The organism is Hafnia paralvei ATCC 29927 (genome assembly GCF_001655005.1).
Classification (GTDB): domain Bacteria; phylum Pseudomonadota; class Gammaproteobacteria; order Enterobacterales; family Enterobacteriaceae; genus Hafnia; species Hafnia paralvei.
The window spans coordinates 288,358-333,589 of the sequence record NZ_LXET01000046.1 but is presented as its reverse complement, the minus strand read 5'-3'; the positions used below and the strand labels follow the sequence as shown (position 1 = coordinate 333,589).

48 protein-coding genes and 1 other RNA gene (1 of these 49 cut by a window edge) are annotated in these 45,232 nt (G+C 47.5%); 29 read left to right on the top strand and 20 right to left on the bottom strand.

The features are described 5' to 3' along the window. Positions 1–110: 110 nt before the first annotated feature. Positions 111–935 carry a DUF932 domain-containing protein gene (locus M988_RS15190; RefSeq protein WP_064574828.1) on the bottom strand — a complete coding sequence of 275 codons (825 nt, stop codon included), beginning with the start codon at positions 933–935 and terminating at the stop codon, positions 111–113. A gap of 93 nt (positions 936–1,028) precedes the next feature. After that, positions 1,029–1,892 (bottom strand): GTPase family protein, encoded by an 864-nt coding sequence (locus tag M988_RS15185; protein ID WP_064574824.1) that lies wholly within the window; start codon positions 1,890–1,892, stop codon positions 1,029–1,031. A 383-nt stretch (positions 1,893–2,275) separates the two neighbouring features. On the opposite strand from M988_RS15185, the gene M988_RS15180 reads away from it, so the two are divergent. The 3 genes from M988_RS15180 to M988_RS15170 all read left to right on the top strand — a co-directional run bounded on the left by M988_RS15180 (position 2,276) and on the right by M988_RS15170 (position 8,649). Then, positions 2,276–5,917: a hypothetical protein gene (locus tag M988_RS15180; RefSeq protein WP_064574822.1), complete on the top strand. Its 3,642-nt coding sequence runs from the start codon at positions 2,276–2,278 to the stop codon at positions 5,915–5,917. 265 nt (positions 5,918–6,182) lie between these two features. Further along, a complete protein-coding gene (locus M988_RS15175) occupies positions 6,183–6,374 on the top strand; it encodes a hypothetical protein (protein WP_064574820.1) in 192 nt (63 codons plus the stop codon). Next, the gene (locus tag M988_RS15170; RefSeq protein WP_064574818.1) at positions 6,364–8,649 is read left to right on the top strand and encodes an nSTAND3 domain-containing NTPase; all 2,286 of its coding nucleotides are present in this window, start codon (positions 6,364–6,366) and stop codon (positions 8,647–8,649) included. Before M988_RS15175 ends, M988_RS15170 begins: the two co-directional genes overlap by 11 nt. A 765-nt stretch (positions 8,650–9,414) precedes the next feature. Here the strand turns inward: M988_RS15170 and M988_RS22885 are convergent. The 7 genes from M988_RS22885 to M988_RS22465 form a co-directional block, all read right to left on the bottom strand. Then, positions 9,415–9,573, bottom strand: a complete 159-nt coding sequence (locus M988_RS22885; protein WP_156518184.1) for a hypothetical protein — start codon at positions 9,571–9,573, stop codon at positions 9,415–9,417. A gap of 22 nt (positions 9,574–9,595) precedes the next feature. Beyond that, entirely contained in the window at positions 9,596–10,183 is a 588-nt protein-coding gene (locus M988_RS23155; protein WP_064574816.1) for a DUF6338 family protein, read from the bottom strand. Positions 10,184–10,392: 209 nt separating this feature from the next. Then, positions 10,393–12,990, bottom strand: coding sequence for an AAA family ATPase (locus tag M988_RS15160; protein WP_064574814.1), 2,598 nt, complete (start codon positions 12,988–12,990; stop codon positions 10,393–10,395). Between the two features lie 152 nt (positions 12,991–13,142). Further along, entirely contained in the window at positions 13,143–16,973 is a 3,831-nt protein-coding gene (dsr1, locus tag M988_RS15155; protein ID WP_064574812.1) for an anti-phage defense-associated sirtuin Dsr1, read from the bottom strand. 318 nt (positions 16,974–17,291) lie between these two features. Then, positions 17,292–17,984, bottom strand: coding sequence for an inovirus Gp2 family protein (locus tag M988_RS15150; protein WP_064574810.1), 693 nt, complete (start codon positions 17,982–17,984; stop codon positions 17,292–17,294). Positions 17,985–18,242: 258 nt separating this feature from the next. Beyond that, positions 18,243–19,757, bottom strand: a complete 1,515-nt coding sequence (locus M988_RS15145; RefSeq protein WP_064574808.1) for a YfjI family protein — start codon at positions 19,755–19,757, stop codon at positions 18,243–18,245. Between the two features lie 26 nt (positions 19,758–19,783). Continuing rightward, on the bottom strand, positions 19,784–19,996 hold the full coding sequence (locus tag M988_RS22465; RefSeq protein WP_013365117.1) for an AlpA family transcriptional regulator: 213 nt from the start codon (positions 19,994–19,996) through the stop codon (positions 19,784–19,786). 125 nt (positions 19,997–20,121) lie between these two features. Between M988_RS22465 and M988_RS15140 the strand changes: the two genes are divergently transcribed. Next, on the top strand, positions 20,122–21,003 hold the full coding sequence (locus M988_RS15140) for a hypothetical protein (RefSeq protein ID WP_064574807.1): 882 nt from the start codon (positions 20,122–20,124) through the stop codon (positions 21,001–21,003). A 63-nt stretch (positions 21,004–21,066) separates the two neighbouring features. Here the strand turns inward: M988_RS15140 and M988_RS15135 are convergent, their stop codons facing one another. The 3 genes from M988_RS15135 to smpB form a co-directional block, all read right to left on the bottom strand. After that, positions 21,067–22,308 (bottom strand): integrase, encoded by a 1,242-nt coding sequence (locus M988_RS15135; protein WP_064574805.1) that lies wholly within the window; start codon positions 22,306–22,308, stop codon positions 21,067–21,069. A 204-nt stretch (positions 22,309–22,512) separates the two neighbouring features. Continuing rightward, positions 22,513–22,876, bottom strand: a transfer-messenger RNA (tmRNA) gene (gene ssrA / locus M988_RS15130). A gap of 49 nt (positions 22,877–22,925) precedes the next feature. Then, the gene (gene smpB, locus M988_RS15125; RefSeq protein WP_035503279.1) at positions 22,926–23,408 is read right to left on the bottom strand and encodes an SsrA-binding protein SmpB; all 483 of its coding nucleotides are present in this window, start codon (positions 23,406–23,408) and stop codon (positions 22,926–22,928) included. Positions 23,409–23,565: 157 nt separating this feature from the next. Between smpB and M988_RS15120 the strand changes: the two genes are divergently transcribed. Further along, complete coding sequence (locus M988_RS15120) at positions 23,566–24,000, top strand: type II toxin-antitoxin system RatA family toxin (protein WP_004847214.1); 435 nt, start codon at positions 23,566–23,568, stop codon at positions 23,998–24,000. Continuing rightward, a complete protein-coding gene (locus M988_RS15115; RefSeq protein ID WP_064574804.1) occupies positions 23,993–24,277 on the top strand; it encodes an RnfH family protein in 285 nt (94 codons plus the stop codon). Before M988_RS15120 ends, M988_RS15115 begins: the two co-directional genes overlap by 8 nt. 76 nt (positions 24,278–24,353) lie before the next feature. Here the strand turns inward: M988_RS15115 and bamE are convergent, their stop codons facing one another. The 3 genes from bamE to M988_RS15100 form a co-directional block, all read right to left on the bottom strand. Next, on the bottom strand, positions 24,354–24,704 hold the full coding sequence (bamE, locus tag M988_RS15110) for an outer membrane protein assembly factor BamE (protein ID WP_020303893.1): 351 nt from the start codon (positions 24,702–24,704) through the stop codon (positions 24,354–24,356). Positions 24,705–24,927: 223 nt separating this feature from the next. After that, positions 24,928–25,902, bottom strand: a complete 975-nt coding sequence (locus tag M988_RS15105; protein ID WP_064574802.1) for a phage integrase — start codon at positions 25,900–25,902, stop codon at positions 24,928–24,930. Positions 25,903–25,965: 63 nt separating this feature from the next. After that, a complete protein-coding gene (locus M988_RS15100; protein WP_064574844.1) occupies positions 25,966–26,259 on the bottom strand; it encodes a helix-turn-helix domain-containing protein in 294 nt (97 codons plus the stop codon). Between the two features lie 94 nt (positions 26,260–26,353). Here M988_RS15100 and M988_RS15095 point away from each other — a divergent pair, with 94 nt between their 5' ends. After that, positions 26,354–26,701, top strand: a complete 348-nt coding sequence (locus M988_RS15095; RefSeq protein ID WP_064574800.1) for a hypothetical protein — start codon at positions 26,354–26,356, stop codon at positions 26,699–26,701. A 61-nt stretch (positions 26,702–26,762) separates the two neighbouring features. Continuing rightward, positions 26,763–27,395 carry a GPO family capsid scaffolding protein gene (locus tag M988_RS15090; protein WP_064574798.1) on the top strand — a complete coding sequence of 211 codons (633 nt, stop codon included), beginning with the start codon at positions 26,763–26,765 and terminating at the stop codon, positions 27,393–27,395. 18 nt (positions 27,396–27,413) lie between these two features. Here the strand turns inward: M988_RS15090 and M988_RS15085 are convergent, their stop codons facing one another. Together M988_RS15085 and M988_RS22880 are read right to left on the bottom strand one after the other, a co-directional pair. Then, on the bottom strand, positions 27,414–27,896 hold the full coding sequence (locus M988_RS15085; RefSeq protein WP_064574796.1) for a hypothetical protein: 483 nt from the start codon (positions 27,894–27,896) through the stop codon (positions 27,414–27,416). 3 nt (positions 27,897–27,899) lie between these two features. Next, positions 27,900–28,055, bottom strand: a complete 156-nt coding sequence (locus M988_RS22880) for a hypothetical protein (protein WP_156518183.1) — start codon at positions 28,053–28,055, stop codon at positions 27,900–27,902. Between the two features lie 144 nt (positions 28,056–28,199). Between M988_RS22880 and M988_RS22980 the strand changes: the two genes are divergently transcribed. From M988_RS22980 to M988_RS15055, 7 genes are all read left to right on the top strand, one after another. Further along, on the top strand, positions 28,200–28,421 hold the full coding sequence (locus tag M988_RS22980) for a phage filamentation protein Fil family protein (RefSeq protein WP_074388455.1): 222 nt from the start codon (positions 28,200–28,202) through the stop codon (positions 28,419–28,421). Between the two features lie 99 nt (positions 28,422–28,520). Further along, entirely contained in the window at positions 28,521–28,724 is a 204-nt protein-coding gene (locus M988_RS15080) for a hypothetical protein (RefSeq protein WP_064574794.1), read from the top strand. An 11-nt stretch (positions 28,725–28,735) separates the two neighbouring features. Next, positions 28,736–29,317 carry a 3'-5' exonuclease gene (locus M988_RS15075; RefSeq protein ID WP_064574792.1) on the top strand — a complete coding sequence of 194 codons (582 nt, stop codon included), beginning with the start codon at positions 28,736–28,738 and terminating at the stop codon, positions 29,315–29,317. After that, the gene (locus tag M988_RS15070; RefSeq protein ID WP_064574790.1) at positions 29,314–29,532 is read left to right on the top strand and encodes a ParE family toxin-like protein; all 219 of its coding nucleotides are present in this window, start codon (positions 29,314–29,316) and stop codon (positions 29,530–29,532) included. The genes M988_RS15075 and M988_RS15070 overlap by 4 nt, the downstream gene beginning before the upstream one ends. Further along, a complete protein-coding gene (locus tag M988_RS15065) occupies positions 29,529–30,422 on the top strand; it encodes a DNA adenine methylase (protein WP_064574788.1) in 894 nt (297 codons plus the stop codon). The genes M988_RS15070 and M988_RS15065 overlap by 4 nt, the downstream gene beginning before the upstream one ends. A gap of 67 nt (positions 30,423–30,489) precedes the next feature. Continuing rightward, positions 30,490–32,994, top strand: a complete 2,505-nt coding sequence (locus M988_RS15060; RefSeq protein ID WP_064574786.1) for a replication endonuclease — start codon at positions 30,490–30,492, stop codon at positions 32,992–32,994. A 99-nt stretch (positions 32,995–33,093) separates the two neighbouring features. Further along, on the top strand, positions 33,094–33,768 hold the full coding sequence (locus tag M988_RS15055; protein WP_064574784.1) for a DNA adenine methylase: 675 nt from the start codon (positions 33,094–33,096) through the stop codon (positions 33,766–33,768). Positions 33,769–33,832: 64 nt separating this feature from the next. On the opposite strand, the gene M988_RS15050 is transcribed toward M988_RS15055, so the two are convergent. From M988_RS15050 to M988_RS15040, 3 genes are read right to left on the bottom strand one after another with little or no spacing between them, the layout of a single operon-like run. Next, positions 33,833–34,099 (bottom strand): Ogr/Delta-like zinc finger protein, encoded by a 267-nt coding sequence (locus M988_RS15050; RefSeq protein WP_082919466.1) that lies wholly within the window; start codon positions 34,097–34,099, stop codon positions 33,833–33,835. A gap of 56 nt (positions 34,100–34,155) precedes the next feature. Further along, positions 34,156–35,199 (bottom strand): phage portal protein, encoded by a 1,044-nt coding sequence (locus M988_RS15045; protein ID WP_064574781.1) that lies wholly within the window; start codon positions 35,197–35,199, stop codon positions 34,156–34,158. Further along, positions 35,196–37,004, bottom strand: a complete 1,809-nt coding sequence (locus tag M988_RS15040) for a terminase large subunit domain-containing protein (RefSeq protein WP_064574780.1) — start codon at positions 37,002–37,004, stop codon at positions 35,196–35,198. The genes M988_RS15045 and M988_RS15040 overlap by 4 nt, the downstream gene beginning before the upstream one ends. 158 nt (positions 37,005–37,162) lie before the next feature. Between M988_RS15040 and M988_RS15035 the strand changes: the two genes are divergently transcribed. From M988_RS15035 to M988_RS14975, 14 genes are all read left to right on the top strand, one after another. Beyond that, the gene (locus M988_RS15035; RefSeq protein WP_064574778.1) at positions 37,163–38,233 is read left to right on the top strand and encodes a GPO family capsid scaffolding protein; all 1,071 of its coding nucleotides are present in this window, start codon (positions 37,163–37,165) and stop codon (positions 38,231–38,233) included. Positions 38,234–38,261: 28 nt separating this feature from the next. Beyond that, positions 38,262–39,293, top strand: a complete 1,032-nt coding sequence (locus tag M988_RS15030; protein ID WP_064574776.1) for a phage major capsid protein, P2 family — start codon at positions 38,262–38,264, stop codon at positions 39,291–39,293. A 2-nt stretch (positions 39,294–39,295) separates the two neighbouring features. After that, a complete protein-coding gene (gpM, locus tag M988_RS15025; protein WP_064574769.1) occupies positions 39,296–40,000 on the top strand; it encodes a phage terminase small subunit in 705 nt (234 codons plus the stop codon). Positions 40,001–40,110: 110 nt separating this feature from the next. Beyond that, positions 40,111–40,584 carry a head completion/stabilization protein gene (locus tag M988_RS15020; protein ID WP_064574768.1) on the top strand — a complete coding sequence of 158 codons (474 nt, stop codon included), beginning with the start codon at positions 40,111–40,113 and terminating at the stop codon, positions 40,582–40,584. Continuing rightward, a complete protein-coding gene (locus tag M988_RS15015) occupies positions 40,581–41,057 on the top strand; it encodes a phage tail protein (RefSeq protein ID WP_064574766.1) in 477 nt (158 codons plus the stop codon). The genes M988_RS15020 and M988_RS15015 overlap by 4 nt, the downstream gene beginning before the upstream one ends. Further along, positions 41,051–41,749 carry a hypothetical protein gene (locus tag M988_RS15010; RefSeq protein WP_064574764.1) on the top strand — a complete coding sequence of 233 codons (699 nt, stop codon included), beginning with the start codon at positions 41,051–41,053 and terminating at the stop codon, positions 41,747–41,749. The genes M988_RS15015 and M988_RS15010 overlap by 7 nt, the downstream gene beginning before the upstream one ends. 2 nt (positions 41,750–41,751) lie before the next feature. After that, positions 41,752–42,894 carry a DUF2586 domain-containing protein gene (locus M988_RS15005; protein WP_064574762.1) on the top strand — a complete coding sequence of 381 codons (1,143 nt, stop codon included), beginning with the start codon at positions 41,752–41,754 and terminating at the stop codon, positions 42,892–42,894. Between the two features lie 2 nt (positions 42,895–42,896). After that, the gene (locus M988_RS15000) at positions 42,897–43,358 is read left to right on the top strand and encodes a phage protein (protein WP_064574760.1); all 462 of its coding nucleotides are present in this window, start codon (positions 42,897–42,899) and stop codon (positions 43,356–43,358) included. Between the two features lie 4 nt (positions 43,359–43,362). Further along, positions 43,363–43,665: a phage holin family protein gene (locus M988_RS14995; protein ID WP_064574757.1), complete on the top strand. Its 303-nt coding sequence runs from the start codon at positions 43,363–43,365 to the stop codon at positions 43,663–43,665. Next, positions 43,662–44,003: a M15 family metallopeptidase gene (locus M988_RS14990; RefSeq protein ID WP_064574754.1), complete on the top strand. Its 342-nt coding sequence runs from the start codon at positions 43,662–43,664 to the stop codon at positions 44,001–44,003. The genes M988_RS14995 and M988_RS14990 overlap by 4 nt, the downstream gene beginning before the upstream one ends. Further along, positions 44,003–44,386, top strand: coding sequence for a hypothetical protein (locus M988_RS14985; protein WP_064574752.1), 384 nt, complete (start codon positions 44,003–44,005; stop codon positions 44,384–44,386). Before M988_RS14990 ends, M988_RS14985 begins: the two co-directional genes overlap by 1 nt. A 113-nt stretch (positions 44,387–44,499) precedes the next feature. Then, positions 44,500–44,775, top strand: a complete 276-nt coding sequence (locus M988_RS14980) for a putative phage tail assembly chaperone (RefSeq protein WP_064574750.1) — start codon at positions 44,500–44,502, stop codon at positions 44,773–44,775. A 32-nt stretch (positions 44,776–44,807) separates the two neighbouring features. Continuing rightward, positions 44,808–44,963: a DUF6890 family protein gene (locus tag M988_RS23375; protein WP_428838871.1), complete on the top strand. Its 156-nt coding sequence runs from the start codon at positions 44,808–44,810 to the stop codon at positions 44,961–44,963. Position 44,964: 1 nt separating this feature from the next. Then, on the top strand, positions 44,965–45,232 hold the beginning of the coding sequence (locus tag M988_RS14975) for a phage tail tape measure protein (RefSeq protein ID WP_064574748.1). It continues 1,814 nt past the right edge of the window; the window shows 268 of its 2,082 coding nt (coding positions 1–268); it begins with the start codon at positions 44,965–44,967; its stop codon lies beyond the right edge, outside the window.

Sequence of the window (45,232 nt, the reverse complement as noted above, 5' to 3'; positions counted from 1 at the left end):
TCCGGAAGCAGGCCCGACGCGGCACACCGTGAAGTGCGGTGAAAAAACGCTCAATGCAATGGAGGCAAAACGGACAGGGAGTGTCCTTTTCTAACATGCTGATAACAAGCTCAGGACTGAAACCCACCCAGCATCGCTTCAGCCATCACCCAGAGAGCCCGGTTGAGCTTCACATCTCCGTCGATACCACGCACGGCGCGGGTATGCGTTCGCCCGCCTTTTGCACTCCGACCACTGAGCCCGCCCTTAATCAGGTTTTCCTGAATACGCTGGTATGTGGTCCACAGATCATTGCTCTCATCCTGCCAGCGGCGTGGGGAGAGTATCTGAGGTGCTGTCACCGGCTGGTGGTCCTCACCGAAACGGTACGTCAGTGCAGCCTGTGCCAGAGCCTGTTGTGCAGGTGGCGGCAGTATCAGCGACTGCATGGCATCCCGCTTCTCTTCCACACGGTCAAAAATACCCAGCACTTCATACGCCCCCTCAATCACCTGACTCACGACATCTCCTTTGTGCGGTACCCGCACCTCGCCAAACGACTCACCGCAGACAAGCCCGTTCTGGCATACCGCACGGAATAGTCCCGGTAGCATCTGATACGAACTGGAGCCATCGTGAGAATTGAGCAGAATAATTTCCGGCACCTGCTTACCGGTAATCTGCCCCTCCCGACGCAGGCGCAGCATATGCTTCGTATGTTCACGACGACCCGGATCACGCACGCGGGTCTGACAGGCAAAGAACGGCTGAAAGCCCTCCCGCTGCAGACTGTCCAGCAGAGAGATGGTGGGTATATATGTGTATCGTTTACTGCGGGATTCGTGTTTGTCCTCGCTGAAAACGCTGGGCACCACAAGAAACAGTTCTTCGCGGGTTAATGGACGGTCACGACGGATAAGATTTACTGCGCCAAAGCGCGAAGCCAGACGGGTCATTAACAGACTCCTCATGATGGAAAATAAATACAAAAAGCCCCGCCGCAAGGTCGCGGCAGGGCTCAGGAAACTACGGGTTAGAAGGGTTAATTTTCAGAAGAAGAAATTCCAGACTGCACGGGCGACTGATATTACGATGTCGCGTACAGATTGGATAACTGTCCGAACCGGGGCCGGTATCAGGGGCATGGAGCTTACTGTGTCCAGTACCGAGCCGACCGTTTCACCAAAATCGTCACGTGCTTTTTTATTAACGGCATCGGTACGAAGCAGCGCACTGAGCTGAGATACCACCGGACTGCTGGCCTCGCGTGGCAGACAACGAATCATGCGTTCAGCCGTCATCCTAAGCCCCCATTGCAAACGAACCGATACCGCACAGACCGGATTTACCGGCTGAAAGAGTTCATGCAACTGGCAGATTTTACGGCTGATGTTTTGTTTCTGTTCCGTGGACAACTTATCACCGCCGCTGATTGGCTCGACCTTGTCGGACTGGCTGATAACAAACAGCACCTTGTGCCGGTATGCTTCACCAATCACCTGCCGGTAATAAAGCTCATCCACTGCCAGCGCCCGATCATCGGCCTTAATGAGCCATAACACCAGATCGAGCCGGGGGAGTTGTTCGCGGTAAAGTGCGGCGTACTCTGTATCCCGGCGCTCAGACTCCCCTACGCCGGGTAAATCCACCAGTGTCATAAAGCGCTTTCCCACCTGCAGGCGAAAGCGTAAGGGGTCACGTGTGCAGGCAGTCACATCGCTGACGGGTGAAATCTCACCGGAAAACAGGGCATTACATAAGCTGCTCTTGCCCGAACCAGTTTTACCCATGATGCCAATCACCGGCTCATAGTGAGTAAGCTGGTTTATCTGCTGCAGAATGCGCTCAGACATCCATTGTGGAAGGCCCGATAAAGAGTTCTGCAGAGGCTGCAGACCTTCAGAATTATTCATCACTATTCCTCTGAAAAATAAAGCTAAACGAGAGAGCAAAATGGTTCTCTCGTTAAGGTGTGTATTCAGTGAAATGATATATATGTAAAAATTTTTAAAAGATTGGTGTCTTCTTTGAACAAAGCAGCGGCAGAGACATGTTAATAATCTCTACAGAGAAGTATGGTCTTCGGACATGGGGCCATTCTAAAGGACCAACGCCACAGTAAAGTGCTTTGGTTCTAAGCCGTTATAATTTTTAGTGTAGAAAGTTAATCTAAGGGCTTTAGATCCTTATTCTAATTGCCTTTCTAATGTTGAATTGATTGTGTTCAAAGTGAGTTGACTGCATTCGAGTAACTTGTTGCATGAGAATATGAGCCTGGTTTTCAAGGAAAAATATTGTGGAAGGATTTGAAGAAGTACTCCCGATGAATGGTATGTTTACGCCGTTAGCTGTACGCCAGGAGCTTAAGCAGATGTTCATGCGCTGGCTGCCCAGCCCCTGCTACTCCCGCGCGGTTCCTAGGCCGGGAGAAAAAATGAATGGGGTGGAGTTGCTCAGCCTGTGCGAACATTTTCGTCTTGAGTATCCCGGCGAAGCGAAAAACTTGGCAAAAAGCTGGGATGAATCGGAAGAACGGAAGGCTGATAGCGGTCCGGTTTTCGACGAACTCGTCAGTCAGGGTTGGGTTTTCTTTGATGGTGGTCGCTGGATCATGCAGGGAGCCCCAATGGGAACGCTTTCTCTCATCAGCTACCCAAGTCCGAGTACAAAAATTTTTCTTGAGAATCTCAGCAAGCCCCGGCTTATTGCAAAAACTGAGAATCAGCCTGTGGAGGTTCTTGCGCTCGCAGAAAAAATTCATGCTGAGTTTTGTCTCGAACAGCATATTCCGGTTGAAAGCCCTGAATGGTTTCTTGGCCGGTTATGGGAACGGCTTTGCCCTACCGGCGCTGTTCAACCAGAAAATGTAATGGCTTTACTGCCGGAATCTGTGTCGGAAGAAATCAGGGGCGATACATTATCATCATTAAAAGAGACTAATGACGACGCTGTGGACTTCGCTTTCCTCGAGTGGACTGCATGGTGTCATGCCATTGAAGGTTATGGGACGTGGGACAGCCAGTGGTCACCCTCACAGCAGCGCTTTTGTCATGAAGCGGCGCACCGTGCTTTGTCTCGTCAGACGCTGTGGGGCAAGTGGGAATGTGATCTTGCTCGTTATGTAGACGTACTGCAAAAGACGTATGTGATCCCAGCAGAAAAGTTGCGCTTCGCAGGCCGAGTGCCACAGATGCCACCCATTACCAGTGTGGCGAGGGCTGACTGGCTTGCAAGTCGTGAAGGTGAGTCCGTAATGATGGAGCGACTCATGGCGCAACGGCACGGTCCCACTACGGTCAACTTCGCGTTTAGTCTTTTGTGTTCTGAACTTGAAAAGACCGATATCGGGACTGACATCCTGGCTGCAGCTGAAGCAATTCTGTCTTTCGCGGTGAATCATCCAATGGCGATGTTGCAACTCCATTTCCGTGTCAATGCCGATCCCGGGCTGCTGGTGGATATGCTTTTATACCCACCTACGGCCTGCCTGGCTGCCAGATGGACTGTCGAGTGGCAGTCAAGGACGGGCAGCAACAATGTACTTAACAGAGGACGTGAAGCTCAGACCAAAACGTTTGCGGTGCAGGATTCTCTGTCAGTCATTGCTTATCATTTAAATGCGAATTCGATAAGCCTTGAGGAGTGCGCGTCATTGATTACCTGGTGTTATACCGGTAATACGGGTATGGGGCGGGTAATTGCTGATCCCAGACGGCACGTCGGTCGTCTGCTTCTGGGGATATTTTCCAGACATGATGAACACGTTCAGTCTGAGTTATTACGCTACTTGGCGGATCAGGTCGCCTATGAGGATAATATACCTCGGGCGTGTTTTTCCGGTGTACTTGATGGGATGAATAGTCTTCCACTAGCCACTGAGGATGCAATGGCACCTGTTATTGCACTCTACTCAGAGTTTGCACGCAAGCAGCATCTGGACTGGACAGATGCTACAGAGTTATCGGCAGATATGGCCGGGCATCTTGTTGCGTCTGCGTGTGCACAAGCTGAGTCTTATCGTAATGCATTTCTGATTCCATTTGATGCTATGGCACTCATTCTTGCTGCTCCAAGCGATGAGGCACTTTCGGTCCGCGCCTCTGTTGCCCGAACCATGAGGACCCACGTGCGTCTGCTCGCACGTGCCGTATCGGGATGGCCTTACGAAAAGATACCTTCGGTCCTCAGCGACGTTCTCAAAACACTGATTTCTCGCGGTGTTATCGAGCATGATCAAAAAGGGAGAATCGGTGCCCTGACGGACAGATATAGCCCCACAACCTATCTGGGTCGGGAAACTGGATCCCCAGCGCAGGATCTTGCCTCTGCGTGGCGTAAACTAGACAAAAACAGTCAGGATGAGTTATTGCAGGCATTCGCGCTATCCGACGATCCCGTTCTTCTCGCCGAGCTATGTCAGTTCCTGCCCGCAACTGCAAGGCTGGGTATTAGAGCAAGATTACAGCAACTCAAGCCAGATGAAGCATCTGTGTTCTGGTCGTGGCCCGAGCTACACCACCGTATAGAAACCTTGGTGATTGCCGGAGAATATCAGCTCGCCCGGGAACATCTGGAGGATGTTAGGGAGAACTTAAGCAGCGCGCCACAACAGTACTGGCTTGCCCTCTTTGCTTTGGAATTACAACTTTTTTTGAAAGAGGAGAAATGGGATGCGCTGGATAGTGCTACAGTTCCCACGACGCTTGATCCGGCGACAACGCGGCAAGCCAATGATCAACTGGACTTTTACAAAGCTACGTCCCAGCTTTTTCGGCCTGGTGGCGATCTTGTTAGCTCCCGGGCTGAGTTGCAGCGACTTTCCTCAAAACCAGGGGCAAGCACAACATACAGGGATAACTATTTTGCTGTGGCTATTCAACAGATTATTGGACCCACTCTTCATTCGCTGAGCGGGGCGGATAAGGTAGCCGGAGAGCGCCTGCTTGGAGAAATTAACAGCGTTATTACTTCAAATAAAGAGCTTGCAAGTAATACATTGCTTGCTAATCGTGCACATCTCTTATTCGCCTTACAAAGACCGGCGGCGGCCCTGGAAAGCGTAGTTAAACGTCGCAGTGAAGTGCGAAGCTCCGAGTTAGAAATGGTTGTCGTACTTGCAAAATACGAGATGGGGTATCAGGAGGAGGCGATAGCAATTCTTGATTCAGCCATTAAAGAATTTGAAAACGACAGACGTCTTGTTGTTCTTAAGGAGGACCTACAAGCAGGTAACATTGCTTCCAGGGGCGCTTCTGCATCGGTTGCTGTTGACTCTGTTTCATCCATCCGTGCCGCACTACAGCAGCTTGCTCAGCTCCCTATGTCCTTGGTCGGAGACATTCTTGGCCCACCAGGGATGGGTTTCCGTGGGTATCTTATACGAGAAGTATCCAGAGCGGTTGCTTCACTTCAGCGTATGGCAGGAATGCTGCGCGATAGGAAAAATCCAGCGGATGAAGCAAGGATTGAAAATGATCTTAATAGTGCAGTACGCGAGATTTTGAGCGCATCTCTCGCATTAGCTAAGTGGGATGTTGCTGACCAATCTCTCGGTGGAACAACGGTAAACGGAACCCCCGGCGAAAGAGATGCAGTCATCCGTGTGTCTGGGCAGGAAATATCTGTCTATGAGGCGCTCGTTTGTAAAGGGCTAGATCGGACAAACATCAAAAGCCATTTTGACAAGCTGTTGGCATACGGGACTTGCGACATCTATTTCCACGTTATTTACTCGTACGCAAAGGATGTAAAACCCCTCCTTGAATATGTCAGGAGCATGCTCCAGCATGATATTTTACCAACGCTCTCATACCGTAGTTGCGAGGAATTGACTCCCCCTGATTTTGAGACAAGTGGATATTTAGCGACCTACAGCATCGACCACCGGGAGGTTGCTGTAGTATTCCTGATTGCTGACCTTAAAATCCGTACCGTCTGATGAGTGAGGAAGCACCTTTAATGGTACATGCTTAAGTAAGGTTGGGCGGTTTTCGTACAAAGCTGCCTGCTATTTCATCCCGCTGTTTACATAGCTAATTTTCCGTTACTGGATGACACAAAGCTAGTAAATGCAAGGCAGTATCAGGACGAAAAATTATCGCATAAAGCTGGAATATTTATGCTCGTCCCGTGCAAGACTCTATTATTAACATCATGGAAGAAGGCCTGAAGCTCTTCAACCTGTGCAAGGAGGTTTATAACCGATGGAAAAAACAGAGCTCATAGACCCCTTATTGGGGTCTGGTACTGCCGACATTAGTTCAAGACTTGCATTGCCAATGTTGTTTTTTTGGCAATCGAAAGAATGGCCGTCAGCATTTCATCAGGAGAGTGTATTTTTATCAGTGCTAGCAGATACACCAATATTGCAAACGGTGTCACCGTATGAGTTTTAACTTCAGAAATCTCTCATCGGCGGACTTTGAAGATCTCGTTCTTGACCTCATCGGAAAAGAAGAGGGGTTTCGCTTCGAGGCATTCTGCGCGGGACCTGATGGTGGCGTTGACGGTCGGCATTCGCATACCAGCGGGAACGTTATCCTACAGGCAAAGCATTATGAAGGTTCGCAGGTCAGTAAACTGATCGCCACCATGAGGCATGAGCGTAAATCGATCAATATGCTGGCTCCCACACGCTATATTCTAGCGACCTCTTGTAAGCTTACTCCGGCCAGCAAGGGCAAGCTCGCCCCGATTATCGGTCCGAGCCTGAAGTCCGAGGCGGACATTTTGGGTCCAGAGGACATCAACGGTCTTCTCCGTAAGTACCCAGAGATTCTCAAATCACACATTAAATTGTGGCTCTCGGGCGCGGGAGTTTTGGAGCGGATCATACGCGCGGCAGCCCATACTTTTGCGGCATTCACACAGGAAGAGATCGAAAAGAAAGTCCGAGTTTTCGCATCAAACCCCAGCTTCGGCGAGTCATTCGTAACGCTAGAGAAGTACGGGCTTCTTATCATCTCTGGGCCACCTGGCGTAGGTAAAACGACACTGGCCGAAATGCTTTGTTACACCTACCTGAACGAGCAATGGGAGCTAGTCCCCATCCGCAGTCTGGAGGACGGCTTTGCTGCCATTAGCGATAATAAAAAGCAGGTCTTTCTCTTCGATGACTTCTTGGGAAAGGTCGCCCTTGACAGGCTAGCTTTGGCGCATAAGGATTCTGATTTGATGCGGTTCATGAATCGAGTGCGCCGCTCGCCGAATGCTCGTTTTATCCTGACAACAAGGGGTTACATATTTGAGGAAGCCCGGAGAGTCTCCGAATATCTTAGCGATCAGCGTCTCGATGTGACGAAGTACGTACTCGATGTTGGCATCTATACCCGACGGATCAAAGCGCGGATCCTCTATAATCATCTGCTAGTGTCAAAGACACCGCTATTGCACATCCAGGCACTTTTGGATAGCAATACGCTCGCAGAAATTGTTGATCATAAGAACTATAATCCACGCATCATCGAGGCCATGACCGATACACTACACATCAATAATATCGAAATAGCCAACTATCCCACAGCCTTTATCGAGGCCTTGAATAATCCTAGCCAAATTTGGGACACGGCCTTCCGTACGCATATTGATCATCGGTGTAGGCATCTCTTGATAGCAATGTTTTTCCTCACCGAATACGGAGTTTCTCTCGCCACTCTTCGTTCATCTTTCGATACTCTGCATACAGCGTTATGCAAGGCATACGGTCTGGCTCACGGGCCAAAGGATTTCGAAGAAACCCTTCACATTCTGGAAGGTAGCTTCGTTAAAATTGTCAATATTAGCGGTCCATTAGTCTCTTTTATCAATCCTTCGCTCAAAGACTACCTCTCAATCTACCTTCGAGACGCGGAGCTCCTTATTCTCCTTGTTTCCACGGCAGCCTCAATTGATTGGCTGTTAAACCTGTGGAACTTTGTACATCAGTTCGAGCTCAGTGAGGCCGCTCAAACTAAGATAGCCATAGCCTGCGTTGGCATGCTGGAGATGATCGAAACGCGTCCGCACTGGCGTCCGAAAGCTGGTGATTTTCGCTCACTCGAATACAACGACGCAGCAAACTCCAAGAGGCTCCAAATGCTAATGGATTTTTGGCAGCTCACGAACGAACGACGGTTTGCCGACAGCATTATAGCGATTGCTCGCAATCCACAGCAGGGCTTCAGTGCATGGTCGGATGGAGAGACACTGATCAAATTCTTTTCCCGACGAGGTGGAAAGGGCTATCGGCGTCAGTTTATTTACGAAGCTGAATTATTAGAGCTCCTCGAAAAGGGACTCACAGATGCAATACACTGGAGTTCAAGTGATATTCTCTCCACGCTTGTTGATGCGGTGGATGCGGTTAATGGGCTGCCCGCCAGCATTACTCGAGCATTGCAGATGGCTGTGCTCGAAGAGTTCGAGGAGAATACCAGCCGCATTTGCGAGGATGATAGCGAGTCTTCTCTGTCGGATCGGATCGATGCCCTGAAAAAGTTCGCTCCGCGTTTCGGTGTTTCGGATGCTGTGTTGAATAGTGCGATCTCAGCTATCGAGGAGCGCATATGCGAAATTGAAGACCAGAGCAATCGCGCCTCTTCTCCGAGCTTTCTGTCATCGAATAAGTATGAACAGGAGACTTTTAATGACCTTGCTCTTCGAGACCTTTTCACAACTCTTCTTGATCGCTAGGTTAACTTAGCATATCAGGCTCGTTGCCCTTTTTTCAGAATACGAGCCTTATCTCGGTATGATGCTCTTCCTACTAACGATGACACCATTAAAAGTCACAACATCAATATATTAAAGTCGGGACAGTTTACTCTGAGTAACGCTGGGAGGGGCAAGTCTGCGATTTGTAGAATCGCTTAAATGAAGGGCCACCAGACAATGCTGAAAATATAACGAAGTTGTTTGGACAGAGGCTTTATTTTTCGATGACCACGTTGGCGTGATTTGTATTCTATTTATTAAAATACATGAATGCTTGCAATATCTGCTGTAGGGAAGCCTGGGCGGGATTTTTGCTTTCAGTGATTCTGATTTTAATCAAGGGATTTTCGTAAAAAAACGAAAAGAGAGTTATGAAAAAAGACTTAATGAATTAAATGGATTAAAAAAATTATGATAAATTAACTGTCGAGCTAAATACTAATGCGCAGAATGCTTCACTAATAATACAGAGGCAGGTCGCAGAAGATAAATTATAAGCTCTGATGTCCGAGTTTTCTTCGATGGGTATCAGTTTGAATCAGGATCCTGAATGTAAAGATAAAGAAAGTAAGAAATAATATAACATAGCAAAAGCAAAGCTTAGTGAGGCAAGAAGTTTTGTTCTTATGAATGAACTGTATGATGATTATCAGGAATTTTTCAATGCTAATTCATCTATGATAATATCGAATTGTGGCTAGAAAATAGAAAAAGCCCCCTCTAAATTCGGAGGCATTAGGTAATTTAAGGTTTCTTTGGGGGAGGATTTTCAGTCGTGTCTGATGATGGCGGCTGATACCCCCCATTAACATTCCTTTCATCATCGTTGTCACGGCGTTGCGGCTGATAACCATAGTTGCGGTCATCATTTCTTTCTCTATTATCTTTAAATTTTTCAGTCATTATTTTAATCTCCTTCTAGATATTACATCTTAAAAAACTCTAGTGTTTTAATTTCACTTGAGAGGATAATTATCCCTAGCGTGTCATTTCTGGGTCTTTCAAACCCACCATCGCTATTTAGCACCCAATGCTCACTTAGATATATTTGTTCGGGTTCAGGGCAACTTGAAGCAAATGCATTGTTTTTATAAGCTCCAGCAACTTGAGAGCCATCTTTCATCGTGACTATGACCCAGCAAGATTGCTTTAAACTGAAAAAATAATCCCAGGGACGCCCAGTGGGGTGAGGTAGTTTATCTGAAATGAATCTACATTTTCTTAATTTATTTAGCGCGATGGGGTTTATTATAGGAAAAATAATGAGCAATAAGAAAAGATAAATGTAAAAAAATAGGCTGCTTAACGATAAGGTTTCGGTAGTGATCATGTAATACAGCGGAATGCCCCACGCTGCATAATTTATACAGCTATAAGCGACTGCATCAATAACTAATTTTGAGGATTCTCTCTTTATCGATGGTTGTAAAATTTCGTATATCTTCAGGCTAATAAAACCTGGGATAACAAATAATATAAAAATCATTAACTTACTGTAATCTAACAATTCCATATTCTTACCTGATATTTTTAATCCATGAAGATATTACCACAAATATCTTTTCAAGCATTTCAGTTCATTACAAAGTTCAGTATGGGCCAGGAATGTCTACCGGGGCACCCAAGAAGCCAGTTTTAGGTACAAAACTGGCAGTGGCAGCGTTATCCAGTCGCTAAGAGCGAGAAGTGCACCTTCATCGGGAACCGCTAGCTAGTTTCATCTTAACCAATTCGAGCTTTAAACTCATTCATCCAAGCAATGAGCGTCAACACATCTCTTTCGAACTCATCAAGCTCAACCGGAACTAACGGCAATTCATCTGCTTGCGAGTGCTCGTAAACAGAATACTTAGTCATCAGCATGTCAATAAGGTCACAGTCTTCTGCTATTACCTTGGCAATACCCCTCAGTTTACCTTTAGTCATAACGTCACGTCTGAAACGAACGACTACGTCATTCAAAAGGACGAATTCTACTGTTCGTTCCAGGATTATCCGAAAATCACTACAGGCACTCTTCATTGTAAGGTCATAAGCATCGGCATCAGCCGCAGCTTGATATTTTTTGAGTTTCGGAATGACTTGATCCCTGACCGCATTAAGGGCCTTGTCAGGCTTGGCATCTCGTAAACTATGTTGCGCTATGATCCCTGAAATTTTATCCAAACGTCTAAGTGACTGCACTGTGTGGATTATTTTCTCATTATCTGGATTCTCACTATGCTTCTTGATCACAGCCTCAATGATAGAAACCAATGATAGTCGGTGAGTGAAGATTATGACTTGTCGGGTTTTCGCCAATTCGACAAGTCTGGCAACAACACGCTCTTCAAAGTCCTGATCTAAAGATGAAATCGGGTCATCAAAGATGAAAGGTGCCAATTGGTTCGAACCGGTAGTATCAGCCAAGAATGCTGCTAATGCGACTATGCGGGCTTCGCCTTCACTGAGTATGACATCAGGAGTGAAGCCAGCCCTAGCGCCGACAAGGGTGAGTCCAAACGTTATTACTCCTTTTCCTTGAGATTTGCTCTGTGGTACAACTGGCAAACGCCGCCCTCCAAGAGCCTCTAACTCCGCTACAAAACGCGTCTGATATCCAGCATCAAGCTCGGTTCTCCCAAGTTCGGTGCGCTTAGTCGTCAACGAATTGCTAGCTGTCAGCCTCGTAGCTTTATCCAGCAAATCCACTGTAACTAAGCGCTCACGCTCAGCAAGAATTGCCGCCTTGTTTTGAAATAACCACTGGAGTGCCTTGAGTTGCTTAACTCGCTTCTCTAATTGCTGACGCTGCCCATCTTGTTGTAACTGTGTCAGGCTAATCTTCTCAGCAATTAAGTCAGCAGCACGTTTTTCTATCGCCTGATCGATAAGCGCCCAATCGAATGTTGAGATAGTGCCTACGGCATCGCACACCACAAACTGTAAGTGTCTTGCCATTAACGATTCATAAGACGCACGGGCGAAGTTTTCATCAAACTTCAAATAAAGCAGTCGCGCAATCCAATCCTCTATTGCAGGCATCTGGACTACATTCGCAATCAGTGCCGCACTAATGGCTTCTGCATTTTTTGCCGTGGTTTCAAGACCAGCCGTAATGAAAGCCTCGAAACTTTTGAGTCGAGCCGAGCCTTCCTCCGTAAGTTCCTGCTGGCAGAGCACACAATGCGCCACCCCAGTAGTAACGGGAAAATCGCGGCCATGGTAAGCATGAGCAATAGAATAGTTTCGCGCTTGATCCCACATTTGTTTCCAAGCAGTTTCACCAACGCCTTGTAGAGGAGCTGTTGCGAACACCTGTTGCGCGACTATATTGGCCGCCTTTCTCGCTGCAACAGCCAATTCTTTTGCTTTAAACAACTCCTCTGCTTTTCTGTCAGTAAGGCTCTCCTTCAACAGATTCATGGCTTGATTAATGCTTTCTAATGCAATAGTTTCCTTACCAATTACAACCAAGCGACCCTTGATGTCTTTCTCTGCTAATAAAGCTTCGCCTTTGATACGCTCATCTTCGAAATCATTTCCATATTGGCAAAATGCCTCAATTTTCTCAGCGCTAACTGAGGCTTTAAGAGAGCAGAACCAAGTATTTTCGGCAGTTTCCGCAAGGTCACTTGGGAAAACTGGAAGAGCACTGATGAGATTTTCCTTCTCCCGACCTAATTGTTCAGAAACCATTCCTGAGATCTGAATGAGCAAAGAGATGAAACGCATGCTACTCGGTTCGTAACTTGATTCTTTTCGGCCCATATATTGAGTCGCTGTCTTCGAATCAAATATTTGGACATACTTGAGCATAGCATGAGCCTCAGCCCCATCCTGCCAATTGATTTCTACGGATTTACCATCAACAGTGATTCGACATTGAGCGCTGCATTTATGTTCTTCGTTACTGAATACATTCGGGCGGATTTCATCCTTTGAACGTGATCCGCAGAGTTGTTTAAGTAGGCGAGAAAAACTACTTTTTCCTGAACCATTCTGCCCATAGATTACAGCTAAACTGCCAGCCCCAAATGGTAAGGATGCCCCTGGTTTGATGGCATTGACACCAAAGACTTGGCTTACCTCTTCAACTCGTACAACTCGCTGTACCAATCCAGCTGAGAATGCGCCAGGTACTACCTTCATGAACCCTGGGTCATTCTGTTTGGCGGCTTCCAGTTTGCAGAGTCGAACCAGCTCAGCGAGTTCAACCTCACTCGGCAAACGTTTATTGTCGATGAGCTGTTTGGCAGCTGTCTGAAGCCAACTGTTACGTTCATTCAACCACTTTTCAAAATCATTGGCCCCGATTAATTCATGTGCTAGTTCAGACATCCTTGCTTCCCTTACTCTTTAACGTACAAATCGAAAAGAAAGTAATGTTATCTTTTTTTGTCGTTCTGGAATGAGTGGTCTGTCAAATGCCACCGCATTAGGTACAGTCTGCATAGAACTTTTCCGATTTCAAAGTGTTGCCTTCACCAGTACTAAGCGCTGCGCTTTCTTAAGTTATTTATTAGCTGCTGATATTTTACGTCGTGTGCAAGCTGTGGCGAGGTTTGCACAATCTCATCTAAGCATTGGCCTAACTCCTCTGGCATCCACTTTTCATCAGTGATTATGATACTTAAAAGCAGCAATGCCTCCGCAGGGTATTGATTGCACAAACCTGACTCGTGCAATTTGTGTACGACATAGTGCGGATGTTCAATGGGTTTCAACCAGTCCAGAACTTGTGTCAACGCTGCCGGGAATTCACCCCGAGCAGCAATAGCTAAACGGGTCAATGATTCGGAGATTAGTGGAGTAGCCAGGTCGCGAGATTTAGGCCAGATCTTTAGCCAGAATGGCTGCACACGATTCCGCCAGAAGTCTTCGCATTGTTCAGCAGCACCTTCAAGCTCCTGAGATAGTGCTAGTGCAGACTCTTCCAAGCCTTCTGGTGGAAGTACTCCAATCGCATTTCTAAACTCTTCTACTGTATAACCCTCTGTCGGGTCCAATGCTGCATAGGTGAGGAAAGCTGCAAATTGCTGTCTGTGTTCACCAAGGTTTATGTAGTTGTTTGCACTATCCAGGAACTGTGACTTAAAAGCAGTCATCAGCGGCGGATAAATACGCGGGGACCATAGAAATCCTTCCCATACGGCTTTTGCTTCTACCGGATTGCTCCAGTCAAACAATGGTAAAAGATGCTTTTCGGTCCAAGAGCGATCTACACGGAAAAAAGCAATCAACCGTGAGCCAAGCAGTACGCGGCCATGGCGGAATCGTTCAACCTCTTCATCACACAAAGAGGTGAATATAGGCTTGAGGTGAGGAGGAAGCATATCATTATCGTTAGGGTTTAGTTCGAACCACTGGTTGATCAATACTTGAGTGACATGTCCAATGGGGTGGTTAATCGCAGTGCCAACGACATCATAAGTTTCGACGCCATTATGGATGATTTGGGCACCTGTACCTACTTCGATTGGGAGTGCCAGAACTCGATGGCAAAGTTTCAGCAGCATGTTCTCATTACTATTGACCGACTTTGATACTGCTTCCATCCACCAAGTTAAGCTTTGTGCAATCTCATGAAGCAGGTTATCAGGCATAGTTATCACCAACCGCGAGGCATATCGCCAAGAGCGCAATACAGCCTCTTCTTCGGCCCAAGTCTGCAAAGCCTCACGCCATCGGTCCGCTGGCCAAACGTTATTTTGTGCCAGATCGCACAATGCGTACAAACTATGAAAGAAGCGTGTGCGGCAAACTTCACGCCAGGTATCTTCGTAATAAGATTGTCTTTCTGGCGTTGGCTTTGTTAGCCATTGCACTAGGTCTTGTCGCCTACGAGGAGCAATATCCACCTCTCGACTGTCCTCATAATCCGGGTCACCAGTACCACTCATCCAGTGTGAGAATTCGTCACGCTCGTTAGCTGCCAATTGCCATTGTGGGTGTATATTGGATATTTCTACTAATCGCGTAGCAGCAGATTCTCCAAGAATTAGACCTGATGACTTTAGTTTAGCCAGATGTAGCCACACAGACCGAGCCACCAGACCTTGCCACCGATCTTCCTCAAGTTCATCACGGTACATTTCGCGCGGTGGCCCTGCCAAAATCGCTTCTTCAAGGCGTTCTTGTGCCGACCCGGTCAAATGATGTCCCTGCAAAACGAGTAGCCTGAATACCTCCCGTCCTGTATCTATAGACCAAAGCCACCATGCTTCATCGACCAATAGCCAATCAACCCATTCCTTAGGCGGAATGGCACTATCCTGGCTGGCGGCAAAAAAGGCTAGCCGTTTGAAAGTAGGATAAGGCAGAGCGAACCAGTTCTGCGCTATTCGTATCGCACGGAGACTATCATTCTCGTGAATAGCCAGCCATGCATCACGAAGCAACTCGATCAAAATTATCCAGTCACGGAACCCGCGGTTCTGCCAATGTGGTGTGATTGATGGAAGATCCCAGTGTGATCGGTCACTCTGATCATTATCCTCACCAAGTACATACAATAGATCCAACGTATCACGTAATAGCTGCTGTAAATCTTCTTGCAGTAACGGCAGGAAAGGTTTGAAACCCTCGCCGACCAAGTCTTTTAATGCTGAACGCACGTGATCAGCTGACAATGCAAGTTCCCAGTCCACCAATTGTTTAATACGCGTTGGTTCGTCTGTATTGTTCGTATCTTCGGTCCAGTGAAAGGGTTTCTTCAATATCACCTTGGGGGCGAGCAATACCCTAAACTCCAAGCGCAATAAGGTTGTCAAACCTTCCCGCTTAAGGCGGCCCTTCCAACGATAGAGATCATGAGAAGGCCATGGTGATTTCACCCGACCACTTAGCATTAGGTGCCACAAGATGCGCATAAGGGGACCTGGAATCGCTTTAGGCGCATGCGAGCGTATTTCATTCAATTCAGAAATTTTACCTTCAGACTCCAATGAAGCTAAGCGATCCAGTTCATGAGTAATTATCCATGACCAACTGTCGTGTGGTTGTCCACCGCGTTCCGCAATCCAGATGATTAGTCTAGGGTCATCCAGATGGCGCACGAGCCAGCGGGCCAATTGGAGCATAACATCATCCCATTCGCTGTTCGTAGCGCCACCAGAGGCAATTAGCATCTGTGGAGCACGGTGATAGGGCGCGGGTCGTCGAATTAAGCTGAAGCGTAACTTAGTGTCCACTTCATCTTTGGGCTGTACGCCAAAACGCGTTAAATCTCCATGCCCAAATTGATCTTGCGCAAAAGCATTTAATAACCAGTCCAGAGCAGGAACAGGATTGAATCCGGCGAACAGTTTCGCCGGTAAACCTGATTTATCCGATAAAGCCCAGAGCATCCGCCCGACGAAATTGTCTTGTTGCGTGCTTTCATGTGGTAGAGCCCGGGCGTGTTTCACGACGATAGCTTCTTTGCCCTGCACTCCGTCGCGGTATGTGTCTGACCAGGCAATAAGGGTCTGGTGCAAAGCTGAATGGTCATAGCTACCAGCAGGTACACTGTAAAGAATGGGGGTGACTCCCTTGGCTTCCCATTCTATAGTCTTTTGGTGCTCTTGCCCTGGCTCACAATCGCCCAGAGCCCAAGCCAGTGGTGATACTTCTCCCTGCATTCGGTCGGCTGCTAGTGCATCCATCATGTAACGTAGAACAGGATCGTTAATACTGTAGCCCACGAAGCAAACTACGTAGTTACGGAATAGTTCGCTAACGAAACGGGCAGCCCAACGCTCTGTTAGGTAAGCCAATCCGAAATCACCGCTGGTGATTACTAGACGATTCAGGGCGGTTTCATCCATTTTTTCGGGTAGCAGGCCGTGCAAAAAGACGAGCCCGTTCCATCGGCTATTCTTAGGAATAGGCAACATTGGCGCCGAGTACGATTGGAAAGTTTGATTTGTTCGTTTGCCTGCAACGTGAAAAATGCGGTCGAAGTTAGTTGTAACCAACCGCAGTGAGCCTTGGCGATCGCGGGCCAATCGTAATAATGCTGCCTGTGTATCGGTGGCCCCCTTACGACGTAGCTTTGGTTTCAGCGCCTCAGTAAGTGCACGGCGAACGGCTAAGCGCTGCCCTGGTAGGCGGCGTTCAAGAAGGTCCAGAGTAGCGTCGTATTGTCCGCGCTTGAAGACATCTTGCTCACTGGCTGAAGGTTCAGTCCCATTCAGCCGATAAATTTGCTCCACCAATCCCTTGAACCCGGGTAGACATGCGGGATAAGAAATACCTGCACCGCAAAAAAACACCACTCGCCCCTCCTCATGCGCCTCTAGGAGTGACTCGGGGATGTCGGGGCCGTTAGCTATAAATTGCATTCCTTTTATTCCCTTTATAATTTTCTTTGGCATTTTAGCCAATGCGGACTCTAGGGGGACTTGATGCTCGTTAGGAACTTAACGGTCACGCATCAATCTGAACGTCGGTGTAGAACCTGATTCACTGATAGCCCAGTTGGAGGTTTGAAGCTGTACTAGGAAGAGCGAATTTCATAGAACAGGTCCGCTGGTTCATCGTTAGTGCCCTGCTACAACCTGCTACATGTAGCAGGTTGTAGCAGGGGTTCGATGTGCGATTCAAAGATTCCTTAAAGGAGTCTGCCTACAATGTGACCTTGATCGGATTGTGTCTTACACTCAACGTGTTATCAGGCAAAGGCATTGGCTTGTGCCAAAGTTACGGTTGCTGCTGTGGGTATCCTTGGTTCTGGTTTTCGCCAGATACGCCAGTCGAATCAGGAAATCCCAGTAGACTGGGGTACGATCCAGTGCATCAAGTCTGCTAAATCTGTAAACAGCATTAGGTGGGAATTCAGCTAATGTTGCGTACTCTTCGTGAGCAAGCCCTATAGCACTGCACCAAGCTTTCTGTATTCGGGTTGCCATATTTTTAGCATTGAGTTCTTGGTAATTGCCCAGGTACCCATACACATCTGCATTAAACAACAACATCAGGTGGTAATGGGGATGCTCGCTTGTATCACGTTCCCTACACCACCCATAAGATGGCAACGTCGGATTACCTAGTCTCCTGGACCGGTTATGATCTGCCCGTAGCTGGCTTTTCAGTGACTCGAAGAAGCGAGTGATTGCCTGCGTATCATCGCGCTGGAAGCATATTGGTAGATCAGGCTCTCCCGGTACATGAGACAGAGCGAACCTCGTGTCAGTACGAATAGCCAGTATCCGGTTATGCTGCTCCAGCGTGTCGTAGACCATTTCAAGCAGTGAATTGAGAATATTGAGGTCAATGGGTGAACTATACTTTCTGGAGGCTATTTCTACCAAGTCATCAATTTCATCGTTGGTAAGCGAATATTGTGATTCCATAATAATCCTTCATTCTGTAAATATTAATCATCAGATGGGTAGCTCTCACACTACCCATCTGATGTTGGATATAATCCCCGTAGGGGTTGTCACTCTTGATGATTGTTTGTGCAGGAGTAGACCTTTGATAAAGGTATATTACATATACCGATTAAAACTCATGAGCTGTCCTCCTCAATAATTTAAGCTGAATCCTTAGTGTTACTCGGCTTAAGAACAAAATAAATATTAATCAGGAAGAGCCTGCTTACTCTGAAGTTATTCAGGTAAACGTAGTTTACTCATCGCAACTGTTCCTGAATCTAACAACGGGATATTAGTCTTTTCAGCTAGTTCACTAGGTTCCATTTTGGAACCAATAAATTTGACATAATTAACCCCACCTCGTTCAAATAGTTGTACTATTCCTTCAGATTCAAGTTTTTCTAAAGCAGAATTCAGACTTTCTGAACGCCTGACTGAATATGGACCTTTTTTAATGATATCATTCCTCTTGAAATCGTAAGAACCATTACTAACAAGATGCTCCTCCATGAACCATACCAATTTTTCTGCAGTTGTAGGTTTTCGGGTAGTATCGACCTTAGTGATAAGGTGATTAATAATCCATTGTGTTATTTTAGTAGCTGACATTAACGTTTCCTTGGTAATTATTGGTGAGTCGGGTGTAATAAACATTTGCATTACTGCTGCGATTCTCGTAGCTTGTTCCATAATTCTTGAGGCGAAATCATCATAGTGATGCAACTCCTCTCCTTTTTGCATTAGTTCCCTGATTCGTTTACTTTGTGTATCCCATGACGCTTTCGCCTCTTCAGATAAAGTAATACAGATACGTTCTTCATTTTTTTCTCTACGCTCTATCCCGTCTTGCAAATGCTTAACGAGAATAGAGAAAAAACCATCAAGTCCTGGTTCATCAGACCATGAACACGCATCAGGGATGTTGCATAGTTCAGGAAGTTGCTCCAGATCAATCAATAATAAACGCGCTAAGAATCCTGATTTTCTTAATTTTTTCCCCTGCTTACTTATAAAGTCGTTAAACAATTCAGGCTGTAACAACAGCAATACGGTCAGCCGGACATCATCAATATCGTAGCTGTCACGAGATGCTCTGCTGTCAGAGATTCTCCCTTCTCCCCAAAGAGAGTTAAAAACTGATATATTGCGAAAAAGATTGCTGTCAATCACTCCACCGGCTTCATCAGAGCCGAGCATCAATGATGGAGAACCCAGCGCTAATGCCTTTCTAAGCCCCTCACTTGTCGAATCATTTTTAGTAAGATACTTTCTTTCTGGGACAGATGGTTTTCTTCTTTGGCACTCCTCCAACGCCTCAAGTGCCTCAGTTACATCAACCTTCTGACGAACAGCTTTGCCAAATTGTTTTTTAAGCTCTTTTAGCTCGGTTTCCCAGGATACTAGTTTAAGCTTATGAATTTTCTCTTTTAACAGAAAATCATTTCGCAGCTCTTTTTCCAGTTGATAAATTTCCCCCATCAACAGCCTGAATACCGTTGATTTCCTGCTACCTGAGCGTGCCAATAGCATCAGATAAAGTGATGTAAAGGTTCTCCCATTTTTAAGCTGAATATCAAATTTGTCCTGGCAGGCAAGTGCCATTACCCCAAGTAACACTATTAAAATAAGTTCAGCGGCGGCTCCTGTTTTATAATGTATGTAGCTTATTAACCGTTGTGCAAAAGTGGGAAGCGTCTGGAACTTTAGTCCAAGTTCTTTATTTTGCGTTGATCTGTTTTTTTTAGACATACATCCTATCTAACTCCTCTTTATAATTAATTAATAAGACTACGATGTAACAACCATTCATCAATTTCTGATTCAAGCCATCCAACTGATTGTGTTCCAAGCTTTCTTTTCTTCGGAAAAGTTGGATCATATCGTGGCGACCTCGGGTTCAACCAGTCATAAATTGTGGCTCGCGAGATACCTGTTTTATGGATAACAGCAGGTAAGCGGAGTATCCTGACTGCTGATGAAGTGTTCATACTAGTTTGCCTCTTGTTAGCTCAGTTTGGTTCCAGCAAAGAATAGCTGCAAGGATTCTTCGAAAAAATACGGCTAGCAAAGGTTTATTTTTAACAGGTTTAACTTGTTGATATTGTGGGGATAAATGTTTTCTATTAAAATTTTTAGTGAAGAAATTAGTCGAAAACGCAGTGCTCTCTCCAGTGAGATGAAAAACTGTGAATGGAGAAAGTACGCCCAATTTCTGGATGAAAAACATACAGGCATGCAGGCTGAGTTGACTATGATGAAAGAGCGGGTCTGGAACTCCAAGAAGTTTGGTCCCGGAATATTATTGTATTCATCATCTTATTTGAAGGAGCATAGCTACAGTGACTCTCATAAGGACTTTCCATCAAATGAGAAAAGCATCGAGTTAGCTAAGCTTATTGAATGTTATTGGAGTACATTGGAGGCTGAACTTCTGAGAGATAATGTTGCTGTCATTATTCCTGAATATATCTCTATGGATGAGCTTTTCAAATTTCATCTTAGGTATGCACAGAAGTGCTATAAATGGGGTGAATTAGTTATATCAGACAATGAGGATGTTGCATTTGAAGCATTTAAAAAAGCATCTGAGTTATTTGATAAAAGCATGGGGATGGTTTGGTGTAAGATCTCTGTAGATAAACAAACTAAACTTTTATCTACCAGGAATAGATCAGGAAGAAAAGGTGGGATAAAAAAATCTGAAATGTATCGTCCTATTCAGGAAAAACTGGTGGAACTTATAATTGATTTGGCTCCTGAGGAAGGATGGAGAAGTAAAGCTGCGGCGGTGAATGTTCTCATTGAACCTTTGTGGCTATTTATAGAGGAGTCAAAATTGAATGTTAATAAGCAGGATAAAAAATATCGAATGCCAACTACCAGTCAGGAAGCCTTAGCCGATACTATTTTAAAATCGTGGTCTACAAATATTGAAAGTGTGAGGCAGGCTTTCGAGGACACTGTAAGCAGAAAAAAAAGAACTAGTCAGTTGTAATGATCTTTTATGTGAATTTGGGGAATAAGAATAAGCGCTCCTTATGAAGCGCTTATTCGGGTATTAGCCGACAAGCCTTATACCTCGAATGCCATCTCCAATCATATTTCCGTGATCAGCAGCCATAACGAAGTCAGCCCACCATTGCATCATTGGACGACGCTGCTCCAGGTAATCGCTGCGGTTATAAGCGCGACGAACTTCATTCTTGTCTACATGGGCAAGTGCTGCCTCAATGACATCAGGCGGAAAGCCTTGTTCATTAAGGGCTGTACTGGCGATAGATCGCAGGCCGTGTGAAACGAGAACCCCGCCAAAACCTGCGCGTTTTAGCGATGCGTTTACGGTCTGACTGTTCATCGGCTGGTTTGGCTTGATGCGGCTGGGAAAGATAAATTCTCGATTTCCACTTAACGGCTTCATCATTTCCAGTATCGCAATTGCTTCATCTGACAATGGAACAGTGTGGTCGCGGTTCATTTTCATGCGTGATGAAGGAATCTTCCATTCTCGTGCCACCATGTCTATCTCTTCCCAACGAGCCTCAGCCGCTTCAGCAGGGCGGGTGATGGTAAGAAGCTGCCACATGAACAGACACCTTGTTGAAAGGCTAATGCTGGCCGTTCGCATCGTCTGCATTAACTGAGGCAGCTGATCCGGACGAATACTGGGCATGTTTTTCTTCTGCGGCTTCTCGAATGCCTTGCCAATATTGACACTGGGAACAGCATCAATCAGCCCCGTATTTTGGGCATAGATCATGACCTCATTGATGCGTTGGCAAAGGCGACGAACAGTTTCCAGTGCACCTCTGGCTTGTACTGGTTGCACGGCCTGAACCAGCGTATGAGCTTTGATATCTGTAACGCTGACGTCACCAATCGCTGGAAAGACATCTCTTTCAAGAGAGCGCCATATATCCTCAGCATAGTCCTCGGTAACACTGGCTTTCTTCACATTCCACCAACGTTCCGCCACGAGCTGGAAAGTATTAGTTTTGGCTTCAAGCGAACTACGCAGTTGTTCTTGCTGATGTTCCTGGGGATCGATTTGTTTCGCAAGGAGAGAACGGGATTCTGCCCGATAGCTTCGAGCATCGGCAAGCGTAACTGACGGGTAGGGGCCAATGCTCTTTTTCGCTCGCTTCTTGGTGACGGGGCGAATGTAGCGAAATTGCCAGATTTTACTCCCGCTGGATTTGATCAGTAGCTCAAGGCCATCGCCATCATAGAGCACATAATCCGCTTCCTTTGGTTTGGCAGATTCGATTTCCTTAACGGAGAGAGGTTTGGTTTGTCTTGCCATTGCCGGGTTTCCATAGTTTTAGGCACCTCAAAAACAATAAAGCTTTATGAGGTGCCTAACAAGGTGCCTAAAAGGTTCGGATTTAATTAGTTCCCTTCGGACTTCGCGAGACAAATTCAAGGCACAAAAAAGCCCGCAGGGCTTGCGCCGTGCGGGCTCTTAGGACTTCATCGGATGACTCTGGTAATCACCGATGGAGAATTTTGGTGGAGCTGGGGGGATTTGAACCCCCGTCCGAAATTACTACGCCGTCGGCACTACATGCTTAGTCTAGTCTTTACATTCGCCTACCAGCTGCGGACAGACACGCTACTAATAAACTAGCTTGATTAGATTTAATGCTTCAACCCCAAGCTAGGTATCCACACGATCTCTTTTGGGTTTGACTTCTCTTGATCCCCGTCTTAAGAGCTGAAGCTAGGGAGAGAAGGCTCTAAGCAGGGTATTAAGCTGCTAGTGCGTAGTTTTCGTCGTTTGCGACTATTTTTTTGCGGCTTTTTACGAGGCCAACCGCCCCTCGGCATGCTCCTTGGGCTTCGCAAATCCCGTCGAATCCAGAATCAGCCCCAAGTACTATTCAGCAGTATATCAGAAATTATATCCGTAAAGCCAGTAGCTTAGCGGTTTGAGTTCTTCATGATACGTGCTTTGTCTAATTTCCACTCACGATCTTTAATGTCGTCGCGTTTGTCGTGCTCTTTCTTACCTTTCGCTAAGCCGATTTTGACTTTCGACCAAGCGTTTTTCCAGTAAAGAGATAGCGCAACAACGGTAAAACCGTCACGACTGACTTTGCCGATCAGCGTTTCTAATTCGCGTTTCTTCAGCAGCAGTTTGCGTGTGCGCGTTGGATCGCACACGACGTGCGTTGACGCCACGTTTAGTGGCTGAATAGTGGCACCAAAGAGGTAGGCTTCGCCATCGCGGAAAGTCACGTAGCTGTCGGTGATGTTCGCTTTACCTGCGCGCATCGACTTCACTTCCCAACCTTGCAGCGCCAACCCCGCCTCGATTTCTTCTTCGATGAAGTATTCGTGGCGAGCGCGTTTGTTCATAGCAATCGTTGCTGAACCGGGTTTATGTGCTTTTTTCTTTGTCATAGTGCTGCCATTATACTGAACCACTCGAGGGATGAACATCCTTTCACCCTGAGCCGTCGTGGTTTTTTAATACGTTAGCTCAGTGTGCTTAAGGCATTTCTCTCTGTCCACAGATAAATGGTATTATTTGTGCGTTTTATGTTACTCAGGAATTGATATGCCACAGATTAGCCGTTCTGCTTTGGTGCCATTTAGTGCTACGCAAATGTATCAGTTGGTCAACGATGTTTCCGCATACCCTGCGTTTTTGCCGGGGTGTGTAGGGAGCCGTGTTTTAGAATCAGGGCCAAATTCGATGACTGCCGCAGTTGATGTTTCCAAGGCTGGGATCAGTAAGACCTTTACGACCCGCAATACCCTTGCAGATAGCTCCAGTATCAAGATGCAACTCGTCGATGGTCCATTTCGTAAGCTGTTAGGCGGTTGGCATTTTATCCCGTTGAGTGATGATGCCTGCAAAGTTGAATTGCATCTCGATTTTGAGTTTACCAACAAATTGGTTGAGCTGGCTTTCGGCAAGGTGTTTAAAGAGCTGGCGGGGAATATGGTTCAGGCTTTCACTTCGCGTGCGAAAGAGGTCTACAGTGCCTGATATCAGTGTTGAAGTGGTTTACGCGTTGCCTGAACGCCAATATTTACGCCGTATAAAGCTACCGGAAGGCGCTAACGTTGAACAGGCTATTCAGCAGTCGGGGTTGTTAGCGTTACGAACTGAAATCGATCTAGCGAAAAACAAAGTGGGTATCTACAGCCGTACGGTCAAGCTGTCGGACAAGGTTCACGAGGGAGATAGAGTAGAAATTTACCGCCCGTTGTTAGCCGATCCGAAAGAACTGCGTCGGTTGCGTGCCGAACGAGCAAAAAAATAAGGCGCTGTTTGCGCCTTATTCTCTCAGATATTGATACATCCAGCCCTATCACACCATTTTGCCTAGCTTACGGCACTTATTCTTCGCTGTTATCAGGAAGCTTTTTGGTGTTTTCAATATTGGTCAAAACACCGCTACCATCGAAGGTCAGAGTCAGTGTTTCTTGAGTCACGGCTTCATGACCCGGCTGTTGACGGAACACGTAGAACCATGTGCTGGTTCCAAACGGATCTTGCAGCATTGGCGTACCTAGCGTGTAGGCGACTTGTTGCTGCGTCATCCCTCTGTGAATTTTGGCTACGTCAGCAGCAGTCAGGTAGTTTCCCTGATTGATGTCAGGACGGTATACCACTTTTTCAAAGGTTGAACAGCCTGCGGTCAGCGTAACCATAACCACAGCAGCGGCAGTCAGCATTTTACAACGCATAGTAATCTCATTCCTTTTGGACATAGGTTGCCGATGATAATCGACCTTGCAACAGTTGGAAACCTCAACAGACCTCAATATGACCTCTGGAATCAAAAAAAGTTGAGCGCTTTTTTTAAGATACGTGAAATCAATCACTTATAAAATCATCAATAACTTACATTCTATGTGAAAACAATCGAACACAACACAAAACAAACCAATGAGGGCAAAATGTGGACACTCACAAATCAACTAGTGGATTGAACTTAACAGCATCTATTAGGTGTTCAGGCGCAAAGTGGGCATAGACCATTGTTTGTGTAATCGTCCTGTGACCTAGGATTTTTTGTAGTGTCAGGATATTGCCGCCGTTCATCATAAAGTGGCTAGCAAAGGTGTGCCTAAATACATGTGTTGCTTGGCCGTCAGGAAGGTCTGGGGCGACACGTTTTATAAGCTCTCGTACTTCCATGTAACTTACACTTGGAAATAAAATCTCTTGTTCGTCGAGTGCGATTTCATCATATAGCTCTGGTGTTATTGGTACCGTACGAGCATAGCCGTTCTTGGTTTTTGAGAATGTCACGCGGTTGTTAGACAAGTGGGAACGGCGCAAGGTTGCCGCTTCCATCCATCGCGCACCGGTTGCTAGGCAAATTTTCGCCACTTTTAGGTTGTCGCCGCTGAGTTCGTTTAGCAGAAGAACAATTTGATTTTTGCGGAGATACCCCATTTCCTTTTCCTCAAGCTTCAACGTTCTGAAACTGCTAAGAGGATGTGGGGCAGGGTAATGACCAAGCTCAATTAGAACGGTGAACACGCCACTAATATTATCGCGCTCATGGTTTACTGTAGCCTTGCTTTTCCCAAGGGCTAGCCTTTGGGAGCGATACTCAGACAGGAACGCGGGTGTAATTTTATCGGCAGGTGGATTTCCTAGCCTTTTGCAAATTCCTTTTAACGCTGTGTACGTAACCTTGCCACTTCGCATTGTTTGGCCTTTGTGAACCCACCACAATTCGACCAAGTCAGAAAATGTACGCGTATCTTTGGGTTTTTCGAGCCAATCCTTACTATTTTGGGTGGCGATCACCCAGCGCTCATATTGCAGCGCTTCTGCCTTGGTCTGAAATTTTCGGCGAACACGTTTACCCATTCGACCTTGTGGCCGAACATCTACCATGTATTGACCGCTATCCAGTTTATTAATCGTCATCCCATAAATTCCGCTCGTAACAAATTCCACCCCTAGACCAATTCACTTTAATTTTCAATGCGGTTAGCCAACCTTCCGGTCTTTTGGGGGCTTGGATATGCTGCCTTGCCCACTAGGGGAGAGAGCCGGAGACACTTGCCCCGATTCTTCAGCCGTTTGATCGGTCATCAACCAAAGAGTGTATTTTGTAAATCTGGGGTGCTGAGTCATTTTTGTTAAGGCATCCCCACCAGGTTCAAATTTTCCGCCTTCGTATTTTTTCAGTGTGTTAATTGATAATCCTATGATTTTACAGAAGTTAGCTTGACTCAACCCTTCAGACTCACGGATCAACTTGATTTTTTCGCTTAATTTCATTTGACAGGTGCCTATATAGACCTTAAATTTGAACTCAATGGTGTACATATGAACACCAACGAAGCCAATCTAAACCGATCTAAGAGGATAACCCATGGAGACTGCGCATAAAAGCAAACCCGCCAAAGCGAGCGCCCCAAAGGGGATGTGGGCCACAACAAATCCAGCTGCATACAACGCCCAAGAGCGTGAGGCTATGGCTCTTGCTTTGGCTTATCTCACAGAAAAGGGCATTAAACCCTGCATGACGGTAAAGGAATTTGCTGAATTTTACGGCTTGGATTTGCGTCAAGTTCAAAGTGATATGGATCGGAATTACCTTCCTCGCGTGCCTCGCACCATTCCAGATCGCCGTGAATTGAAACAAGTCAACATGGTTGCTTATTACGCCCGCATGTATTTGGACGGATTCAATCACCTAGAAAAAGCAGCCGCATTCTAATTAATTGCTGGTGAGATTCAGCCTAGTTCAGTTATCAAGCAACTTTAAAGTGGGATGATTTATGTACAAGAAGATGTTTCTAGTCGCTATCGGTGGTAAATCAGTAGACGGGCGTGACTTGCCAAATGAAGATATTTTCGCGATTGCTGAAAATTACAATCCTGAATTGTATACAGCAACCATTATCCGCAACCTTGACTATCCAAGGGCATCCCCTGTTCTTGGGAGTGTCAAGAAGTTGGAAGCGGTGATGGTAGCAGGTAAAGCTCGTTTATATGCTGAGATAGAGATAGGCAGTAAGTTATTAGAAATAGCAGAGGAATGGTCACAACCACACTATTTCGCAGTTTATATAGCTCATGAACTTCACCCAAAATCGGGTTGCGGACTTCCCACACCTTATTTATTTAACCTTGTGCTAGATAACAAAGAAAACTTTAAGGGTATTGATGCTATTTCGTACCCAACGCTAAAAGCCTGTATGCAGCCGGATGTAGTAGCGCTTGAGACTGGAAACCCAGCCCAAGTAGATAAGCACAATATTCCGTCCATCACGTTTACGCGTCAGCGCTATTATCGAAATGGTGCCCATGCGGGAGATATTTATTATGGCGTTGTAGGTTGGGGAATGAATGGCCCCAAAGATGAGGCCATTTTAAAAGAACTAATTAGCGAAGCTATTAGCCATTCTTAAGAACTGTCAGAGTGGCGTTTAATACTGTATTCCGCCAGCAAAGAAAACGTAAAACTTTTCACCAGCTGTGAGGGAACGAACACGTGAAGGTATTGCTTCTGGATTAGTATTTGTAGCTATATCCGCTTTTATATGTGCTGCATGTTTCAGATTGCTAGGAACAGGGGAATCATTATCTACACTTTCGTCAAGACGACGCTTGTATTCATTGATAGTCATATCATCAATGGCAGAAATCATTTTTTCATAACGGCGAGCTTGCTCTTTTGCCTTACCGGAGATTTCACCCGGTTTATAAATAAATAAGTACGTGGAAAGAACAGCCATCAACAACCCAACGGGGAAGAGATTTGCAATGTCAGCCATTACCGTAGTGCTTAAAAGCACCTGAATGAAGCTGATAAGGTTGAAGATATTCCTGTAAAAAATTGCAGTCATATCTTCTAGCGCATGGAAGTAATAGAGATCGTGAATCTGTTCGTCGTTGAGTTGTTGAGTCATTGCTTAGTCCCTTGTGTTGGAATCTCCATCTTGAGGAGATTGTTGCTGTTGCTGTTGCTGTTGCTGTTGCTGTCGCGGCTGGTATTTAACGTGGAAATCTTCCGTTTTTACATTCCGCACAACATGCGTTTTGATTTTTGGCTTTTCTTGTTCGCTCATATCAAAAATTCCTATGTGGTGGTTGATGTTTGCGCCTGATCTACCGTTCAAAGCTTTACAGGCGCAGATAAGTTACCACAAACCCCATGTGCCGAGCATGGCTAAAACTCGGCATCTTTACTAAATCTTGGAGAATGTAAGCTCATGACTTCAGCACAAGCCCCATCACTGGCAAGCCTACTAAAACAAGGTTGCCAAGTTACACATTTCAAAAACAATCACGGTTGGCTTGAAACACCTGACGGGCGATTCTTCCAGCCAAAAGTTGCAGATGTTCAATTTATAAAAGGTTGTCGAAAGCCTTTTATGTCTAACCCACGAAATAAGCGCCGATGGTTTGCGTGGCTTATGGGTATATTTGCCTAAGCAATATTAATAACCAAGTTAATTAATTTCAGATTCAAAAAATGATTCACCGCTGAATAAGTGGTGAAGGATTCGTGCATCCAAAATAAGGGTTTTGATATGTACAACATTCGAAGCACAACGGCACGCACTCATATTTTGGGGGTCATGTTCCCTGAAATATCCCGCAGAGGAATGACCATCAAATGCAATGAGGGCGAACTCACTCTCAGCGCTAGCAACCCCGCAGTTATCGCTTTCATTGATGCTTTGCGCCGTGAATTAGACCAGCCGCAACCGCAACACAATCCCGTTTCATTCTAAGAGGCTCCCTTATGAACCACGTCATGATTGATATTGAAACTTTAGGCACCAACACCAATGCACCCATTGCCAGTATTGGCGCTGTTTTCTTTGAGCCATCAACCGGCATTACCGGGGCGCGTTTTTACGTTCGCGTTGATGCAGAGAACGACGAGCTAAACGGGGCCGTCGCTAGTGTTGCAACGTTCAAATGGTGGCTTAAGCAAACACGTGAGGCGCAAGCAGAGCTATTGGCAAGTGATGCAATCCCGCTTTGGGATGCCTTGTGTCAACTTGACGGGTTTCTTACTGATCATGCAGTTCCAGAGGATTTAGATTTACTACAAGTCTGGGGTAATTCACCAACGTTTGACTGCGCCATTCTACGTGCCGCTTATGCACGCGCTGATCTTGAAGGGCCGCTATGGAAGTATTGGAACGAACGCGACTGTCGCACGATGGTTGAACTAGGCAAAGTCATTGGTTTCAACCCAAAGCATGACATGCCTTTCAGGGGCGAACGTCATAACGCCCTAGCGGATGCAGTTCATCAGGCGCAATACGTTTCACACATCTGGCAGCACCTTACAGCAGATAAGGAGCCGATGTTATGACGTTATCTGGATCGCGGGCGAACCCCAGAATTTATAGCAAGGCTTTGGCCTTGCTTACCCAATTTGAAAATGGCAGGCGCATACATAAGCGTATTAAACCGCACGGCTATTTAAAAATTGATATTGGTATTCGGTGGCGTTTATTGAGCAAGAACGGCGGCAAACATTGGCGCTTAATGACTCATGAGCGATATAACGTGGAGATATGGAAATGATCCGTCCGTTCATCAAATGGGCGGGCGGCAAAAGTCGCGTCATGCCCAAGTTATTACCCTATTTGCCAAAGGCCGATTGTCTTATAGAGCCGTTTGTTGGTGGAGCCTCGGTATTTCTAAATACAGATTACCGTCGCTATATCCTAGCGGATATTAACCCTGATCTTATCGGGATGTATCGCTTTGCGACTCAAGCAACTGAAGATTTTATCTCTCTTGCTCAACCGCTATTTCTTCATGGAAATAGTGCAGAAGCCTATGCGGTACTCCGCAAAAGGTTTAATGAACTGCCAGCCAGTGAAGAACGCGCAGCACTCTTTCTTTATCTCAATCGGCACTGCTTCAATGGTGTATGCCGATATAACGCAAAGGGGATTTATAACGTCCCTTTCGGTAAACATAAAAATCAACCTTATTTCCCTATTGACGAGATCCGCCTATTTGCGGAAAAAGCCAAAGATACGCATACGCAGTTTATTTGCGCACCATTTCAAAACACCATCTCAGTAATGGCTGAAAGTGATACGGCTATTTACTGCGATCCGCCCTACATCCCGATCAGCGCTACCGCCAATTTTACGCAATACAGCAAAGAACCGTTCGGACGTGCTGAACATATGCGTTTAGTGACCAGTTTGTTAGCGGTGAACCTGTCTCACGGTTCGCCAGTCGTGATCTCCAATAGCGATACTCCGCTAACACGCGAAATCTATCGCCATTTCAATCTGCATAGCTTCAGTGCTCGACGTTCTATTAGTTCCAAGGCTAGCCAGCGCGAAGACGCCAACGAAGTGATCGGCGTGCTTTCTACCTGCCAGCATTGCGGCAAATACGCTTGTAACTGCGCTCAGCAGCCTAAGCACATTAGCCCAGCATATTCATATCAATAAGATGATGAGCGACACACGCGGACGTTATGCCCCAACCCCACCGCCAGATTACCCCGGAAGCACATCCGTGCTTACCGGGCCTTATGCGTGGAATGCTCCAGCAAAATCAATTAACCCGCTACAGGATGAAACGGATTATGTAGAAACTCCGCTCGCCAAAATGATTGCGGACTACCAGCATGATGAAGCTGTCTCGCGCATGATGCGCATAGCCGCCATGACTGAAGAAGAAAAAAAAGCCATCAATAAGCGGCAGTACCAAATTGATTTGTTCGAAGAGCATGAGAATGAACTCAGTTTGCATCTTGCCCGTCTTGCCGAGTCTAAAAAGGCGCTACGCCATAGCCCATTATTAGAGATTGCCGCTAACTTAAATGCGCAGCCAAAGTTTATACGCCAGCCACTACAGCAGCGGATTGAATACCTACGCAGAGAACATGGCGAACATCGAGCCAATATATTTTTGACTGAAATAGTCGAGAGTGCATTGTCGCGGTTAGAAGCCGTCAGAGAAAAACAGCTGACTATAGGCTACCGTCATATTGCAGGTCGAGAGCGTCTAGACGAGCTTTTGCGCTTACCGGAGCTGAACAAACGCGAAGTGCAGACGCTTGCCGCAATGGTGGCGGCGCATATGGACATGATTTTTTGTGCTCAGGTCGAGGCTAACCTTACTCATGACCATACCCCAGACGCCATTCTACGCGTATATCACGTGGTCGCAGCTGAAGCACAGCGCTTATGTATCCAGCCGCCTTACTGGGATTCTCTCAATCCCTATATTCGCCACCGAGAACGTGCCCCCTATGACCTATTGCCGGGGGCATTCTTGCGTCTGCGCTGTGCTGATTGGTGGAAAGGTAAGTTATGGCGATTACGCAATGAATGGCGGGAAGAACAATTACGCGCCGCGTGCCTTGTTCATAAACATGCTTCCGCCTATGCCAGTCACGATGCGATAGAACGCCAGCGTGACCAATACCGCCGAACGCTTGAATTCATGCGTATGCATGAGCTGGAAAACGAAGACGGTTTCAAGATTGATTTAGAACAGGTCATGCTTTCCAGTACCAGCAACCCTTATTTACGGTATATCGAAATGATGACTACCGTTAAGGGGCTGCAAAACTTGGCTGAAATGCGCGGCGATTACGCCATGTTCTATACCATTACGTGCCCGTCCAAGTATCACGCCACGCTTGCAAACGGCAAACCTAACCCAAAGTGGACGGAAAAGACCGTCCGTGAAAGCAGTGACTATCTGGTTAGCGTCTTTTCCAGTATCAGGAAAAAGCTTCAGCGAAAGGGCTTGCCTTGGTATGGCGTACGTGTGTCTGAGCCACATCATGACGGTACAGTTCACTGGCATTTATTGTGCTTTATGCGTCATAGAGATCGCGCCGCCATCACTAAGGTGATGCGTGAATTTGCAATACGTGAAGATCGTGCTGAGTTGGGCAAGAACGTGAGAGCGCGGTTTGATGTTGTACCAGTCACTAAAAGAAAAGGTTCACCTGCGAGCTATATCGCGACTTACATCGGTAAAAATATTGGTGGCGGCTCACTGGATAAGGCCAAAGACAAGAAAACGGGTAAACCGCTCATCTGTAAAGAGACGGGGAAACCCCTTGCTAATAACAGCGATAATGCCGTCGCTTGGGCAAGTTTGCACAGGGTTAAGCAGTTTCAATTCTTTGGCGTTCCATCGCGTCAAACCTACCGAGAATTGCGCCGGTTGGCTAATCAGCTACAGCGTGAACTCAAGCCCAAAAAAGGGGCGCAGCTTCTGCAAGATAAGCATATGAATGATGTGCTTGCCGCCGCCGATGCGGGGTGTTTTGCCACTTACACCATTAAGCAAGGTGGCGTGATGCGGCCCCGCAACGAGCATGTGATCCGCACAGCCTACGCATTATCTGAAACCCCGAACGACTACGGCGAAATAAGCCCGCGTATCTATGGCGTCTATTCGCCGCGCTTGGGCGATGAATCTCGCATTTGTACCCATAGCGAAACGTGGAAGTTAGTCAAAAAATCCAAAAGCAACGCCCATGAACTTGAAGCCAGCAAAGCTGGCGCGGGGGTTGACCTTGGCCCTTCAGGGGTTTCGCCCTCACTTGGACTCGTGGCAATAACTGTCCGCCCGTCTGAAAAACAACCAGATCCAAAAGCCAAAAAGCGGAATGAAAAACCGCTCAATTTGGATAATTTAGACGCACTGACACGGGGAGAACGCCGAGAGTTGTTGCGAAGGTTGAAAAATCCGCCACCAGAAAACCAGAGCGAGCCACTTTCGCCAGAAAATCAGCGGCAGAAAACCAAAGGGGAGCAAGCATTTAGTCATGCTGCGGGCGAACTTATCTCAAATATGAAGAAATTCGCCCACTCAATTGGGTGGGAATTATCGCAGCACGTCCTACGCCGCCTAGCTGCGGGGAATATTGTTGATATTGAAGGTAAGAATTACCGCGTCGATCAGTATGGAGATATTCGCCGATGTGAACCGGATTACGGGACGCGCGTACGCAAGCTGATGCAGCGAGTTGGTGAAATAAGAAATGGTACCGCATAGATAAAATCAACTGCGCCAGCTGGCATAGTCATTTTTGTCTGTTCTGGCCATATGTATCGAGTGCGGTTATTTATGGCATTACTGCAGGAGAATTGATTAGTGAGTTACTTAGGAAGCAAGGCCGCAAGCGGGGTCTACCAAAAGATAATTGCTGAGATGCCGCCGCATGAAACATACATTGAAACCCATCTTGGCGGTGGTGCTATTATGCTGCGGAAACCGCCAGCAATACGTAATATTGGCATTGATCTTGATGTCGATGCGCTGAAAAATTTTGCGTTCACACACCAACTATCACATGTCAATTTAGTGATCGAGGACGCAGTTGATTATCTGGACTCGTTCGACTTTACCAGCGCTGGTCGTGTATTGGTGTATGCCGATCCCCCTTACTTGCCTGAGACCAGAACAAGTAATAATCGTTATCGCTTTGAATATTCAGTGACAGATCATGAACGGTTATTGTCTTGCCTTATGGGTCTACCTAGCAATGTTTCCATCATTCTATCGGGTTATCCATCAAGGCTTTATGACGAAACATTAGTCGGCTGGCGAAGCAAAGAATTTCAGGCCATGACACGCGGCGGTGTTCGAACGGAAAAAATCTGGATGAATTACCAAGAGGGGAAGGCTTACTCACATGCTTTTGCTGGAAAAGATTCTAACGATAGGCAGCGGATAAAGCGAAAGGTCAAGCGTTGGAAAGATAAATTTTCCTTGCTTCCACCGGCTGAGAGGTTAGCGATTATGACCGCTTTATGTGACGTGGAATAAGAAAGGTAATGGGGCTTTGCACTAATCCATGATTAATAAAAACCCGCTTTGCGCGGGTTTCTCGTTAACTGGCCTGTCCCTGTAGTAAATCAAGGGCAATTTGTCGCTCTTCTGGTTTCAAGCGGTCAATCAAGAATTTCATGAGCTTAGCCCCAGCCATGCCGCTGGGGCTGAGAGTGTGCGAAAACTGCGCGTGAAAAACAAACGTATGACCGCATTCAACTTCGGTACACCCGCAGTATAAAACACCCAGTTTTTTATCTACCCAATGGGTTTTTTTAATAATGGCCGGTGATTTACACTCTGGACATTCGATTTTAAAAGTACGCATGTTTATCACCCCGCACGCTAACGCTAACAATCGTGGTGATTCTAACTTATTTACGCTCATTTTTCGCCCTTATCGGGGGTAATTACCGGAATTTCAACGTCAAATTTTAAGTGCAAGTGTGCGGGGATTTCGGGATCGCTGTTAACTCCATTCATAAATTTGCGCTGAAGTGGGATAACTTCATCTTTTCGGTACGTTTGGCGGGCGGTTTCAGGGTTTGGCAGCGCAGAACCTTTATCCGGGATGATACCGCCAAGACCTGCGGGAAAACGATGGGCGGTAAAAATATCCTGTGCAGTGATCCCTTTAATATTGGCAAACTCATCTTTCGCGCTAACCTCGCCAACGGGCAAAATTTTAACCCCTTCAGGGTCGCCCTTGGGGATGTTAATAAACATATTGCGGAAGTTACCAATTCCCTGAGATTGGGCTATTTTTTCTTTGATCTCGTCTTCCATTTCGACGGTAAGACTGGCGTCACTGGTATATAGAATAAAACCCATATGCGCACCGTTGTTGTAGTAACGGCGGCGAAATATTGTCGCTTCGCTATTGAGTAATACGGAATGGATACCGCCGATATAGTCCGGCAGGCCGTAAACCTGTTGGCGTGGGTCATACATTTTAAAGAAGACAATATCGCGCGGGTCGTAGACGATGGCTGGCCCTTCTTGCAACACAACAAACTCACCCGATTTGCGGCAGCGTAAGTAAAGTGACGGCAGCGGCAATAGGTCGATAACTTCCCCAAAAATATTGCGGATCTTCAGGATAGCCACATCGCCAAATAATAGGTAGTCAAAGGCCATTTGTTCGACCTGATCGGAGGTCAACCCGCCGCCAAGATAGCCACCGGCAACCATGTTTTTGCGGTAATAGAGAACGCCGCCATGCTGGCCGTTGAGATTCGGGAGTTGGGCTAGCGCCAATCGGTCGATAGGTAACTGCCAGTGATCATACTCATCGTTATACCAAATATTATGGTAGTCGGTGCCTGTCGTGAGAATGGGTTCAGGTTCACCGAAGGTGATGACGCTACCGCGCCCAGGTGTAAATGTTTTAGCCTTGGCGGTGCTCTGTTTGCGTTTTTTGTTTGTCATGCTGCCATTCCAAAGACCCAAGCTGATGGGCGGTCAAATTCATAGTCGATAGGTTCGTTAATCACGGCGTGTGATATTGCAAAGAAAACGTCAGCGTGGCCGGTCGCCTCGGAACGCTCAGCGACGAACGTCAGCGCATTGCCGCTGTTGGTGGTTGTTCGACGTATAGCCATAAAGCTTGGCGCGATTTCGGCGCGTTCTTTATTGGTTTCATCAATAGCGTCTTTGGCCCACTCGATGCGCTTACGCTCGACCACGTCGATCATTTTCATCACGAGGCGGTTTTTACTTTCAACACCGTACAGAATCGCTTTCGCTTCGCGTGGGGCAAATTTGCTAACGAGATCATAAACACTCACACCAATGCCGCTGGTATCGATGCCGATATAGGTCATATTAAAACGCCGCATAAGCTGTTTGATTTGCTCGGCCTGCCAACTAAAGTTAAGCCCTTGCCATTGATAAATAGCCAGAACGCGGAAGCGCTCCCCTTCAAAAATTGGTGGGGCAACGATAACGAACGTGGAATTATCCCCAGAGCGTGACGGGTCAAAGCCGCCCCAGACTTCACGATTGCCAAAGGGACGCGCGGCGGTTGGGTCATAGTCGCCCCATGTATCCATTTCAACTTCACAGGCAACCAATGTGGAAAGCTTGAATACGGCGTCTTTACTGTCAACAAACTGGCACATGTAGAGCATGGCAAACGCGGTGGCGTTATATCGATTACGCAGGCGTTCAATATCAACCAGTGCCGCAAGACCACCTTTGATCGCGTCTTCCATTGTAATGACGTAGCGCCAGATACCATCTGGGCAGCGTATGCCCGCTTGACGCATAGCGGTTTCTTTCGGGAATTCGGCCTCTTTGCGCTTCGGATCATCGGATCGCCATTCTTCACCGCTCCACACTGCATAAGCTTGGTGGGTTTTGGCGCTCGGCGTAGAAAAATAGGTTGTACGGTATTTGTTATGCGTCGCCATTGCGGAGGCGACTTCGTGCAGTTTGGTGAATTTAGGTATCCAGAAAACCTCATCACCGTATAGATGGCCGTTAAAGCCCTGCGCCGTGCTGGCGTTGGTAGAAAGGAAACGCAGTATTGCGCCATTGCTCAGGCGGATATTTTTCCCTGTGAGTGTCACACCAAAATATTGTTGGGCGATTTGGACAATATATTCACGGAAAATTTCAGACTGTGCGCGGGACGCTGAGAAAAACACTTGGTTATCGCCCGTTTTGACAGCGTCTTCAAAAGCTTCCCATGCGAAATAGTAAGTCATGCCGACTTGGCGACTTTTCAGGATGAAGCGCCAATCTTCATCTTTATGCTCACGGCAATGCAGCTGGTAATCGAAAAGGTGTTCGCTTGCCCAGCTATCCAGCATTTCGGGAGTGATAGCAGACACATCATTCTTTTTATATTTACGTCTGCCGCCTTCCCTAGGTTCACCATTGCTGAAGCCGTCACCTTCAAACGCAGGCATAGAGCGAGCCTGAATCTCAGCCATTTTTTCAGCGTGCTTATTACGTTGCGCTCGAAGCTTAACGTCAGCGGCGATGAGGTCACGCAATTCTTCCAGCTCAAGCGCTGTTTTTTTCTCTTTGTTGGAAAGCTGGTTAAATCGACGAGATATAGCCTCTTCAATAGATTCCGCAGGCAATAAGGATGCCCACTGTCCAGATTCAGCCCAATGGTAAACGGTACGCGGTGGAAGGTTTAATTCCTGCGCAATATCTTTGGGCGTCCAGCGTTTAATATATAACGCACGCGCCGCGTCTTTAATTTCATCGGAATATTTAGCCATGAGTCTATTATGCTGAAGTCATAGGCAAGATAAATACGGTAGACATTCGGCTAATAACGCTTATCCGAATGAAACTGAATGCGCACCATCATGTTATTCGTAATACTGAACTCCACGAAATACCGATAATTAAAAATGCTTATTTATTAAGGTGTGTTATGCCACAACCCAATTACCGTACAGATTGGTTATGTATTGCCACATCCGGGCAGGCTGTAGACGGTCGCGTCATTGAGCCGCAATGGTTGATTGATGCGGCAGAAACTTACACCCGCAATACGTACACCGCCATGATTTGGCCGCACCATCCTCAATATGATTTAGGTGAACGTGAGTTTACCTGCAACTTAGGGGAAGTGGATGCGCTGAAAATCGAGACAGACGGTGAAACCGTTAAGTTATTTGCGCAGCTTATCCCGAATCAATTTCTTATTGATGCTAACCGTATGGGGCAAAAGTTATTTACCTCTGCGGAGTTTATTTCTGATTTCGCCGGTAGTGGTAAAGAGTATTTATTTGGTCTTGCTGTTACAGATATTCCGGCCAGTCTCGGTACGGAAAAAATGAAATTTATATTAGCCGGTGAAGAAAAGGATTCAGAGCGCGGAAGTTTGGAAACGTTCAGCCTTGGTAAATTAAAAAATAACAAGCCTGAAAAGAAAGAAGCGTCTTTTTGGGGAAAGCTGTTTACCACCCGAAAAGAATTTACGCCAACACCAGAACCTAACACTGATAAGCCCAACGAGGGCGAGGAAGAGAAGATGGATGAATTAAAAGCCCTCTTGCAGCAAATGCTACAAATGCTCAGCGAAATGGGTAAAACCGCAGAAGGGGATAACCCTGATAGCGAAACGCCAGAAATGGCCGCTGAAGACGTCGCCGATATTGCAGATGATATTGCTGATGCTGCCGATCAGGTTTCCGAGCTGGCTCAAGAAGTGGCTGAAAACCCAGAGGATGAAGTGAAAGCCGAAGAGTTTAGCGCGGCAAAAGCCAAGCTGTTGAAAGCGATGAAAGGTTTTACCGCAAAGCCCGCGAAAACGAAACGCCGCAGCCAGCGCCGCCAGTTCAGTGCCCGCCAGCCAAAAGGGCAAAACGGTGATCAGTTGCAAGCGTTGAATACCACGCTGACAACGTTCATGACCAAACTGTCAGCGATGGAGCAGGGCGGAACGCAACGTCCGGGACAAGCCCCAGCGGGCAGTGGCAAGCCGTTTGACTTTATTTAACCTCTTCGCCTTTTAGGACATCACCACTATGCGATTAACACCTAAAGCGGAAGCCATGCTCCGCAAATATGCAGCCGGTTTGGCAAAGGCCAACGGTACGCAAGATACCTCGCGCTTCTTTTCGCTGACGCCGCCAAAAGAAACCATCCTGCGCAATGCCTTATTGCAAGAGTCAGAATTCTTACGTTTGGTTAACGTGATGGACGTAGACCAAGTCAACGGGCAGGTTGTTAGCACCGGCAAGCCGGGGATCTACACTGGTCGTAAAAAAGAGGGCCGCTTCTCTCGGGCGCTCGGGAATACCGGCAATGAGTTCAAGCTCTATGAGACCGATTCAGGCTCTTATCTTGCCTATGACCTTCTGGTTATTTGGGCGAACTCCGGTACCGAAGATGAGTTCTTCCAGCGTATTCAAGCCTTCAGCAATGAGTCGTTTGCGCTGGATATGTTGCGCGTGGCCTTCAATGGTACTAGTGCGGCGGAGAATACCGACCCTGAAACGAACCCGAACGGTGAGGACGTCAACATCGGTTGGCACCAGATCGTAAAAACTCGCTCGCCCGAACAAATTGTGACAGATGCTGTCACCTTGGGCGGCTCGGGCGCTGACTTTGTCGGGCTAGATGCTGCGGTCACCGATTTGGTTCATACCAACATTTACGAACCTTTCCGCAATGACCCGCGTTTAGTGGTATTGGTTTCCGCTGATCTGATTGGCGCTGATGCAACCACCATGATGAACATGGTAGATCGCCCAACGGAGAAAGTCGCCGCGCAGCTTATCAACCGCCAGATTGCAGGCCGTCCCGCGTACACGCCGCCATTCATGCCGGAAGGTCGCCTTATCGTGACGACGCTTGAAAACCTGCACATTTACACGCAGGCGGGCACCCGTAAGCGTAAGGCCGAATGGAACGATGATCGTAAGCGTTTCGAAAATAACTATCTGCGTATGGAAGGTTACGCCGTTGAGCATGACGAGCTGTACGCCGCTTACGACAAGATCACCCTATCGAGTGGAACGGCACCGGTTCCGCCTAAAGAAAACGCCGGAGCATAAGCATGGCTATGACCCTGTGCCAGCGTCACCGCGCCCGCGTAAAAGCCGCCAAAGTGCTAGATAAGCATGAAGCACTGACGGCCTCACCGGTGAGCTTCCATATTCAAAAGTTGGAGCTTGACGAAGATGTTGCGCGTTTACGTTCGCTGCCTTTGACCGCCGATCGTATTGAGATGAAACGCGACGAGCTTTTGCCGCGTTGGCTTCCGACTGTAGAAGCCTATCTCGCAGGAGATAAGCGCTACATGAATCCGGCGCTGGTTTACTGCGTGATTTGGTTGCTGGACACAGGGGAAATAGAAAAGGCGCTTGATTGGGCAGATATCGCCATCGGTGAAGGGCAGCGTATGCCCGCCAATTTCAAAAGCACGATGCCCGCATTTATCGCTGATACCGTCATGGAATGGGCGATAAATGAAGCCGCAGCGGGACACAGCATTGAGCCCTATTTTAGCCGAACGTTTAACAACGTCCGTGATAAATGGCGCTTGCATGAAGATATCAACGCGAAGTGGTTCAAGTTTGCAGGGCTGTATTTATTGCGTGATCACAACGGTGAGCCACGCGCTACGGCGGTGGACAACGTGGATACGTTGGAACAGGCCGACGCCCTTTTGGCACAAGCTGAAAAATTCAATCGGCACGCAGGTGTTACCACCATGCGCAAAAAAATCATGGCGCGTATTCGCAGTCTCACCGAGAAGTAAAGACTACCGCAAGCCGGGGCGGGCGCGGTGGAGGCAGAAAACCCGCAAGGTTTTCTTGAGCCGTGGAAACCGTTAGCCCGCTTCTCTTATGCCAGTAGAAGGATGCTTCAATGAGTGGCCCAAGTTTCGGCATTAGTGGACGTCAGATTGATTACCAAAATGCTGTTATCACCAACGGTGTAGCGTTTTGGCCTGATCTCAATCTGGCTGAGTTTCAGAAGTCGCGCACTTTGCCTGTCGATTTACCCAGCGAAACCGCAGGGATTGCAGTATTAGCCGCCGTCGCCGAAGTGAATGACACCTGCGCACCGGTTGTGAGCTATTGGACGGGCAAAGGGATCGCCAAAGCTATCGATGTGCCGGGGGCCATGATGGGCACTGAAAATCAGCTGACAGCACAGTACAAAAAAGCGGTATATGCCAGAGCTAAAGCGGATTTACTCGGCGAGTTTGCCACTATCGGGCGGCGTGAGTCACATCCGGGACAGGAAAGCGACGAAACCCGCGACATTCTGCTCGCTGAAGCGGCGTTCGCCATGCGTAACATGCTGAGGTTGCCACGTGTTGGGGTGCATTTGATATGAGCGAATTAGAGCGCGTAACCGCATTTATTGCAGAGAATCTGCCAGAACGGGCTATGCAGATGTTTTCTTCAGTGATGGAAGATTGCGAGCTGATTTATTACCCCAAAGCGCTGGGGCTTGGGCAACGCCGCATTGGAGTGCTGCGTTATAACGCGGTGTTGTCATGGGATAACTTCCCGTATCGGGCGTGCTCGCCGGGGTTGGTGTACGCGCTAGTCTTGGTTTGGTTAGAAGAACACGCCAATGCGCTGCGCGATGATTTGAAGCTGGGAGGGCCAACCGTTGATCCCGAGTTTGATGATGAAGGCTCTAGCATCATTCAGATAGTGATCCCTGTTGCTGATGAGATTGTCCTCAAGCCAAGTGACACCGGCATTATCCCCGCTAAGGGGAAACGTTGGGATGTGGTTTATCCCGAGGTTTGGACGGCCAGCGAAGCCGAATTCATCACCTTACACAGTGATAAATCATGATCCGGGGCGAACTGAATAAGAGCCAGCTTAAGCAGCTGCGCACCGCGCTTGCTGGGGCTGATTTACCCGCTAAAAAACGCCAACGCCTGCTATGGCGTATTGCCAAGCTGGGGATCATTGTTGCCGCCAAGCGCAATCAACGCAATCAGGCTGCACCTGATGGCACGCCGTGGCCCCAACGCAAACGGGGCAAGGGCAAGATGTTAAAGGGATTGCCCAAGCTGTTAGCAGTACGCGAAATGCCAGAAATCCAAGCGGTAAGAATTTACCTCAAAGGGGGCAATTACCGTAATGGTACCAAGCCGATTGCAGCGGGGTTGGTAGGGGCAGTCCAGCAGAACGGCGCAAGCATAAAAATGAATGCAAGCAGTGCGCCGCGCAAACCGCAGGCCAACAGACCGGCACTGCCACGGCAGGCCAAAAAACTGCGGGCGCTAGGCTACAAGATGCGTCAGGGCAAGCGATGGGTGAAACCATCAAGTAAAAAAATCATAGAAACCCTGAGCATGGCGCAGGCGGGACTACTGATAAAAAAACTACGGGGCACACCGTCAAAGCGCACATGGACAATTGATTTGCCTGCTCGCGTGTTCTTGGGGGTGAGTAACGACGAATTCAACAAAATACTTGCGCGGCAATTGCAGGCTATCGGCTTTGGCTGGGACGTCAACGCGCAGGATATCAGGGGGTAGATATGACTTGGCCTAACGTCAATGTCACGCAGCTCAACCGCTATAACGGTGTGACGAACGATGTTGAACGCGTCGTGTTGTTTGTGGGGTATGGCAAAACTAACGCGGGTAAAACACTGCCTTTAAATACGGGAAGTGACTTAGATAAAGAATTGGGCGAAGAAGACAGCTTGTTAAAACGCCTGATCGCCGCCGCAAGCAATAACGCCGGTCAAAACTGGTTTGCCTACGCCCACGTTATGGCAGAGCCAGAAGCGAACGCGGAAGGCGTCGAACCGGATAAAGATTGGATGGACGCCGTCAAACTGGCGCAAAACGTGGCCTCAGTTGAAGGGGTTGTGTTGGCTTTTGATACCGCCAACGCCGCCACAATCAACCGTGCTACTGAGATGCGCACGACATTACAAGCCAGCTTTGGTCGCTTTGTGTGGTTTGAGTTAGCCATACAAGGGCCGCAAGAAGATGAAGCATGGGCGGATTACGTTTCTCGCCTTTCAAAACTGCAAGACAAAATCGCCTCGCCCGGCGTGCATTTAGTCCCGCGTCTGTGGGGCAATGAGCCGGGGGTGTTGGCAGGGCGTTTGTGCAATCGGTCAGTGACCATTGCTGATAGCCCAGCCCGCGTTGCAACAGGGGCGGTCACGGCGTTAGGCAGTGATGCTCTACCGGTTGATGGTACCGGCGTTGAAATTGATCTCGCAGTGTTGCAGTCACTTGAAACGCAGCGTTATAGCGTGCCGATGTGGTACCACGATTTTGACGGCATTTACTGGTCTGATGGTCGCACGCTAGACGTTGAAGGCGGCGATTACCAAGTGATTGAGAATGTGCGCATTGTCGATAAGGCTTCTCGCAAAGTCCGTTTACGCGCCATTCCCAAGATTGCGGATCGTTCGTTGAACAGCACACCCGGCAGTATTGCCGCCCATGTGACCTATTTCGGCAAACCGTTGCGAGAAATGGCTATCACCTCACAAATCAACGGGATTGAGTTCCCCGGTGAAGTGAAACCACCTAAAGACGGTGATATTGCCATCGTGTGGAGTTCATCGGTCAAAGTACAGATTTTTATGGTTGTTCGACCGTATGAAAGCGCAAAAGAAATTAGCGTCAGCATCGAACTTGATACCTCATTGGAGAGCTAGCTATGTCTGGGAGTGAACGTATTAGCGGCGGTTCGTTCGATGTGAACTATGACAGCGTCATGATCCACGTCGAAAGCGCCACGGTGACTATCACCGACAACAGCACGGCAGTGCAAACGCGTGGCGTGCCGAATGGGCACGTCAAAGGTTCGGTCAGCGCGGACGTTGAAATCGAAGTGGATTCTTTGAATTTCAAAAAGTTTACCGCCGTTGCTCGCGCCGCAGGTTCGTGGCGCGGTATTCCTGAGAAAGATTTCCTGTTTTATGCCAACGCTGGCGATGAAGAGGAAAAAATCGAAGTCTTTGGGTGTGTTCCGACCTTGTCTGATTTGGTCAATGTCAGCCCGAGCGAGGCCAGTAAGACTACGAAAAAAATCAAATTCATGGTCACCAGTCCCGACTTTGTCGCTATTGATGGCGTGCCGTATTTGTCAGCTCGCGATACGCGTGACCTGAAAGGATGATGCCATGCCAAACGGTGAAACATCCCTTTTAGCTAAGTTGGTGCTCATTGGTGCCCTTATCGCTATGGGGCAATTGCTGGTCAGTAACGTGCGGATCACGTTCCGTATTTTACTTGGCCGCGTGATTTTGGGATCGGCTACTGCACTGATGGCCGGTGTTGCGCTCATTAAGTTTGAGCACCTGAATGAGCTGACCATTATCGGGATTGCCTGCGCCTTGGGGATCTTAGGTAGCACGGTGATTGAAGAGTTCTTAAGGCGCTGGCTAGAACAGCGTCTAGAGAACAAAAAGGATAAAGAATCATGACATTAAGCCAGAAACAACAGCAGTTTACGCGCATGGTTGGCAAGTTGATTGCGTGGGCTGACGCTAACGGCTATGCACTGACTTTCGGTGAAGCCTATCGCACCCCAGAACAGGCCAAACTCAATGCCAAGTCTGGGGCCGGTATTGCCAATAGTCTGCATACGCAACGTTTAGCGGTGGATTTTAATCTGTTCATCAACGGTGAATGGCAGACCAAAAGCGACGCCTTTTTACCGCTTGGCGAGTATTGGGAAAGCCTCGGCGGTTCATGGGGCGGGCGATTTAAAAGTAATCCCGATGGTAATCACTTTAGCCTTGAACATAACGGGGTGCGCTAATGCGTAACGTGTGGGGAAACCTGCTTGTGTTCGCGCTTTTGTTTGGCCTCGGTTGGCAGGCTCATGACTGGCATGACGCGAAAACCACGTTAGCGGCCAATCAGTCTGCCGAGAAGATCCGCGCAGAGGTCACAGAGATAACACGGCAATCTGGGCAGGCGCTTGAGAATAAACTCGCGGAGTTAAAAGCCAATGAAACCCACACTGAGCGGGAAATACGAACGGAAGTTATTAAGCCGGTGTTTAGCAATGTTTGCGCTACTGACGATTACGTCAGGTTGTTCAACGAAAGTACAGATAAAGCCGAGCGAACCTTATCAAGAAAATCATCTGACTCTTTGTTCCGTAGCCCTGCCACGTCTGGCGGGGCCGACCGGAAATAACTTTGATGCGGCGTTAACCGCTTATCGGCAGATGTATGTCGATTGCGCCGCACGCCATAACGCCTTAGTAGGCATCATTCGACAACGATTAGACAACGTAAGGATGTAACGCAATGAGCGAAGTAAAAACCAAAATTATCACCATGACCGTGGCAGGCCGTGAATTATCGTTCGAACCGAACAAAACCGCCTATAACGCGTTGATTAACGAAATCACCCCTAAAAATAAAATGGCCCCAATGGTGACTTACCTCGGGCGCATTGTGACCCCTGAAACAAAACCCACGCTCACGCAGCTGCTTGACGATGTGCCCGGTGTTGAGTTGCAGATAGCAGAGGCGGTGAACGAGATTTACGCCCCTGTGGTTGAGATTGAAATAAAAAACTGACGGCGCGGTTAGAGGCCATCCGCGCTAACCCGTTGGAGCAATACCTCACATTACGCCGCTATTACCTGCCACATGAAGACGATAGCGAAGAAAGCCTCTCACGCGCCTTATGGCTTGATGAGTATTTTGCGAAAACAAAAGCCCGTAAGACGGCGGAAGGGATCGCGATAGCCCTTAACGGACAATGACATGAGCCATTTGGATTTTACTTTAAGCCTGATCGACAAGCTGACGCGCCCGCTGAAATCTGCGCAATCGTCACTAACCGGTTTCGCTGAAAAATCGCAGGCGTCATTTACGCGCATCGGGATTGGTGCGGCTTCGGTTTGGGCTGTCGTGAGTTCCATTCAGGGCGTTCTTGGCCCTGCGTATGAAATGAATGCGGCGTTATCTGGGCTTGGGGCTAAAGGTGTCGCTGAGGACTCACTGAAACGATTGTCCAAAGAGGCAATGAAAT

Bases quoted from the DNA above. Each gene is read 5' to 3' on its own strand.
- M988_RS15190 (WP_064574828.1), bottom strand. From the start codon at position 935: ATGACCCGTCTGGCTTCGCGCTTTGGCGCAGTAAATCTTATCCGTCGT.
- M988_RS15185 (WP_064574824.1), bottom strand. From the start codon at position 1,892: ATGAATAATTCTGAAGGTCTGCAGCCTCTGCAGAACTCTTTATCGGGC.
- M988_RS15175 (WP_064574820.1), top strand. From the start codon at position 6,183: ATGGAAAAAACAGAGCTCATAGACCCCTTATTGGGGTCTGGTACTGCC.
- M988_RS15170 (WP_064574818.1), top strand. From the start codon at position 6,364: ATGAGTTTTAACTTCAGAAATCTCTCATCGGCGGACTTTGAAGATCTC.
- M988_RS22885 (WP_156518184.1), bottom strand. From the start codon at position 9,573: ATGACTGAAAAATTTAAAGATAATAGAGAAAGAAATGATGACCGCAAC.
- M988_RS23155 (WP_064574816.1), bottom strand. From the start codon at position 10,183: ATGGAATTGTTAGATTACAGTAAGTTAATGATTTTTATATTATTTGTT.
- M988_RS15160 (WP_064574814.1), bottom strand. From the start codon at position 12,990: ATGTCTGAACTAGCACATGAATTAATCGGGGCCAATGATTTTGAAAAG.
- dsr1 (WP_064574812.1), bottom strand. From the start codon at position 16,973: ATGCAATTTATAGCTAACGGCCCCGACATCCCCGAGTCACTCCTAGAG.
- M988_RS15150 (WP_064574810.1), bottom strand. From the start codon at position 17,984: ATGGAATCACAATATTCGCTTACCAACGATGAAATTGATGACTTGGTA.
- M988_RS15145 (WP_064574808.1), bottom strand. From the start codon at position 19,757: ATGTCTAAAAAAAACAGATCAACGCAAAATAAAGAACTTGGACTAAAG.
- M988_RS22465 (WP_013365117.1), bottom strand. From the start codon at position 19,996: ATGAACACTTCATCAGCAGTCAGGATACTCCGCTTACCTGCTGTTATC.
- M988_RS15140 (WP_064574807.1), top strand. From the start codon at position 20,122: ATGTTTTCTATTAAAATTTTTAGTGAAGAAATTAGTCGAAAACGCAGT.
- M988_RS15135 (WP_064574805.1), bottom strand. From the start codon at position 22,308: ATGGCAAGACAAACCAAACCTCTCTCCGTTAAGGAAATCGAATCTGCC.
- smpB (WP_035503279.1), bottom strand. From the start codon at position 23,408: ATGACAAAGAAAAAAGCACATAAACCCGGTTCAGCAACGATTGCTATG.
- M988_RS15120 (WP_004847214.1), top strand. From the start codon at position 23,566: ATGCCACAGATTAGCCGTTCTGCTTTGGTGCCATTTAGTGCTACGCAA.
- bamE (WP_020303893.1), bottom strand. From the start codon at position 24,704: ATGCGTTGTAAAATGCTGACTGCCGCTGCTGTGGTTATGGTTACGCTG.
- M988_RS15105 (WP_064574802.1), bottom strand. From the start codon at position 25,902: ATGACGATTAATAAACTGGATAGCGGTCAATACATGGTAGATGTTCGG.
- M988_RS15100 (WP_064574844.1), bottom strand. From the start codon at position 26,259: ATGAAATTAAGCGAAAAAATCAAGTTGATCCGTGAGTCTGAAGGGTTG.
- M988_RS15095 (WP_064574800.1), top strand. From the start codon at position 26,354: ATGGAGACTGCGCATAAAAGCAAACCCGCCAAAGCGAGCGCCCCAAAG.
- M988_RS15090 (WP_064574798.1), top strand. From the start codon at position 26,763: ATGTACAAGAAGATGTTTCTAGTCGCTATCGGTGGTAAATCAGTAGAC.
- M988_RS15085 (WP_064574796.1), bottom strand. From the start codon at position 27,896: ATGACTCAACAACTCAACGACGAACAGATTCACGATCTCTATTACTTC.
- M988_RS22880 (WP_156518183.1), bottom strand. From the start codon at position 28,055: ATGAGCGAACAAGAAAAGCCAAAAATCAAAACGCATGTTGTGCGGAAT.
- M988_RS22980 (WP_074388455.1), top strand. From the start codon at position 28,200: ATGACTTCAGCACAAGCCCCATCACTGGCAAGCCTACTAAAACAAGGT.
- M988_RS15080 (WP_064574794.1), top strand. From the start codon at position 28,521: ATGTACAACATTCGAAGCACAACGGCACGCACTCATATTTTGGGGGTC.
- M988_RS15075 (WP_064574792.1), top strand. From the start codon at position 28,736: ATGAACCACGTCATGATTGATATTGAAACTTTAGGCACCAACACCAAT.
- M988_RS15070 (WP_064574790.1), top strand. From the start codon at position 29,314: ATGACGTTATCTGGATCGCGGGCGAACCCCAGAATTTATAGCAAGGCT.
- M988_RS15065 (WP_064574788.1), top strand. From the start codon at position 29,529: ATGATCCGTCCGTTCATCAAATGGGCGGGCGGCAAAAGTCGCGTCATG.
- M988_RS15050 (WP_082919466.1), bottom strand. From the start codon at position 34,099: ATGCGTACTTTTAAAATCGAATGTCCAGAGTGTAAATCACCGGCCATT.
- M988_RS15045 (WP_064574781.1), bottom strand. From the start codon at position 35,199: ATGACAAACAAAAAACGCAAACAGAGCACCGCCAAGGCTAAAACATTT.
- M988_RS15040 (WP_064574780.1), bottom strand. From the start codon at position 37,004: ATGGCTAAATATTCCGATGAAATTAAAGACGCGGCGCGTGCGTTATAT.
- M988_RS15035 (WP_064574778.1), top strand. From the start codon at position 37,163: ATGCCACAACCCAATTACCGTACAGATTGGTTATGTATTGCCACATCC.
- M988_RS15030 (WP_064574776.1), top strand. From the start codon at position 38,262: ATGCGATTAACACCTAAAGCGGAAGCCATGCTCCGCAAATATGCAGCC.
- gpM (WP_064574769.1), top strand. From the start codon at position 39,296: ATGGCTATGACCCTGTGCCAGCGTCACCGCGCCCGCGTAAAAGCCGCC.
- M988_RS15020 (WP_064574768.1), top strand. From the start codon at position 40,111: ATGAGTGGCCCAAGTTTCGGCATTAGTGGACGTCAGATTGATTACCAA.
- M988_RS15015 (WP_064574766.1), top strand. From the start codon at position 40,581: ATGAGCGAATTAGAGCGCGTAACCGCATTTATTGCAGAGAATCTGCCA.
- M988_RS15005 (WP_064574762.1), top strand. From the start codon at position 41,752: ATGACTTGGCCTAACGTCAATGTCACGCAGCTCAACCGCTATAACGGT.
- M988_RS15000 (WP_064574760.1), top strand. From the start codon at position 42,897: ATGTCTGGGAGTGAACGTATTAGCGGCGGTTCGTTCGATGTGAACTAT.
- M988_RS14995 (WP_064574757.1), top strand. From the start codon at position 43,363: ATGCCAAACGGTGAAACATCCCTTTTAGCTAAGTTGGTGCTCATTGGT.
- M988_RS14990 (WP_064574754.1), top strand. From the start codon at position 43,662: ATGACATTAAGCCAGAAACAACAGCAGTTTACGCGCATGGTTGGCAAG.
- M988_RS14985 (WP_064574752.1), top strand. From the start codon at position 44,003: ATGCGTAACGTGTGGGGAAACCTGCTTGTGTTCGCGCTTTTGTTTGGC.
- M988_RS14980 (WP_064574750.1), top strand. From the start codon at position 44,500: ATGAGCGAAGTAAAAACCAAAATTATCACCATGACCGTGGCAGGCCGT.